The sequence below is a fragment of the Paractinoplanes durhamensis genome, from assembly GCF_016862175.1.
Classification (GTDB): Bacteria; Actinomycetota; Actinomycetes; order Mycobacteriales; family Micromonosporaceae; genus Actinoplanes; species Actinoplanes durhamensis.
Map to the genome: position 1 here is coordinate 112,547 of NZ_BOML01000050.1, position 57,671 is coordinate 170,217.

The 57,671-nt window shown below is 70.6% G+C and carries 47 protein-coding genes and 2 pseudogenes (1 of these 49 cut by a window edge); 21 read left to right on the plus strand and 28 right to left on the minus strand.

The features are described from left to right. On the plus strand, window positions 1-481 hold the 3' portion of the coding sequence (locus Adu01nite_RS30650; protein WP_203731897.1) for a GntR family transcriptional regulator. Its footprint begins 848 nt before the window's first position; 481 of the gene's 1,329 nt are visible here — the last part of the coding sequence; its start codon lies beyond the left edge, outside the window; its stop codon occupies window positions 479-481. Between the two features lie 8 nt (window positions 482-489). Here Adu01nite_RS30650 and fxsT read toward each other — a convergent pair whose 3' ends face one another. Next, entirely contained in the window at window positions 490-5,436 is a 4,947-nt protein-coding gene (gene fxsT, locus Adu01nite_RS30655) for an FxSxx-COOH system tetratricopeptide repeat protein (protein ID WP_239132810.1), read from the minus strand. Continuing rightward, the gene (locus Adu01nite_RS30660) at window positions 5,433-6,158 is read right to left on the minus strand and encodes a TIR-like protein FxsC (RefSeq protein WP_307836661.1); all 726 of its coding nucleotides are present in this window, start codon (window positions 6,156-6,158) and stop codon (window positions 5,433-5,435) included. The genes fxsT and Adu01nite_RS30660 overlap by 4 nt, the downstream gene beginning before the upstream one ends. A gap of 505 nt (window positions 6,159-6,663) precedes the next feature. Here Adu01nite_RS30660 and Adu01nite_RS30665 point away from each other — a divergent pair. Continuing rightward, complete coding sequence (locus Adu01nite_RS30665) at window positions 6,664-7,701, plus strand: LacI family DNA-binding transcriptional regulator (protein ID WP_203731900.1); 1,038 nt, start codon at window positions 6,664-6,666, stop codon at window positions 7,699-7,701. Here the strand turns inward: Adu01nite_RS30665 and Adu01nite_RS30670 are convergent. From Adu01nite_RS30670 to Adu01nite_RS30680, 3 genes are read right to left on the minus strand one after another with little or no spacing between them, the layout of a single operon-like run. Then, window positions 7,666-8,547 carry a carbohydrate ABC transporter permease gene (locus Adu01nite_RS30670; RefSeq protein ID WP_203731902.1) on the minus strand — a complete coding sequence of 294 codons (882 nt, stop codon included), beginning with the start codon at window positions 8,545-8,547 and terminating at the stop codon, window positions 7,666-7,668. The two genes, Adu01nite_RS30665 and Adu01nite_RS30670, sit on opposite strands and share 36 nt — an antisense overlap. Window position 8,548: 1 nt before the next feature. Next, entirely contained in the window at window positions 8,549-9,472 is a 924-nt protein-coding gene (locus Adu01nite_RS30675; protein WP_203731905.1) for a carbohydrate ABC transporter permease, read from the minus strand. Beyond that, window positions 9,469-10,803, minus strand: coding sequence for an extracellular solute-binding protein (locus Adu01nite_RS30680; RefSeq protein WP_203731907.1), 1,335 nt, complete (start codon window positions 10,801-10,803; stop codon window positions 9,469-9,471). The genes Adu01nite_RS30675 and Adu01nite_RS30680 overlap by 4 nt, the downstream gene beginning before the upstream one ends. Window positions 10,804-11,098: 295 nt before the next feature. Here Adu01nite_RS30680 and Adu01nite_RS30685 point away from each other — a divergent pair, with 295 nt between their 5' ends. Beyond that, window positions 11,099-13,456: a beta-glucosidase family protein gene (locus Adu01nite_RS30685; protein ID WP_239132811.1), complete on the plus strand. Its 2,358-nt coding sequence runs from the start codon at window positions 11,099-11,101 to the stop codon at window positions 13,454-13,456. Window positions 13,457-13,585: 129 nt separating this feature from the next. On the opposite strand, the gene Adu01nite_RS30690 is transcribed toward Adu01nite_RS30685, so the two are convergent. The 3 genes from Adu01nite_RS30690 to Adu01nite_RS30700 all read right to left on the minus strand — a co-directional run bounded on the left by Adu01nite_RS30690 (window position 13,586) and on the right by Adu01nite_RS30700 (window position 16,503). Further along, entirely contained in the window at window positions 13,586-14,224 is a 639-nt protein-coding gene (locus Adu01nite_RS30690; protein ID WP_203731909.1) for a biliverdin-producing heme oxygenase, read from the minus strand. A 16-nt stretch (window positions 14,225-14,240) separates the two neighbouring features. Then, entirely contained in the window at window positions 14,241-15,206 is a 966-nt protein-coding gene (locus Adu01nite_RS30695; protein ID WP_203731911.1) for a WxL protein peptidoglycan domain-containing protein, read from the minus strand. 151 nt (window positions 15,207-15,357) lie between these two features. Further along, window positions 15,358-16,503, minus strand: a complete 1,146-nt coding sequence (locus tag Adu01nite_RS30700) for an HtaA domain-containing protein (protein WP_203731913.1) — start codon at window positions 16,501-16,503, stop codon at window positions 15,358-15,360. Between the two features lie 126 nt (window positions 16,504-16,629). Here Adu01nite_RS30700 and Adu01nite_RS30705 point away from each other — a divergent pair, with 126 nt between their 5' ends. The 5 genes from Adu01nite_RS30705 (at window position 16,630) to Adu01nite_RS30725 (ending at window position 20,463) form a co-directional block, all read left to right on the plus strand. Then, window positions 16,630-17,406 carry a hypothetical protein gene (locus Adu01nite_RS30705; protein ID WP_239132812.1) on the plus strand — a complete coding sequence of 259 codons (777 nt, stop codon included), beginning with the start codon at window positions 16,630-16,632 and terminating at the stop codon, window positions 17,404-17,406. Continuing rightward, a complete protein-coding gene (locus Adu01nite_RS30710) occupies window positions 17,403-18,413 on the plus strand; it encodes a heme/hemin ABC transporter substrate-binding protein (protein ID WP_239132813.1) in 1,011 nt (336 codons plus the stop codon). The genes Adu01nite_RS30705 and Adu01nite_RS30710 overlap by 4 nt, the downstream gene beginning before the upstream one ends. A gap of 14 nt (window positions 18,414-18,427) precedes the next feature. Continuing rightward, complete coding sequence (locus Adu01nite_RS30715) at window positions 18,428-19,447, plus strand: FecCD family ABC transporter permease (protein WP_203732174.1); 1,020 nt, start codon at window positions 18,428-18,430, stop codon at window positions 19,445-19,447. Continuing rightward, complete coding sequence (locus Adu01nite_RS30720) at window positions 19,444-20,199, plus strand: heme ABC transporter ATP-binding protein (protein WP_203731915.1); 756 nt, start codon at window positions 19,444-19,446, stop codon at window positions 20,197-20,199. The genes Adu01nite_RS30715 and Adu01nite_RS30720 overlap by 4 nt, the downstream gene beginning before the upstream one ends. A gap of 90 nt (window positions 20,200-20,289) precedes the next feature. Continuing rightward, window positions 20,290-20,463: a hypothetical protein gene (locus tag Adu01nite_RS30725; protein ID WP_203731917.1), complete on the plus strand. Its 174-nt coding sequence runs from the start codon at window positions 20,290-20,292 to the stop codon at window positions 20,461-20,463. Here the strand turns inward: Adu01nite_RS30725 and Adu01nite_RS30730 are convergent. From Adu01nite_RS30730 to Adu01nite_RS30740, 3 genes are all read right to left on the minus strand, one after another. Then, the gene (locus Adu01nite_RS30730; protein ID WP_239132814.1) at window positions 20,433-21,422 is read right to left on the minus strand and encodes an asparaginase; all 990 of its coding nucleotides are present in this window, start codon (window positions 21,420-21,422) and stop codon (window positions 20,433-20,435) included. The two genes, Adu01nite_RS30725 and Adu01nite_RS30730, sit on opposite strands and share 31 nt — an antisense overlap. Then, window positions 21,419-22,045: a tetratricopeptide repeat protein gene (locus Adu01nite_RS30735; RefSeq protein WP_239132815.1), complete on the minus strand. Its 627-nt coding sequence runs from the start codon at window positions 22,043-22,045 to the stop codon at window positions 21,419-21,421. Before Adu01nite_RS30735 ends, Adu01nite_RS30730 begins: the two co-directional genes overlap by 4 nt. Window positions 22,046-22,280: 235 nt before the next feature. Beyond that, on the minus strand, window positions 22,281-24,974 hold the full coding sequence (locus Adu01nite_RS30740) for a helix-turn-helix transcriptional regulator (RefSeq protein ID WP_203731921.1): 2,694 nt from the start codon (window positions 24,972-24,974) through the stop codon (window positions 22,281-22,283). A 168-nt stretch (window positions 24,975-25,142) separates the two neighbouring features. Between Adu01nite_RS30740 and Adu01nite_RS30745 the strand changes: the two are divergent. Beyond that, window positions 25,143-25,256: pseudogene (locus Adu01nite_RS30745) on the plus strand (poly(ethylene terephthalate) hydrolase family protein); the annotation flags it as partial. Here the strand turns inward: Adu01nite_RS30745 and Adu01nite_RS30750 are convergent. Further along, the gene (locus Adu01nite_RS30750; RefSeq protein ID WP_203731923.1) at window positions 25,229-26,149 is read right to left on the minus strand and encodes a metallophosphoesterase; all 921 of its coding nucleotides are present in this window, start codon (window positions 26,147-26,149) and stop codon (window positions 25,229-25,231) included. The pseudogene Adu01nite_RS30745 and the gene Adu01nite_RS30750 overlap by 28 nt on opposite strands. A gap of 15 nt (window positions 26,150-26,164) precedes the next feature. On the opposite strand from Adu01nite_RS30750, the gene Adu01nite_RS30755 reads away from it, so the two are divergent. Continuing rightward, window positions 26,165-26,305 carry a hypothetical protein gene (locus tag Adu01nite_RS30755; protein ID WP_203731925.1) on the plus strand — a complete coding sequence of 47 codons (141 nt, stop codon included), beginning with the start codon at window positions 26,165-26,167 and terminating at the stop codon, window positions 26,303-26,305. Window positions 26,306-26,310: 5 nt separating this feature from the next. Here Adu01nite_RS30755 and Adu01nite_RS30760 read toward each other — a convergent pair whose 3' ends face one another. From Adu01nite_RS30760 to Adu01nite_RS30790, 7 genes are all read right to left on the minus strand, one after another. Next, window positions 26,311-27,675: a hypothetical protein gene (locus tag Adu01nite_RS30760; RefSeq protein WP_203731927.1), complete on the minus strand. Its 1,365-nt coding sequence runs from the start codon at window positions 27,673-27,675 to the stop codon at window positions 26,311-26,313. A 58-nt stretch (window positions 27,676-27,733) separates the two neighbouring features. Beyond that, window positions 27,734-28,894, minus strand: a complete 1,161-nt coding sequence (locus tag Adu01nite_RS30765; RefSeq protein WP_203731929.1) for a serine hydrolase domain-containing protein — start codon at window positions 28,892-28,894, stop codon at window positions 27,734-27,736. A gap of 274 nt (window positions 28,895-29,168) precedes the next feature. Next, window positions 29,169-30,194 (minus strand): isopenicillin N synthase family dioxygenase, encoded by a 1,026-nt coding sequence (locus tag Adu01nite_RS30770; protein WP_203731931.1) that lies wholly within the window; start codon window positions 30,192-30,194, stop codon window positions 29,169-29,171. Window positions 30,195-30,306: 112 nt separating this feature from the next. Then, the gene (gene yjfF / locus Adu01nite_RS30775) at window positions 30,307-31,329 is read right to left on the minus strand and encodes a galactofuranose ABC transporter, permease protein YjfF (protein ID WP_203731933.1); all 1,023 of its coding nucleotides are present in this window, start codon (window positions 31,327-31,329) and stop codon (window positions 30,307-30,309) included. Continuing rightward, on the minus strand, window positions 31,326-32,351 hold the full coding sequence (locus tag Adu01nite_RS30780; RefSeq protein WP_203731935.1) for an ABC transporter permease: 1,026 nt from the start codon (window positions 32,349-32,351) through the stop codon (window positions 31,326-31,328). Before Adu01nite_RS30780 ends, yjfF begins: the two co-directional genes overlap by 4 nt. After that, on the minus strand, window positions 32,348-33,874 hold the full coding sequence (locus Adu01nite_RS30785; RefSeq protein ID WP_203731937.1) for a sugar ABC transporter ATP-binding protein: 1,527 nt from the start codon (window positions 33,872-33,874) through the stop codon (window positions 32,348-32,350). Before Adu01nite_RS30785 ends, Adu01nite_RS30780 begins: the two co-directional genes overlap by 4 nt. A 65-nt stretch (window positions 33,875-33,939) precedes the next feature. Next, on the minus strand, window positions 33,940-34,899 hold the full coding sequence (locus tag Adu01nite_RS30790) for an ABC transporter substrate-binding protein (protein WP_239132826.1): 960 nt from the start codon (window positions 34,897-34,899) through the stop codon (window positions 33,940-33,942). A gap of 894 nt (window positions 34,900-35,793) precedes the next feature. Between Adu01nite_RS30790 and Adu01nite_RS30795 the strand changes: the two genes are divergently transcribed. From Adu01nite_RS30795 to Adu01nite_RS30820, 6 genes are all read left to right on the plus strand, one after another. Further along, the gene (locus Adu01nite_RS30795) at window positions 35,794-36,810 is read left to right on the plus strand and encodes a LacI family DNA-binding transcriptional regulator (RefSeq protein ID WP_203732179.1); all 1,017 of its coding nucleotides are present in this window, start codon (window positions 35,794-35,796) and stop codon (window positions 36,808-36,810) included. Next, window positions 36,807-38,420, plus strand: a complete 1,614-nt coding sequence (araB, locus tag Adu01nite_RS30800; protein WP_203731941.1) for a ribulokinase — start codon at window positions 36,807-36,809, stop codon at window positions 38,418-38,420. Before Adu01nite_RS30795 ends, araB begins: the two co-directional genes overlap by 4 nt. Next, a complete protein-coding gene (araD, locus tag Adu01nite_RS30805; RefSeq protein ID WP_203731943.1) occupies window positions 38,417-39,127 on the plus strand; it encodes an L-ribulose-5-phosphate 4-epimerase AraD in 711 nt (236 codons plus the stop codon). Before araB ends, araD begins: the two co-directional genes overlap by 4 nt. Before the next feature lie 2 nt (window positions 39,128-39,129). Further along, a complete protein-coding gene (gene araA / locus Adu01nite_RS30810; RefSeq protein WP_438871103.1) occupies window positions 39,130-40,632 on the plus strand; it encodes an L-arabinose isomerase in 1,503 nt (500 codons plus the stop codon). Between the two features lie 69 nt (window positions 40,633-40,701). Continuing rightward, window positions 40,702-41,688, plus strand: a complete 987-nt coding sequence (locus Adu01nite_RS30815) for a LacI family DNA-binding transcriptional regulator (RefSeq protein WP_203732181.1) — start codon at window positions 40,702-40,704, stop codon at window positions 41,686-41,688. Window positions 41,689-42,768: 1,080 nt separating this feature from the next. Continuing rightward, on the plus strand, window positions 42,769-43,779 hold the full coding sequence (locus Adu01nite_RS30820) for a 5'-3' exonuclease (protein ID WP_203732183.1): 1,011 nt from the start codon (window positions 42,769-42,771) through the stop codon (window positions 43,777-43,779). A gap of 906 nt (window positions 43,780-44,685) precedes the next feature. Here Adu01nite_RS30820 and Adu01nite_RS30825 read toward each other — a convergent pair. From Adu01nite_RS30825 to Adu01nite_RS30855, 7 genes are read right to left on the minus strand one after another with little or no spacing between them, the layout of a single operon-like run. Continuing rightward, window positions 44,686-45,426 (minus strand): VOC family protein, encoded by a 741-nt coding sequence (locus Adu01nite_RS30825; protein ID WP_203731948.1) that lies wholly within the window; start codon window positions 45,424-45,426, stop codon window positions 44,686-44,688. Window positions 45,427-45,453: 27 nt separating this feature from the next. Next, the gene (locus Adu01nite_RS30830) at window positions 45,454-46,455 is read right to left on the minus strand and encodes a hypothetical protein (RefSeq protein WP_203731950.1); all 1,002 of its coding nucleotides are present in this window, start codon (window positions 46,453-46,455) and stop codon (window positions 45,454-45,456) included. Between the two features lie 18 nt (window positions 46,456-46,473). Continuing rightward, window positions 46,474-46,626, minus strand: a complete 153-nt coding sequence (locus Adu01nite_RS30835; RefSeq protein ID WP_203731952.1) for a hypothetical protein — start codon at window positions 46,624-46,626, stop codon at window positions 46,474-46,476. 1 nt (window position 46,627) lies between these two features. After that, window positions 46,628-47,392, minus strand: coding sequence for a carbon-nitrogen hydrolase family protein (locus tag Adu01nite_RS30840; protein WP_203731954.1), 765 nt, complete (start codon window positions 47,390-47,392; stop codon window positions 46,628-46,630). Further along, the gene (locus tag Adu01nite_RS30845) at window positions 47,392-48,045 is read right to left on the minus strand and encodes an HAD family hydrolase (protein ID WP_203731956.1); all 654 of its coding nucleotides are present in this window, start codon (window positions 48,043-48,045) and stop codon (window positions 47,392-47,394) included. Before Adu01nite_RS30845 ends, Adu01nite_RS30840 begins: the two co-directional genes overlap by 1 nt. Then, window positions 48,042-48,776, minus strand: a complete 735-nt coding sequence (locus Adu01nite_RS30850; RefSeq protein WP_203731958.1) for an MBL fold metallo-hydrolase — start codon at window positions 48,774-48,776, stop codon at window positions 48,042-48,044. The genes Adu01nite_RS30845 and Adu01nite_RS30850 overlap by 4 nt, the downstream gene beginning before the upstream one ends. Before the next feature lie 50 nt (window positions 48,777-48,826). Then, a complete protein-coding gene (locus tag Adu01nite_RS30855) occupies window positions 48,827-50,428 on the minus strand; it encodes a GTPase domain-containing protein (RefSeq protein WP_203731960.1) in 1,602 nt (533 codons plus the stop codon). Window positions 50,429-50,683: 255 nt separating this feature from the next. On the opposite strand from Adu01nite_RS30855, the gene Adu01nite_RS30860 reads away from it, so the two are divergent. Next, the gene (locus Adu01nite_RS30860) at window positions 50,684-52,261 is read left to right on the plus strand and encodes a tetratricopeptide repeat-containing diguanylate cyclase (protein ID WP_203731963.1); all 1,578 of its coding nucleotides are present in this window, start codon (window positions 50,684-50,686) and stop codon (window positions 52,259-52,261) included. Here the strand turns inward: Adu01nite_RS30860 and Adu01nite_RS30865 are convergent. After that, window positions 52,237-52,905, minus strand: coding sequence for a response regulator transcription factor (locus Adu01nite_RS30865; protein ID WP_203731965.1), 669 nt, complete (start codon window positions 52,903-52,905; stop codon window positions 52,237-52,239). The two genes, Adu01nite_RS30860 and Adu01nite_RS30865, sit on opposite strands and share 25 nt — an antisense overlap. Beyond that, entirely contained in the window at window positions 52,902-53,957 is a 1,056-nt protein-coding gene (locus Adu01nite_RS30870; protein WP_203731967.1) for a sensor histidine kinase, read from the minus strand. Before Adu01nite_RS30870 ends, Adu01nite_RS30865 begins: the two co-directional genes overlap by 4 nt. 87 nt (window positions 53,958-54,044) lie before the next feature. Here Adu01nite_RS30870 and Adu01nite_RS30875 point away from each other — a divergent pair. The 4 genes and pseudogenes from Adu01nite_RS30875 to Adu01nite_RS30890 form a co-directional block, all read left to right on the plus strand. After that, window positions 54,045-54,704 (plus strand): annotated as a pseudogene (locus Adu01nite_RS30875) (ATP-binding cassette domain-containing protein); the annotation flags it as partial. A gap of 56 nt (window positions 54,705-54,760) precedes the next feature. After that, entirely contained in the window at window positions 54,761-56,242 is a 1,482-nt protein-coding gene (locus Adu01nite_RS30880; RefSeq protein WP_203731971.1) for a DUF1349 domain-containing protein, read from the plus strand. Further along, window positions 56,239-56,961 (plus strand): ABC transporter permease, encoded by a 723-nt coding sequence (locus Adu01nite_RS30885; protein WP_203731972.1) that lies wholly within the window; start codon window positions 56,239-56,241, stop codon window positions 56,959-56,961. The genes Adu01nite_RS30880 and Adu01nite_RS30885 overlap by 4 nt, the downstream gene beginning before the upstream one ends. A 12-nt stretch (window positions 56,962-56,973) precedes the next feature. Then, entirely contained in the window at window positions 56,974-57,567 is a 594-nt protein-coding gene (locus Adu01nite_RS30890; protein ID WP_203731974.1) for a TetR/AcrR family transcriptional regulator, read from the plus strand. Window positions 57,568-57,671 lie beyond the last annotated feature (104 nt).

The window sequence follows — 57,671 nt, forward strand, 5'->3', positions numbered from 1 at the left end:
CGTCCGCAGCTTCTCCAAGTCACACGGCCCCGACCTGCGCCTGGCCGCGGTGGGCGGCCCATCGGCGGTCCTGGACCCGATCCTGGAACGCCGCCTGCTGGGCCAGGGCTGGACCAGCCGCCTGCTGCAGCACCTGCTGCTGCGATTGCTGACCGACCCGGCATCGGTGGCCGCGGTGCAGCACGCCCGCGCCGAGTACGCCCGGCGCCGCGCCCTGGTGCTCGACGGCCTGCGCGAGGCCGGCATCAACCTGCCACCCGGCGACGGCCTGAACATCTGGCTCCCGGTAGCCGACGAGCAGTCCGCCCTGATCACTTTGGCCAGCGCCGGCATTGCGGCCGCAGCCGGCGCCGCTTTCACCCCATCCGGCGGCCCACCCCACCTGCGCCTGACGGTCGGCCTGATCACCACCGACCACGCCGCGGTGGCCGCCCGCCTGGCCACGGCCGCACGCTCCCCCGCCCTGTCGGTGCCGCGCTGAGCCGCACCTCAGTACGGATGGGGGTCCAGCATCCGGGCCAGGTACCGGCCTTCCCGCTGGGCGACAAGCTCCGGATGGTCCGCGCCGAGCACCGCAGTCAGCCGCTGCACCGCGTCACCGTCGTCAGCCAGGCTCTCGCGGCCGGCCGCCATGCGCATCAGCAAACGGTCGACCATGCAGCGCAACGTGTCCGGGTGATCCGGGCCGATGTTGTCGCGGTGCCCGGCTAGAGCGGACTCGATGAGTTCAAGCCCCTTCTCCGGGTCACCGTTGTCGGCGTGCACGATGGCCAGGTTCAGCTGGGCGGCGAGCGTATAGGGATGGTGCTTGCCGAGCACGTCGGTCATCGACGACAAGACCGCGCCGGCGCGCGGCACGGCGTCGCTCGGCTCGGCGGCGATCCGGCCCGCTACGACCAGGTTGTTCAGGCAGACCAGGGTGTGCGGATGGCGTGCGCCGAGGCTGCTCTCGTATGCCCGCCGCAACTCCTCCAGCTCGGACACGCTGCTGGTCACCTCCCCAACGGCCAGCAGAATCACCGCCCGGCTCAGCCGGCAGGCCAGCGTGTCCGGCCGAGCCGGACCCGCGATGTCGTTGAGCTGCTCGTACGTCTCTTCCAGAAGAACGGCTGCCCGGTTCACCTCACCGGCGCAGCCGACCGACACCGCTAGGCTGGCCCGCACGCTGAGCGTCCGGTAGGAGCGCGGACCGAAGACCTCCTCGTGCTGCCGGCTGATGACTTCCAGCAGGTCCACGCTCGCCCGGTACTGCCCGGCGTCGCGCAGGTCGCGGCCGAGGTTGCTGCCGGCGCTGAGCGTGGACGGATGGGTCTGCCCGAGCATGACCCGGCGCCGGTCGTACACGTCCTGGTCCCGCACCCGCGCGCTGCGGAAGTCGCCGGCCAGCCGGTACGTCGAGGACAGGTTGTTCAGCGCCGAGAGAGTGCGGTCGTAGTCCTCCCCGAAGTTCACCACCCACGTCTGGTAGGCCCGCTCGTCCCGGGCCAGGGCGTCCTCGTACCGGCCGAGCGCGCGAAAGTCGGCGCCGAGGCTGCCCGCGCTCATCAGCGTGTGCGGGTGGCTGGGTCCGAGCAACTCGCTTTGCTCGGCAAGATTCTGCTCGTCGAGGGCACGAGCGGACTCGATATCGCCCATCTGCCGGATGATGTTCGCGATGTTGAAGCGCAGGTACATGAGCTGCCGCCGCAGGCCGCGGTCCGGCCCGGCGGGCTCCTCGTCGCCGAGCATCCGGCTCCACCACTGCTCGATCCGGCGGCCGCGCGCGAGACCCTCGGCGAGGTCTCCGGTCACGAAGCTGTAGCGCACCCGGTCGATCAGGAGCTGACGGACCGATTCGTCGTCGCACTCGGCGGCGTCCGACACCTCGAGGTGTGGCCAGAGCATCTGGAAGCGCGGCCAGGAACGGGCGTCGTCGACCTCGTAGCGCGGCCGCGACGCCGCCAGCATCAGGTGCACCTGGTGGCGGGTGGTGGCCAGTTCCTCTTGGGTCATGCGCATCCGGACCACGTGCTGGATCAGCCGGTGCACCTGGATCCGGCCGTAGCTGACATCCATCTTGAGCAGGGCCAGCCGGTTGATGTGCTGCACGAGGACACCGCGGTAGGCGCGCTCGGTCACCGCCGGGTCGAGATCGCGGAGCAGGTCCGCCATCTCGTCGCCGCGGACCAGGTCGAGGGGGATGTCCGGGGCCATGCACGCGCACAGCTGGAGCAGGCGGTAGGCCGCCGGGGACCGCTCGCGCAGCAGCTCCAGGGAGTAGTCCCATACCTGCTCTGTCGAGAGGCTGGGACCCTGCTGCTCGACGCGGCTGACGTACTCGCCGACCGGTTCACCGGTCTCGGCGAGCCAAGCGCCGGCCGCGGCGATCGCGATCGGCAGGTCGCCGAGCAGGTCAGCGATGCGATCAGCCTCCTGCGGCCAGATCGCGGGCAGCCGCTGCCGGAGGTGCGTGATGCTCTCCTGCCGACTGAAGACATCGACCTGCAAGATCTGTGCCTGGTCACCCCAGGCCGGATTGCGGGAGGTGATCAGCACATGCCCCGGTCCGCGCGGGACGAACCGCAGGACTCCCTCGACATCCTCGGCGTTGTCCATGACGAGCAGCCAACGGCTGGTCGAGCCGCCGCGCTCGAGGGTGGCGACGACGGTGCGAGCCACCTCGGGAACATTGGACTCCGGCAGGACCAGGCCCAGCTTCTCGCCCAGGTCGGACAGCTGGGTGTCGAGGAACATCGGCTGGTCCGCAACCACCCACCAGATGACGTCGTAGGCGTTGCGGAACCGGTGGACGTACTCCAGTGCGATCTGCGTCTTGCCGATCCCACCCATGCCCTGCAGGGCGACCGGCTGACCGATGCGCAGCTGGGTGCGCAGTTCGAGCAGGTCCTCCTCACGGCCGGTGAACCGGGCATTGCGGGCCGGCGAGTTGACCACCGCCGGTTGCTCCCCCGGATAGCGCACACCGATCGCCGACAGGTCGACATCAGCGGTATCGGAAAGACCGACCAGGCGCAGGACCCCTTCGACCGCGCCCTCGAAGGGCCGCCCTGCGATGAACACCGACGAACCGCTCGGAAAAGAGGTGAGCGGCGCGACGTCGTCCACGTAGACCGCCAGCGGCGCCCTGGGATCGGACCGGTCCCGCCGGACAGAATCGCCCCCTGCGGCCGCACTGGCATGCGAGACCAAGGTCAGATGGCGGGCGGTAAGCGAGGGGTTGTGCTGATCGTTGACCCGCACACCGGCCGCGGTAAGAAGTCCGCCGACCCATTCGGCCCAGTGCTGGTCCTCCGGCAGGTAATGGAGGTTCACCTCGGGCGGGGTGTACATGATGCGCCGGACGAACCGTCTGACGGTCCGGACGCGCAGTTTCTCGTCCATCGCCGGAAATGCGGTGACTTCGCCGTCGGTGATGTAACCGGCGATCCGCTCGTAGGCAGCCAGCACCGAGGTCAGCTGTCCCGGCAGGTCGCCGAAGGTCGCGAGCGTCTCTTCGTACGCGTAGAACGGCCGGTACGGCACCTCGACGTCGTTCCAGTAGCCACGACGCTGACCTGGATCCATCCCGGTGGGCATGCCATCGAAGCGCTGAATCGCCACCGCCCGGCCCGCATCCACCTTCTCCTTCTCGGCTGGATCGACCCGCATCGCCACCGGCAGGACCCGGATGTCGCGGTGTTGCACGATCGCCTCGGCGACCCGGGCCGCCCCCTCGATGCCCTGGCCGCTGAAAGTGAAGCAGTCGACCACGACGTCCGGCAGATGGATCGTGCAGATGTCGGCCTCGTCGCTCAGGCCGGTCCGACTGTCGATCAGCGTGTAGTCGTAGTTGGCGCGCATGTCCTCGCGAAGCGCGTCGAAGAACGCTCCGCCGCCCAGTCGGCCGTAGAAGTCGTCCCAGTTCATTCCGGTCAGTTGGGCGGCATAGTCGCGGTTCTGCCGGCCGGCGGAAAGGAAGTCGAGCCGCCCGCCGTCCGGGAAGTGCTCCCAATTCAGCGTGAAGGCGTGCGGGCCGACCCGGGCGAAGTCCCTGTGCCAGCCCGGACTGCGGTCTTCGTCGCGCGTCGTCTGCCACTCGTAGGCTCTGATCATGTCGACGACGCCGCTGCTGGCCTCGATCGTGCCCGCGTCCATGAACGGCTCGTAGAAGCGGTGCAGCCCGGGCGACTCCAGGTCCCAGTCGGCAACGAGGACACGCTTGCCGTTGGCGGCGAGGATCCAGGCGACGTTGGCCAGGGCCATGGTGCGGCCCGTCCCACCCTTGTAGGAGTAGAACGTCACGATCTTGCCGTGCCGCGGATCCGCTGGCACGGACCGTCTCACCTGCTTGGGCGGCGCCGCCGGCGAGCCGCGGACTCCAGGGCCTTTCGGCGCGTAGACAGGAGCGTGCCGGAGAAACTGACGACGCGCTTCACTCACCACGGCCGGAACGAGGTGTGCGACCTGCCCGACGTCGTGTGCCTCGTGCACCCGCTCGACCCCGAGGGCCGTGAGCGCCTCGGCCACCCGCGCCAACAGTTCCCCGTCGGCCCCAGCGTGCCGATCGGTGACCAGGACGGGAATCACCCAGGGGTGCAGATGCCCGGTCAGGTGCGAAAGCGGGTCGTCGCCGTCGAGCGACCGCGGGTCGACGACGAGCACGGCCGGCGAGTTGTCGACCGCCGCCAGGTCGGTGGTCCCGATGATCCTGGTCGGCAGGCCGAGCCGCTCGGCGACGTTGGCCACGTAGTCGGCGATCGACGGACTCTGCGCCGACCCGAACGGACGCCAGCCGACGCCCGGATCGGGCTCCGCGACGCCGACCAGCCCAACGAGGAGCCGGGTCTCGGTGGCCGACGACTCCGGCGCCGGCATCTCGTCGATCGGCATGACCCGCCCCGGCGTCAGGTCGGACCGCCGGATGTTCTCCACGATCCGTTGCGCCAGCCGCCCGATGATCTCGCGGTACTCGTCCCGGAAACTGGTCAGCATGCACAGCGCGCGCAGCCCGTTCTGGGCATAGGCGGGCACGCCATCACCGAGCGAGAGCGCGGCCGCAAGCTCGGGACGGCGATCCCAGCCGGGTAGCGGAATCCACAGCACCGGCACGAGATGAGCACCGGCCTGCTCAGGCCGCCCGGGAAAGGCAGTTTCAAGCCGCCGCAGGAAAATGGCCCGCTCACGCATCGGCCACGGCTTGTTGAAGTAGCCGGGCGAGTAGAGCGGAACAAACACGTCAGCCAGGCCGAGGTTCTCGGCCAGCAGCGCCTTGCCGTCAGCCCCCGGCGCGGCCAGGTAGTCGGCAAAGCCCACGTCCTGCTCCGGTTCACCGAGCAGAACGGCAACCTCCCGGGACAGATCCTCAAAACACTGCCGGACCCAGCGGTCGGTGTCGGGCCGATCGCTGTCCGGCAGCGGCGCGGAGTGCGCATAACTGAGGAAGAAGGCCGGACTCATGGCACCGCCTCGTCAAAGCTGCTCCGCAGCTCAGCAACACCGGACGGAACCCCGGGCTCGGTCCAGTAAAGGCTGTGGATGCGCTGAATATGCAGCGCCAACTTCCAGACGACCGCCTGATAGACCTCGGTCTGCCCGGTGCGAAGCAGCCCGAAGAGCCCATCGGCGAGATACCGCTCGGCATAGGACTCATCCGGAAGCCCGACCGGCCGAAACACATTGACCTTGGCGATCCGGGGCGGAAGCGGCTCGTGGTAGGGCGTCCACAGCACCGGCACGATCGCCGTGTCGCCAGGCCGGGTCACCCCAGCGCGAGGCACGACCGTACGACGCTCAAAGGCATCCCATTCCCGGCTGCACCAGGAACTGAGAAAGAAGGGCCGCGAGAGCAGGCAGACAAGCACCTGAGAGGTACCGATCGCGCGCAGAACCCGATCTTCCCAGCGCTCACCACTACCTTGGCCAAAATCCAGATACCCAGGATCCTGCCCCAACGGAGACCCGATGAGCTCGTTGACACTCTCCGTGAGCTCATCGAAGAACCGCATGACATGCCGATTGGGCTCACGCGAATCCGCGACGGGCCGAGACCGCCCAGGCCGCGCATAACTAACAAAGAACACAGGCGCGCTCGGATCGTCAACGACCGAAGCGACCACCCGCGCTCCCCTCACAATCCACTGTGATCCAACGCAAGTTAACCACCACACCCAACCAACCACATCGACCAATCAGGTGCCCACAACAACAACCCACGACCCCAGGAGTAGAGCCGCACAGAATCGAGAACGGCCCAAGCTGAAAGCCCCGGCCCCCACCCCCACCTGTACCGAAGCCACCAACGGCCGCGGGCGGCGCGGAATGTTCGCATGACCCACCACGAAGGCCCGCCCGGGTGACCGAACCCCCTGGCCACACCACAGCGCGGCAGCCAGACCACCCGCCGTCAGGGGACCACCAGGCTTGATCGTGCACCCAGCAGCGGGCGACCAAAGTCCTGCCCGCAAGGTACGACCACGCAAGGTTGAGGGCCGGGGGTGACCACGCAGGGCATAGATGCTTTACCGCCCAGCGTGGTCACCCCCGGCCCTCAACCGTCCCACCGCAACCAAAACCAACAAAGACCAGGAATACATAAGTCCAGAAGAGTAAGAACGTGTGCAATACTTCCGACACCGCGGACGAAAGTTTCGAAGATGACCCACCGCGGCAGGTAGGGAGAGCAGGATGGCCGCGGCCGGACGACGGGTAACGATCGCGACCATCGCGGAAGCCGCCGGGGTCTCCGTTCCCACGGTCTCAAGAGTCCTGAACGGCCGCACCGACGTCTCCCCCGAGACAAGGGACCGCATCGAGCACCTCCTGAGGGAGCACGACTACCGCCCTCGTAACTCTCGCCAACCACTACGCGCCGGCTTGATCGACCTGGTCTTCCAGGATCTTGACAGCCCCTGGGCGGTGGAGCTGATCCGCGGCGTGGAGGAAGTGACGCATGCGGCGGGTGTCGGCACGGTCGTCTCGGCCGTGCACCGGCGGACCGCATCGACCCGCGCGTGGCTGCAGAACCTGCGGGCGCGGCAGTCCGACGGCGTGATCCTGGTGATCTCGGACGGTGCCGGCCCGATAAGCACCGAGCTGCACCGGTTGAACGTGCCGATGGTGATAATCGATCCGGCCGGCGGCGTGGCCGCGGACGTGCCGACGATCGGCGCGACGAACTGGTCCGGTGGGCGTAGCGCCACCGAGCACCTGATCTCCCTGGGCCACACCAAGATCGGCCTGGTCGAGGGTCCGAAAAACTTGCTGTGTTCACGTGCACGGCTGGACGGCTACCGTGCCGCTCTGGAGGAGGCCGGTCTGCGCCTCGACCGGCGGCTGATCGAGCCGGGCGACTTCCAGCACGAGTCGGGTTTCCAGGCCGGGCAGCGGCTGCTCGATCGGGACGACCCGCCGACCGCGATCTTCGCGTCCAGCGACCAGATGGCGCTGGGGCTCTACGAGGCGGCCCGGCTGCGCGGCATCCGAATCCCGGACGACCTGAGCGTGGTCGGTTTCGACGACCTGCCCGAGGCCCGCTGGTCGGCTCCCCCGCTGACCACGGTGCGCCAGCCGCTCGCCGACATGGGTGGGCTCGCCGCGCGGACCGTTTTGCGGTTGTCGCGGGGCGAGCCCATCGAGACTCCCCGGGTCGAGCTCGCTACCGAGCTGGTGATCCGGGAGAGCACTGCCCTATTTGCCGAAGCCGGCGGTAAGACCGCTCAGTAGCTGCCGGCGCCCGATCGCGTAGAGAATGATGATCGGGAGCGTGGTCAGCGTGATCGACGCGGCGATGGCCGGTGTGTTCACGCCGAACTGACCCTGGAAGTTGACCAGCGCCAAGGGGATGGTGCGCTGGTCGGCGCTCTGGGTCAGCACCAGTGGCAGCAGGAAGCCGTTCCAGATGCCCAGCGCGTTGTAGATGGTCACGGTGACCAGCGCGGGGCGGGTGAGCGGGAAGGCCAGCCGCCACAGGGTGCCCCACTCGGTGGCACCGTCCATCCGCATCGATTCGAACAGCTCCCGCGGCACGTCCCGGATGAAGTTGCTCAGCACCAGGACGGACAGCGGGATGGCGAACGCGATCGACGGCAGGACGATGGCGAGCAGGGTGTCGTACAGCTTGAGCCGGATGATGATCAGGTAGACCGGGATGATCACCGCTTGCAGCGGGATCGCCAGGCCCAGCAGGAACAGCGAGTTGGTCAAGCGCAGGAACCGGTTGCCGATGCCCCGGATGATCGCGTAGGCCGCCATGAAGGAGATCAGGACGGCGGGTACGACCGCACCGAGGGTGACCACGACGCTGTTCAGGAAATACCGGACGATCTCGTTGTCGAGGACCGTCTTGTAGTTGTCCATCGTCGGGTCGGACGGCGGGGCGAAGGTGTTGGTGATGAAGTAGTTCGCCTGGGTCTTGAAGCTCGTGATGACGATCCAGTAGATCGGGATCATCACGATGAACAGCCACAGCCAGCCGAAGACACCGCCGAAGATGTTCAGCTTGCTCAGTTTGTAGCCGGCGCCGCGGCGCCGCTGGGCGTTGCCGGAACCCGAAACAGTTACCGTCGCCATCTCAGACTCCTTCCATCTGGCTCTCGTCGCCGCGCCCGCCGAGGCGGCGCAGCAGCTGAGCCAGGAGCACACCGGCCAGCACCAGGATCACCGCGATGCACGAAGCGGGTCCCATCAGGTTGGCCATGAAGCCCTTCTGATACATCTGCAGCGCCAGCGCCCGTGTCGCGTTGCCCGGACCGCCGCCGGTGAGCACATAGATCAGATCGAAGAAGGTCAGCGAGCCCACGACCATCAGCGTCGACGACGTGATGATCGTGTACTTGATCTGCGGCAGCGTGATGGAGAAGAACTGCCGCAGCCGGCCGGCCCCGTCGATCATCGACGCCTCGTACATCGACGTCGGGATCTGCCGGACCGCACCTTGGTAGATCAGCGAGTGGAACGGGATGTACTGCCACGAGACCACGAAGATGAGCACCCCGACGGCGAGCTTGGAGTCGCCCAGCCAGTCCTGTTTGAGCCACTCGACCCCGAAGCCGGCGCCCAGCCCGAAGTTCGGGTCGAGCAGCGCCTTGTAGGTGATCGAGATGGCCGCCGAGGACAGCAGCAGCGGGATGAAATACAGCACCGCCAGGAACCCGCGGTACTTCTTGAACGCTGCCAGGAAAACACCGATCAAGATCGAGATCGGGGTTTGTACGAGCCATGACAGCGCCATGATCTCGAACGTCACCCAGATGGCATGCGGCAGCTCGGGATCCTTGAGCGTTGCCGTCCAGCTGTCGAGGCCGGACGGGTGGATGTCCCCGATGCCGTCCCAGGTGGTGAAGCTGAGCCCGAGCACACCGAGCAGCGGGATGACCCCGAACGCGATGAACATCAGGAGCGCCGGGATGGCCATCCACACGACGGAGCCGCTCCGCCCGCCTTTGGCGGTCGTTGGCTCCTGCACGCGTACGGCGGGCGGAGCGAGCGTCGTCATTTGCCGATTACCGCGTTCATGTTGTCGACCCACTGCTGGGGGGTGACCTGGAGCTGGAACAGCTTGGCGATGTTGTCCAGCAGCGTCTCCGCCGCCGTCGGGGACAGCGCCTGGTCCCAGGACTGCGCGAAGGTCTTGGCGCCGGACGCGATCGCGGCCATGTCCTTGAGGAACTGGGCGTCGTCACCGGTGTAGAGGCTGTCGGCGTCCTTGAGGACCGGCACGCCGCCGGACTTGACCCAGCCGGCCTTCTCGTCGTCGTCGACGAGCGTCGTGGAGAAGAACTTCTTGGCGATGTCCTGCTCCGCGGCGCTGGCCTTCGACGAGATCGAAAGGTACTGGCCCGGGTTGCCGACCGTGTTGGTCGGGTCGCCCTTGCCGCCGTCGATCGGCGGGAAGTTCATCCAGCCCAGGCCGCCGCTCTTGACGAAGTCGCCGCCGTTGGCCTTCTGGATGCCGAACGACCAGGAGCCGTGCACCATCATCGCGGCCTTGCCGGTGTAGAGCAGGGCCTGGTCGGCGTTCGAGTCGGCGGTGACCGACGAGAAGCCGTTGATGAACGCCTTGCCCTTCACCAGGTCCTGGACCTTGGTGAGCATCTCCAGCACCTGCGGGTCGGACCACGAGCCGGCCTTGCCGGAGAACACGTTGTCGAAGACCTCGGAGCCGGCCTGGCGGTCGAGCATGAACTCGAGCCACATCATGTTCGTCCACCGGGACTGACCGGCGAGCGAGAACGGCGCGATGCCCTTGGCGTTGAACTTCGGGATCAGGTCGAGAATGTCGCCGTACGACTGGGGCGGCTGCACGCCGACCTTCTCGAAGACCTTCTTGTTGTAGAAGAGCACGATCGGCTGGACGGTCTCGATCGGCAGGGCGTAGACCTTGCCGTTGACCGTGCCGGCGCCGAACGACGAGGTCAGGATCTTGTCCTTGACCGCGGCGTTCTGGCCGAGCCAGTCGGTCAGGTCGACCACCGCCGAGGCGTCGACGTACGACTTGAGGCCGCCACCGCCCCAGCCCCAGATCATCGTCGGGGCCTGGCCGGCACCGATCGCGGTCTTGATCTTCTGCTTGTAGGCATCGTTCTGGAAGAACTCCGGAGCGATCTTGGTGTCGGGGTTCGCCTTGTTGAACCGGTCGATCGCCGCCTGGCGGATCGGCTGGCCGGGCTCACCGCTCAGCGACCAGTAGGACGCGCTGCCGCTGCTGCTGCCGCTGCCGCCCTTGTCGCTCGGGCCTGAGCTGCCACATGCCGCCAGGGCCGCAGCACCGGCGGCCCCTGCGGTCAGACCAAGGAAGTTTCGACGGGAAAAGTTGCTATTGAACACGCTGATCTCCGTACTCGAGTGCCGCGCCCTGCCGCGGCGAGTGGATCGTCGTGGGGATGGGGTAGCCGCCGTCACAAAGCCTGCAACTTTCGAACGAGGGCCGCAAGTTAACGTGAGGTTTCGTTAACGTAGGGTTTCAGCTTGATCATGTCAAGGGTCTTGCTCTGGTCGCGCTCCCAGCGCGAGAGTGGACCGGAGCTTGCACCCCTTCGTCACGACATGACCGAGCGATAACGCATGCTGTGAAAGTACTGAAAGTTTCGGAACTTATGAGGAACACTTGAGGAGTGACACCGTGACCGAAGGACAGGCCCCCCAGCCATGGAAGGATCCGGCGGTACCGGTTCCGGAGCGGGTCGCACTCCTGCTCGCCGCGATGACCGTTGAGGAAAAGGTCGCACAACTCGGCAGCCGATGGGTCGGAAACGACATGCAGGAGTCCGGCGACGCCGCGCCCAGCACCGACCCGGAGGAGACGCTGAACGTCGCCCCGATGCAGGACGTCTTTGCCGCTTCCGGCACCGTACCGCTGTCGGAGGCCAGCCGGAACGGTCTAGGGCACTTGACGCGTGTCTATGGCAGCGTCCCGCTGACCGCGACCGAGGGTGCCGCCGAGGTCATCCGGCAGCAACGGATCGTGCTCGGCAACTCGCGGCTCGGCATCCCGGCCCTCGTCCACGAGGAGTGCCTCACCGGCTTCACGTCGTTCGGCGCCACCGTCTACCCGGCCGCGATCGCCTGGGGTGCCACCTTCGACCCGGAGCTGGTCGAGCGGATGGCCGCCTCGATCGGCCGGGACATGGCCGCCCTCGGCATCCACCAGGGCCTGTCCCCGGTGCTGGACGTGGTCCGTGACTACCGCTGGGGCCGGGTCGAGGAGACCATCGGCGAGGACCCGTACCTGGTGGCCCTGCTCGGCGCCGGCTACGTGCGCGGCCTGCAGAGCGCCGGGGTGATCGCCACCCTCAAGCACTTCGCGGGCTATTCGGCCTCGCGCGGCGCCCGCAACCACGGCCCGGTGTCGATGGGCCGGCGCGAACTGCTCGACGTCATCCTGCCGACGTTCGAGACCGCGGTCCGCGAGGCCGGCGTCGGGTCGGTGATGAACTCCTACTCCGACGTCGACGGCGTGCCGGCCGGCGCCGACCCGTGGCTGCTCACCGAGGTGCTGCGCGAGCAGTGGGGCTTCACCGGCACGGTGGTCAGCGACTACTGGGCGGTGCCGTTCCTGGCCAGCATGCACCGGGTCGCCGCCGACATGGACGACGCCGGCGTGCAGGCCCTGACGGCCGGCATCGACGTCGAGCTGCCCGACACGCTGGGCTTCGGGCCGGGCCTGATCGGCAGGGTGCCGGAGGAGCTGATCGACCGGGCCGCGGCCCGCCTGCTCACCCAGAAGGTCGAGCTCGGCCTGCTCGACCCGGGCTGGACGCCGGAGGGCTCGGTGGCCGACGCCGACCAGGTCGACCTCGACTCCCCCGCCAACCGGGCGCTCGCCCGGGAGATGGCCGAGAAGTCGATCATCCTGCTGGATGCCGGATCAACGCTGCCGCTCGATCCGGAGCTGCGGAAGGTCGCGGTGGTCGGCCCCTGCGCCGCCGATCCGCGTACGTTCATGGGTTGTTACGCCTTCCCCAACCACGTGCTGCCGCGCTACCCGGACGCCGGGCTCGGCATCGAGGTCCCGACCGCGGTCGACGCGCTCCGGAACGAGCTGGCCGCCGAGGTGACCTACGAGCGCGGCTGCGAGGTGAACAGCGACGACCGGTCCGGCTTCGCGGCCGCGGTCGCCGCCGCCCGCGACGCGGACGTCTGCATCGCCCTGGTCGGCGACCTGGCCGGGCTGTTCGGGCACGGCACGTCGGGCGAGGGCTGCGACGCCGACGAGCTGCGGCTGCCGGGCCTGCAGGGCGAGCTGCTGCAGGAGTTGCTGGCGACGGGTACGCCGGTGGTGGTGGTCGTGGTCTCCGGCCGGCCGTACGCGCTGGGTGACGTGGCCGGCTCGGCCGCGGCGCTGGTGCAGGCGTTCATGCCTGGTGAGGAAGGTGCGTCGGCCATCGCGGGGGTGCTCAGCGGGCGGGTCCAGCCGGGCGCGAAACTCCCGGTGCAGATCCCGAGGACCCCGGGCGGCCAGCCCGGCACCTATCTGCAGCCGGTCCTCGGCGCGGAGAACAGCGGGGTCAGCAACCTCGACCCGACGCCGCTGTTCCCGTTCGGGCACGGCCGCTCGTACACCACGTTCGAGGTCGACGACCTGCGGATCAGCGACGGCAGCGTGCCGACCGACGGCGAGTTCAGCGTGACCGTGCGGGTGCGCAACACCGGCGAGCGGGCCGGTGACGAGGTCGTGCAGCTCTACCTGCGCGACGTGATCGCGCAGGTCACCCGGCCGGTGAAGCAGCTGACCGGGTTCGCCCGGGTGCCGCTGGCGCCGGGTGAGGCCAAGGATGTCCGGTTCCGGGTGCACACCGACCGGACCGCCTTCACCGGTCGCGACCTGCGACGTATCGTCGAGCCCGGCGAGCTGGAGATCCTGGTCGGCTCGTCGGCCACGGACCTGCCCTGCCGCGGCTCGGTGACGCTGACCGGGGCGATCCGGGAGACCGGACGGGACCGGGTCCTGCTCACCCCGGTCGAGGTCGAGAAGGCCTGAGGGACCCGGGCTCCCTGGCACCGTCCGCCGGGGAGCCCGACCCGCCGGGGGCCCGACCCAAATCGTTACCCGAACAATGCCCGATCACCCGGCCGCGGATGCCCGATCTTGCCCGTTTCGGTGGAGAGATCAGGCCGCCGGGGAGATCGCCTCCGGGTAGGCGGCGCCGAGCTCGGTGAAGACCGCGCCGTTGAGGGCGAACGCGTGCTGGGCCTCGGCGACCAGGACCGACAACCGCTCCTCGTCGAGCGGGAGCGCGTCGAGACGCTCACGGTAGGCGATCTTGTAGGCCTTCGGGTCGGTGATGTGATCGAAGTCGTAGAACGAGACGCCGCCGTCGTGCAGGCCGTAGGTGGCCGCGACCTTCCGGCCGACCAGCAGGCCGCCGGACAGGTCGCCCAGGTAGCGCACGTAGTGGTGGGCGATGAAGTGCTCGGGTGACGTGTGGCAGAACGCGCGCAGGTGGTCGGCGTACCGCTGGGCGGCGGCCGTCGGCTCCGGCGGGCCGCCGAGGTAGGCCAGGTCGGCCTCGAGCGCCGGCACCCGGGACAGCGCCGGGTCGGCGAACGGCGCGGCGATCGCGTTGCCGCGCATCGTCTCGGCCGCCGCCTCCAGCTCGCGGTAGACGATCAGGTACTGGGCGGTCAGCGCGCCGAAACCCGCGCGCGGCACTGAACCGGCCATCAGCCGGGAGATGAACGACCTGGTCTCGGCCTCACGGTGTTCGACCATGGTGGCCTTGCGCAGGCGGGTGGCGAATCCCGACATGATGGGGGTCCTTCCTCTATGCGTGGGGTAACGACTTGGGCCGCCGGGCACGACGGACCAACCGGAAGATCAGGTAGAGGAGGGCGGCGCCGAGCGCGGCGACCAGGGCCCAGGGCCAGGCCCAGACGCCGGTGGCGCGGGAGACTGCGGGCAGCTTCCGGTCGAAACTCGCGGGCACGACGCTGACGTCGGCGCTGAGGCGGACAGTCGGCTGCACACCGACAATCTTCTCAGTCACCGTGATCGAGCCACCGGGTAGCAGCTCCGGGATCGCCATGGCGCCGGTGCGGGCCAGCTCCCAGCCGAACGGGCCGGTCACCCTGACCTGGCCGATGCCGCTCAGACGCAGGTTGCCGGTGTTGTGCACCAGGTAGGTGACGGTCATGTCACCGCCGTTCGCCGGGTTCGCGGACGGTGCGTACTCGAGGCGGACCCTGTCGATGCTCAGCGTCGGCGCGACCGAACCGGCCACCGTGACGTACACCCGGGCGGCGACCCGGCGGTCGACCAGGACCGTTCGCCCGGTGGCGTCGGTGGCCTCCTCGCTGATCGAGGCGATCACCCCGCCGGCGTGGTCGCCGGGGGTGGCGCCGGCCGGCACGGTGAGGGCGAACGGCACGTCGAGCCGGGTGTTGGCGGGCACGGTGTATTTCGCGGCGCCGAGCTTGATCCAGGAGCCCAGGTCGGTGGGCTGCTGCGCGGCCGCGAGCAGGCCGAACGAGCCGTCCTCGGTGTTGTAGGCGTCGGTGCCGTAGACGTTGAAGGTGAGCGGCCGCTGCGTCAGGTTGGTGATGCCGACGTAGTCGGTGATCCGCTCGCCGGCCGCGGCCTTGCGCATGATGTAGTCCCGGCCGTCCGGGCCCTTCGCGCTGGACGGCTGGACCGACCAGCGCACGCTCGAGTCGCTGGGGGCGGCCTGCGCGGGGGCAGGCGCCAAGGCGAGCGCGGTGAGAACCGCGGCCAGCGTTACTCGGCCGATCATGTTGCTCCTTACGATGGGCGAGCCGGCCGGGGATGAGGTTTATTCGCGACCTACCTTGAGCTCCGCGTGGCTGTAGGCGAGCCACGAGGTCTCCACCGTCGCGAATAAACCTCACGTTGCGTATTCCCCGGCCGGTCTCCTTCGCCTCCGATCAGGCGAGGGTCAAAGTGAGGACGGCGCTGTACTCACCGGCGGCGCTGGACTCGGGGACACCGAGATTCAGCGCCGCGCCGCACGTGGAGCTGCCGAGGCTGCTACCCGTTTCGGCACTGCACAGGGTCTTGCTGGCGCCCAGGCCGGTGCCCGGGGCGACCGTTCCGCCCGGCGTCACGGCGTTCTGCACGCCGTTCGCCGCCTTCAGTCCACTGGCCACGACCGACGCGGTCGGGGTCCAGCCGAGGTTCGCCGCGGGGATGGTGCCGGCCGCCGACGTGAAGTCGGTGACCTGACCCACCAGGTCCCACCCGGCGTTGGTGCCGCGCAGGTCGCTGACCGTCACGGGGTTGAGGCTGCCGGTCGCGGTCTGGCCCGGCGTGGCCGCCGACAGGTTCACGTCGGAACCGGCCGACGTGAGGGTGAGCGCGCCACCCGCCACCGCCGCCTTGATCGTCTGAGCCGCCGAGCCGTTTCCGGGCTCAGGGTCGGTCGGATCAGTCGGGTCGGTCGGATCGGTCGGGTCCGTCGAAGCCGAGGCGGACGCCGACGCCGTCACCGGGTCGAGGTCCGTGCCGGCCGCGTAGAAGCCCGCGAACGCGGCCGCGCCGGCACCGGACAGCTTGGCGGCGAGACCGGAGAAGGTCACGGCGCCGTCGGTGACGGCCGGAGCCTTGGTGGTCAGCGTGGCGAGCTCGGCACCGACCAGGTGCGCACCCGCCTGACCGGTGGCGACCAGGTCCACATCGGCCAGCAGCTGACCGACGCCGGATCCGTCCACGACGACCTTCGGGTTGGCGACGGTGATCGTGAAACCGTGCAGCGGGTAGGAGAACACGACGGTTCCCCGGTATTGCACGGCCGCGGTGCCGGCCGCCGCGTCGTAGGTGCCGCCGCTGGCCGGGAAGTCGAACGTCCCGTCCGCATTGGTGGTGGCGCCGTTGCTGGTGGCGATCGGCGGGGTGCCGTTACCACCGGACACGTAGCCGCGGAACGATGCCTTGAAACCCCAGTCGAGGCTTCCTCCCGCGACGTCGGTGGCGGCCGCCATGGCGGGCGCGGCCACGATCAGGGACGCCGCGGTGCTCAGGCCGATCAGGCCCGCGCGCAGGGCGGCCCGATTCAGGCCGAGGGTTGTGCCCATGCTCTGGATTTCCTTCCGGTGAGAGGGGCCCGCTCGTGCGGGTCCAGTTAGGGTAGCCTTACCTAACGCTCGGGACAATTCAAGATCCAGTTCCGCCCGGGCGGGGAATCCGGTGGAGGAAGACAGGTGCGCAACGGCTGGAGAGCTGCGGTAACAGCTCTCGCTCTGCTGACGATCGTGATGACCGGCACTCCCGCCCAGGCCGCCGGAAAGCTCTCGGTCTCGAAGACGAAAGGCCTGGCCCGGGCCGGGCAGACGGTTACCGTGACCGGCTCCGGCTACGACGTGACCAAGGGCATCTATGTCGCGTTCTGCCTGGACAACGGGGCCGGGGTGCTGCCCTCGCCGTGCGGTGGCGGCGCCGACATGACGGGCAGCTCCGGCGGCTCCGCGTGGATTTCGTCCCATCCGCCGTCATATGGCGAAGGACTTGCCACGCCGTACGGAAAAAATGGGTCGTTCCGAGTGTCCATTCACGTCAGTCAGATGATCGGGACGATCGATTGCGCGGTGCGCGGATGCGCGATCGTGACCCGTAACGATCACACCCGCAGCAATGATCGATCCCAGGACGTGCGTGTCCCGATCCGATTCGCTGCCGCCGCAACCGGCAGCGGATCGGGTGTGTCCGCCACCCCCGTGCCCGGGTCGACGGCGGCTGCGCCCGCCGTCAAGCAGAGCAAACCGATCGGGCCGCCGTCCGGGAAGCTGGCCACCGAGGCGCCGCCGGCCGCGGCCGTCACCGAGGTGGCCGAGCTGCAGGCGTTCGCACCCACGCTGACCAGGACGAGTACGGCTACGCCGCTCGGGCACTGGTGGGCGATCGGCGGCGCGTTCCTCACCGGCCTGCTGCTCGCCGTGGTGACCGGGCGGATCCGCCGCGCGCGCCGGGGGTCGATGTGATCCGCCGCCTGCTCCTGGTGTCGGCGCTGCTGCTCGCCGGCTGTACCTCGGTCAGCGACGTGGGGGTCGCCGACACTCCCGCCGCCGCCGGCGCGTGCGGTGTCACCACCGCCAAGCTGGACTCCGAGGACGTAACACCGCTCGACCCGCGGCCGGTCCCGGCGCTGCCGGTCACCGTCGACTCGGCCGACGGCCGTAGGGTCACCGTCACGAGCGCCGACCGGATCCTCGCCGTCAACCTCTACGGCTCGCTCGGCGAACTCGTCTTCAGCCTCGGCCTCGGCGACCGGTTGATCGGGCGGGACACGTCCACCACCTTCCCGTCGGTGGCCAAGCTTCCGCTGGTCACGCCGCAGGGGCACGACCTGTCGGCCGAGGCGGTCCTCAAACTCGATCCGACCGTGCTGCTCGCCGACGACAGCATCGGGCCGGCCACCGTGCTCGACCAGGTGCGCAAGGCCGGCATCCCGGTGGTCATCGTGGACGACACGCAGACCCTCGACTCGGTGCCGAAGCACATCCGCGCCGTCGCGGCCGCGCTCGGCGTGGCCGAGGCCGGCGAGCGCCTGGTCACCCGGGTGCAGACCGAGATCGACACGGCTCGCAAGGGCGCTCCGGCGGACGGGCGGAAGCTGCGGATCGCATTCCTCTACGTACGCGGCACCGCCGGGGTGTTCCTGATCGGCGGCAAGGGCGCCGGCTCGGACGCGATGATCGAGGCGATCGGCGCCACCGACGCCGGCAGTGCCGTCGGGCTCACGAAGTTCCGGCCGCTGACCAGCGAAGGGCTGATCAACGCGGCACCGGACGTCATCCTGGTGATGACCGAGGGCCTCAACTCGGTCGGCGGGGTCGACGGGCTGCTCGAACTGCCCGGCGTCGCGCAGACCCCGGCCGGGGCGAACCGGCGCGTGGTCGACATGGACGACGGCATCCTGCTCAACTTCGGCGGGCGCACCGGCGAGGCCGTAGCGGCGTTGTCCAAGGCGGTTTACGGGCCGTGCTGACCGCGTACAAAAGAATGGGTTTGATCGGCTTTCTGGTTGTTGCTCTGGTGGTTGTCTGTCTCGTCGCGGCCGGTAAGGGGCAGGTGCCGATCTCGCCGGCCGAGGTGGCCGGGTCGCTGCTGCACCGCCTCGGGCTGCATGTCGGGCCGCTGCCGTCGGCCGTGCAGGGCGAGAACGCGCTGTGGCTGGTGCGGTTCCCGCGCGTCGTGCTCGCCGTCGTGGTCGGTGCGTCGCTGGGCTGCGCGGGTGCGCTCATGCAGGGCGTTTTCGGCAACCCGCTCGCCGAGCCCGGCGTCGTCGGCGTCTCCTCCGGAGCCGCCGTCGGCGCGGCCGCCGCCATCGTCAGCGGCGTCACCTTCCTCGGGGCCTGGACCACCGCGGCCGCTGCCTTCGCCGGCGGCATCGTGACCACCTTTGTGGTGTACGCGATGTCGCGCGCCGCCGGGCGCACCGAGGTGGTCACGCTCGTCCTGACCGGCGTGGCCGTCAACGCCACCGCCGGTGCGCTGCTCGGGCTGCTGATGTTCCGGACCGACGACGACGGGGTACGGGCGATCGCGTTCTGGCAGTTGGGGAGCCTTGCCCAGGCGACCTGGGCGGCCGTCGCGGTGGCCGGGCCGTGCGCGATCGCGGGGCTGCTCGTCGCCGTCGCGCTCTCCCGCAAGCTGGATCTGCTCGCCCTCGGTGAGCGGCCCGCGCAGCACCTCGGCGTCGACACCGAGCGGCTGCGGATCACCGCGATCGTCGCGACCGCGCTGCTGACCGCGTCGGCGGTCGCCTTCACCGGGATCATCAGCTTCGTCGGGCTGATCGTGCCGCATCTGATCCGGATGGTGGCCGGGCCCGGGCATCGCGTGCTCGTGCCGGCCAGTGCGCTCGGCGGGGCCGTGGTCGTCGTCACCGGTGACCTGATCGCCCGGACCGCCATCGAATACCAGGAGTTGCCGCTCGGGGTGCTCACCGCGGTGGTCGGCGGGCCGGCGTTCTTCTGGCTGCTGCGGCGGACCCGGGCGCGGGCGGGAGGCTGGGGATGAAAGCCACCGGAGTGTCGGTGTCGCTCGGCGGCCGGACGGTCGTCTCCTCGGTGGACCTGCACGCCTCCCCGGGCGAGATCGTGGCGCTGGTCGGGCCGAACGGTGCCGGCAAGTCCACCCTGCTGGCCGCTCTCGCCGGGGATCTGCCGTTCGCCGGGGAGATCTCGCTTCGGGACAAGCCGCTGCGCTCCTACCGGCCGGTGGTGCTCGCCCGGCAGCGGGCCGTCCTTCCGCAGAAGGCGGCGCTGTCGTTCCCGTTCACCGTCGGGGAGGTCGTGCGGATGGGGCGGGCACCCTGGGCCGGGCAGCCTGAAGCGGCCGATGACGAGGACGCCGTGGTCGAGGCGATGCGGCTGACCGAGACGACCGGGTTCGCGGCCCGGCCCTTTCCCGCTCTCTCCGGTGGGGAGCAGGCGCGGGTGGCCCTGGCCCGGGTGCTCGCTCAGCGGACGCCTCTGCTGCTCCTTGACGAGCCCACCGCCGCGCTCGACCTGCGCCACCAGGAGTTGGTGCTGTCGGCGGCCCGGGACCGGGCCGCGGCCGGTGCTGCCGTGGTGGTCGTGCTGCACGATCTGGGACTGGCCGCGGCCTATGCCGATCGGGCCTATGTGCTGGCCGGCGGCGAGGTGCGCCGCGAAGGGCCGCCGGCGTCGATCTTCACCGCGGAACTGCTCTCCTCGGTCTACCAGCATGAGGTCGAGGTGCTCCCCCACCCGCGGACCGGGACGCCGTTGGTGGTGCCGCGCCGCTGACTCTCCGGGCTGACTCGGGGGTCCTCCCCGATGTGCGTCGGGCTTTCGGACGGAAAGCTCGGCGGCAATCGACGGGGAGGAATGTCCACGATGCGAATCCCCGTTCACCGACTACGCGATCCTCGGCGACCGGGCGCCCGCTGTGCGGAGATCACCCGGGCGTACGTGGCGGCCTTCCTCGACCGCACCCTGCGCCATCGGCCGGCCCCGCTGATGAACGGGCCGTCCGCCGCCTATCCGGACGTGGTCCGGCAGTCCCGCTGACCGGCCGCTCGGATCTCCTCGGCGATCCTGGTCCGATCGTCGGTCACGCCCAGCAGCAGTTGAAGCAGCAGGCGCGCCTTGTAGGGATCCAGGGCTCCGGACGGGACCAGGCCGCGGCTCAGCATGTCCCGTTCGGAGCCCGGGAAGGCGTAGGTGCGGAGGCCGACGTAACCGGCGCCGGTCCGTGACGCGAGGACGACCGGGATCCGGGTCGCGATCTCCGCCAGGGGGCGCACCCATGACTCCGGGACGTGCCCGACGCCGAAACCGGCGATGACCAGGCCGTCCACCGGATCGGCGACGGCGCGCAGCAGTGTGCCGTCGTCGCCGAGGGTGGCCGGGTAGAGGGCGACCCTGGCTTCCGTGGTGGGCCTGGCCGGGAGCGTGTATCTGGTTGGCGGGTGGTTGACGATGCGGGTCTCGCCTTCGACCACGTAGCCGAGCGGGCCGCCGTTCGCGGAGGCGAACGCGGCCACGTGCATCGAGTGGGTCTTGCGGACCCGGGCGGCCGCGTGGATCTCGTCGGCCAGCACGACCAGGCAGCCGAGGCCGCGGGCGGCCGGATCCAGGGCGACAGTGATAGCGGCGAGCAGATTCGCGGGGCCGTCGGCTCCGGCGAGGGTCGGGTTGCGCATGGCGCCGGTGACGACGATCGGGCGGTCGCCCTGGTGCAGCAGGTCGAGGACGTACGCGGTCTCCTCGATGGTGTCGGTTCCCTGGGTCACCACCACGCCGGCGATGCCCGCCTCGAACCGCTCCTGGATCAGGTCGGCCAGCTCGGTCAGGTCGTCCATGGTCAGCGACGCGCCGGGTTTGTTGCGGAAGCTGTGCGCTTCGACGTCCAGGCCCGCGGCCAACTCCTGCGCCGACAGGCTGGGCACCACGCCGTCGGCCGCGGTGCCGGTCATCGCGATCGTGCCGCCCAGCCCGATGACGAGCACCTGCGGGCGGGCGATCACTGCTGGGCTTCGATCGTGGACCGGGCCTCGGCCAGCTGCCGCACGATGACAGCGGCGCCCTCCGACTCGGCGATGCCGTGCGCCGAGCCGAGGATCGCGAGCGCGTCGGCGCGGCGGTCCTGGGCGGCGGCGATGTAGGCCAGGCCGACCATGTTGGCGGCCACCCCCGGCAGCTCGCCGTCCTCCCGGCGCAGCCGCGACGACTCCTCCAGGTGCTCGCGCGCCTCGTCCAGCCGGCCGGCCGTGTGGGCGGCGATCCCCAGGTGGCGCAGCGCGTGCGACCGGATCGACCGGTCGTCGGAACGGGCGGCCTGCGCCAGGAACGGCACCGCAGTCTTGTCATCGCGGCGGATGTACTGATGCAGGCAGCCGATCCAGAACAGCGCGTCGGCCTCGCCGCGTGTGTCGCCCAGCGCCCGGTACAGCTCCAGGGCCCGCTCGAACAGCGGCAGCTCGGCCGGGTCCTCGCCGCCGGCCCGATCGTTCTGGTAACGCACGTGCAGCAGGCGCCCACGGGCCAGCGCGGTATCGGCCTCCGCCACGTCCAACTCCCGCTCGACCTCGGCCAGCCCGCTGGTGTCTCCACTGAAGACGGCCCACTCGATTCGATCCTTGCTGCGCAACGCCGCCCCCGTTTCCTCGTCGAACCCGCAGCCTAGGGCGCATCTGACGGATCGCCCAAGTGCGAGGCGAGGTCCAGAGTGTGGCTGGCGTCGCCCGCGACGCGCCCTCATACCGGGGTTGTATGTGGGCGCGTCGCGGGCGCCGTCAGGCGCGCTCTGGGCCACGCCGCAGCCCTGGGTGATCCGTCAGATGCGCCCTAGGGTCCGTCCTGCCGGTCACGCCGCCCCGCCCGGGTCAGCCGGCCGCCAGCAGGCGGGCCAGTTCCGTCCGGGAGCGGACGCCCAGCCGGGCGAACACGTTGCGCAGGTGGTGGTCGACGGTGCGCGGGCTCAGGTGCAGCTGCTGGGCCACCTCCCGGTTGGTGGCGCCGTCGGCGACCAGGCCGGCGATGCGCTCCTGCTGGGCGGTCAGCGCCGGGCCGGCCGACGGCGTCACCGCGGTCGTCCTGTCCCCGGCGGCCCGCAGCTCCCGGGCCGCCTGCGATGCCCACGGCGCCGCGTCCAGGCGGTGGAACGTCTCGGCCGCCCGGCGCAGGTGGTCGCGGGCCTCCAGGTGGCGACGGCGGCGGCGCAGGTGACTGCCGTACAGCAGTTCGGTGTGCGCCCGCGGAAATCCCTGGTCGTGGCGGCGCAGCGCCTCGCGGAAGTGGTCGTCGGCGGCGTCGCCGTCGGTGGTCTGCAGGGCGCGGCAGCGGGCGCGCAGGGCCAGCCACGACGCCTCGCCGGTGCGGGCCGCCCAGCTGTCGAACGCGGGCAGCGGCGGCGACGCCGTGCCGGCCGCCTCGATCAGGTGCGGGATCACCGCCACCCGCAGGACCGCCGAGGCCCGGCCGGGCGGGGCGGCGACGATCGCGGCCAGCCGGGTGGCGGCGTCGGCCGGGCGACCTTCGACCAGGTCGAGCAGCGCGTACGCCCAGTCGGTCAGGTCGCGGGCGTCGTCGTGCCGGGCGGTGGCCTCGGCGGCGCGGCGTTCGGCGGCCGGGCGGTCGCCGACCAGGGCGGCCAGGACGGCGAGCAGGGCCACGTGGGTGTCGGCCAGGTCGAGGCGGGCGGCGCGGCGGGCCGCGGCGGCGCCGTCCAGGGCGGCGTCGGTGGCGGCGTCGTAGCGGCCGGCCGCCAGTTCGGCGTACGCGGCGGCCTCCAGCGCCGCCGGGACCAGGGCGTGCGCGCCGGCCGCGCGGGCCAGGGCGGCGGCCCGGGTGGCGATCTGCGCGCCGCGCCGGTCCTGTCCGATCAGGATGCCGGCCATCGCGGCCGGGATCAGCAGCTTCGGGTCGTCGACCCGGTCGGCCAGGTGCAGGACCGTCCGGAAATGGCCGAACGCTCGGTCGTCGGCGCCGGCCATCAGGTCGGCCAGGCCGGCGATCTGCTCCAGCGCCAGATCGAGTCCAGCTGCCAGGTGCACGGCTTCCACCTGCCGGGCCAGATCGGTTCCGGCTGCCCGGTGCGCGGCTTCGACCTGCCGGGCCAGGGCGGTGAAGCGGCCGGGATCGCCGGCCCGGCCGCAGGCCTCGCCGGCCAGCAGCAGGGCCTCGATCGCGCCCGGGAAGTCGGTGGGCAGCAGCTCGGCGGCCACGTCCAGGAGCGAGTCGCGGGCGGCGAGCGGGGTGCCACGCATGCTGACCTCGGCGGTCAGCGCCCGGGCCCGGGCGCGCACGGCGACGGTGGCGGGCGATCGGGCGATGCGCCGGAGCAGCGGGACGGCGTCCTGCGGCCGGCCCGCCGCCCAGGCCGACCGGGCCGCGCCGAGCAGGGCGGCGGCCGGGTCGGCGGTGAGCCCGGCCGCGTACCGCTGGGCGATCGCCGCCTCCGCGGGTGCGGCACCGGCCGACGCCGCGATCAGCTCGCGGGCGAGCGCGTCGTCCGGCGCGACCGCCGTCGCGGCCCGATGCAGCAGGGCCGGGAGGTGCCGGCCGCGGGCCTCCAGGACCCGGGCGAGCGCGAGGTGGGCGGCACGCCGCCGGCCGACAGGCGCGTCCTGATAGATGACCGTCCGCAGCACCGGCGGCCGAAACCGCACCTCCGCGCCGACCACCTCGACCACTCCGGCCCGTTCCGCCGGCCCGAGATCGCCCAGCTCGAGGTCGCCCAGCGCGGTGGTGAGTGCGGCCAGGTCGGACGCGCTGGCGTGTGGTGGCGCGGCGGCCAGCAGCAACAGGTCCCGGGTCGGCTCCGGGAGGCCCGCCACGACCTCCCGGAGCCGAGTCCCCAGGGCGCTCGACGGTGGCAGGTTCGCCGGTGGCGGTGCGAACCCCCGCCGCTGCTCCACCGTCAACGGCGAGCCGAGCTCGACCAGTGCGCCCGGATTGCCGGCGGCCAGCTCGACGAGCCCGTCGGCCACCTCGTCGGCGATGTCCGGCGTGAGGTGCCGGATCAGCGAGTGCGCGGCCGGTGAGTCGAGCGCCCCGACGTGCCGGACCGGCAGGCCGGACGCCACCTCCCGCCCGGCCGGCGTGTCCACCGTGGTGGCGAGCAGGGTGACCGGTGCGCCCGCGAGACGCCGCACGGCCAGCTTGAGCAGCTGCCACGACGGAAAGTCGAGCAGCTCGGCGTCGTCGACGAGACAGAGGATCGGCCCGCGCCGGGCCGCCGCCGCGCGAAGCAGCGCCACGACCGACAGCCCGATCTGAAGCCGGCAGTCCCCCGCGGGCCGCCCGCCGATCGCCCGGATAAATCCCTCATGTCGTCCCACCGGCAGGTCGTCGAGGACGGGGCCGAGCAGGCGCTGCAACCCCGAATACGACATTTCCGATTCGTCGGAGAAGCCGGGCGCGGACAGAACGGTCGCGGCCTGCCCCGCCACGGCCCGCAACACCGCGCTGCGGCCCGCCCCCGGCGAACCCAGAAACACCAGCCCACCACCACGGGACAGCACGGACAGCCCACTGCCCACGGCGTCCGACCGCCCGAAGAGGACAGGTTCTTGCACTACACGTGCATCAACCATGCCCCCGAGTCTCACCCCCGGCACACCCTACGAAAAGGCCCTTTTCGCCTGGCGAAGATTTCCCCCCGGTTACACCGAGATGGCGACAGCCGGTGATTTCGCCGATGCGCTCCCCCGCGACCCGACCGAACACTGACCGGCCGGATGCCGGTGGCCGGGCTGAAGCGCTTCGTGGACGACGACACCCGCTACGACCAGTTCATCTGCGCCGGCCCGACCGGTTCGAGCGTCTCCGACTACCGCAACACCTGCCCGCTGTCCTGACCGGCGATGATCGCGGTCATTTCCGTCGCATCGGCCTCGTACGCCGTCTCACCGGCGTACGGGTCGCGGGCATGCAGCGTGTGAAACAACGGCGAGTGCGGGCCGCCGAGATCGACCAAGGATGCGGATGCGCCCTTGACCGCCCGTTCGGTTCCCGGCGTGGCGGTCAGATCGATGCGAGTGACGACGCCCGGCGTGACCCAGACCGGCACCGAGGCCAGCATGCCGAACAGCTGCAGGTGGAAGTGGCCGCAGAGGATGAGCCGGACGTCGGTCGCGGCGATCGCGTCCGCCAGCTCCGATCCGTTCCGCAGCCCGAGAGCGGCCTGCACCGCCACACCGGGGACCGCGACCGGCGGATGATGAAAGGCCAGAATTGTCGCGTACGGCGCCGGTTGCGCCAGGACGCCCCGCAGCCAGGCCAGTTGCGCCTCACTGATCCGCCCGTAGCTCTTGCCCGGCACGAGCGAGTCGAGGGTGATGATCCGATATCCGGACACCATGGTCACCGCCGCCCGCTCGCCATCCGCACCGCCGAATTGCGCCACCGGCCGGTCACGGCCCGCGGCGTCGACATGCCCGCTGCCCAGCACCGCGGTGAACGCCGTCCGCTCATCGTGATTGCCGGTGCTGAAGAGCACCGGAACGCGACGCGCACGCGCAAAGGCAACCACAAGATCCCGAGTTTCGGTGTACGCCTCCGGCGAACCGTCGTCGGCGATATCGCCGGTAACCACGACCACGTCCAGGCCCGGAATCTCGCGGCAGTCGTCCAGGATCCGGCGCAGCGACGCGCGGGTGTCGACGCCGTCGCTGTCCAACCCGTGCGCCCGGGTCAGGTGGGTGTCCGACAGGTGCAGAATTCGCAGCTTGTTGGCGGCCTTCATGATCATCTAGCCTCACGGTTCATGAGCGAGGGCAACATCATCGGATGGGTAATGGTCTGGCTGCTGGGGTTGGCCGTGCTGTACCGGGTGATCCGGACGGCCGTTGCCCACGGCATCGCCGACGCCGACGAGAAGCGACGTAGGTCCGCCCGGCCGAACTGAACCGGTCATGGGTGCCAGCGGGCGCGCAGGACGCCGTCGGGGTCGGGCAGCACCGCCGTCATCAGCGGGTGGCGCTCGTCAGTCAAGATCGATATCGCTGTGGCGGCCCCGGCGTTCGCCAGACGCTCGGCCGGCGTGATGCGGTCGTCCTCGCCGGTCAGGTGGCTGCGGATCCGGCCGTTCCGGTCCTGCCAGACCAATTCCACCGAATCGTCCGCGCGCAGCGAGCGCAGCACCGCCGCGACGTCGGCGGTCAGGTCGGGCCAGACCAGCAGCCGCGCGCGGGGTGCCAGGCGGCCACGGACGGCGCGCACGGTTTCCGGCGCCAGCCGATGCCACCGCGAACGGTTGACGATGTACCCCTCCTCCAGCAGCACCCCGCCCCGCGCTTGCGTCAAACGCTGCAGTTCGGCCCAGAACATCTCGTCGGCGGGCCGGACGGGGGTGTCCTCGTCGTCCAGCTCGCCGAACGCGTACGGCGAGTCCGGGATCGGCTCGGCAAACAGACCATGGTCCTCGGCGAAGACGACCGACCGCGGGCAATCGATCCTGCTGCCGACATAGACGTACTGGTCCCAGCCGACATGGACGAAGAAGTCGTCGCCCGCCTCCAGCCGGCAGAACCCGCGCTCGCCGCGCAGCATCGACCGGACCAGCTCCAGCGCGCGGTCCACGCTCACCTCGACGCCGTCATGATGGATGTCGGCGTCCATGGGGGCCGACGGCTCCCGGATCGCCAGCGACTCCACCCCGGTCTCGGCGGCGAAGGCCGCGACCGACGCCAGATAGGCGGCCTCGACCGGGCCGCGATCGCTGTCGATGTCCGCGGTGCCGAGGTAACGGCCCTGTTCGTCGCGGTCGGCCGGATCGTATTTCGTCAGGCGCCACACGAAGCGCGACCCATCCACGAGCCGGCGCGCTTCGGCGAGGACCTCGGCGTCGATCTCCACCGGGGGCGGGCCGTCGTACTCCTCGGCGTCGTAGACGTCGTCCAGCACGACCAGGCGCGCACCCGGGCCCGACCAGTCGTGGCCGAGGACGCGGTGAGCCCACACGGTCAGGGCGGAGGGCTCCATCTCACCGGCCACCACCCGGGCGGCCAGCACCGTCAGGGCGGCTTGCACGCCCTCGGCGCTTCCAGGCTCGTAGTAGGGCAGGCCCACGTCGGCCAGGGCCGCCTCCAGCAGGTCGGGAACCTCCTGGTCGGCGTGGCGGGCGGAGACGCCGGCGAGCATGGCCAGGGCGGTCCCGTCGTGGTCGGTCACCAGCAGGTCGCAGGCCGCCGCCACCAGGTCGGCGGCGTCGACCTGTTCGACGCTCCAGAGGGCGGCCAGGTCACGGGCCCGGGCTCGGGCTTCGGCGGGTTCCACCCGGTAATGGTGGACCACCTCGGCGCCTGGATCACCCGCATTTCGGCCCGCGGGGGCGTCAGTCGTCGATGGCCTGGTAGATGGTGGTCCAGAGGTCGTTCCACAGCGGCAGGGTCTGATCGCCGGCGTGGGCCTTCTGCATCATGACGATCGCGGTCAGGTCCTCGGCGGGGTCGTTGTACCACGCGGTGCCGTAGAAGCCGGGCCATCCGTAGGTGCCGGCCGACGGCCCCAGGTGGGTGCGGCGGGTGCGGACCGACATGCCGAAACCCCAGCCCATCGCGTCAAAGTAGTCGGGCGTGAAGCCGGAGACCGCCTTCTGCGCCGCGGTCAGGTGATCGGTGGTCATCAGCGTCACCGACGGCCGGGACAGGATCCGCTCACCTCGGTGGATGCCGCCCGCGCTCAAGGCCGAGGCGAACGCCAGGACGTCGTCGGCGGTCGAGACCAGACCACCGCCGCCCGCCTCGAACACCGGTGGCCGGCTGAACCGGCCGTCGGGAGCGTCCTCGACGACCCCGTTCCGATCGTGGTGATAGGCGGTCGCGAACCGGTCAAGAGTGCGCACGCAGAAGGCGGTGTCCGTCATCCCCAGCGGGTCGAGGATCCGTTCGTGCAGCGCCTCGCCGAAGGACTTGCCGGTGGCGCGGGCGATCAGTACGCCGGTCACGTCGGCGGCGGTCTCATACATCCAGCGCTCGCCGGGCTGGTGGACCAGCGGGATGGCGCCGATCCGGGCCAGCCACTCGTCGGGCGGCGGTGCGCCGACCCCGTCCAGCGCTTCGGCGATCGGGCCCTCGAAGATCATGCCGGTACCGAGCGTGAAGGTCAGCAGGTCGCGCAGGGTGATCGGGCGCTTCGCCGGCACGGTGTCGGTCAGCGGGCCGGCCGGGTCGGCCAGCACCCGCATGCCGGCCAGCTCCGGCAGGAAGTCGTCGACCGGGTCGTCGAGGCGCAGCGTGCAGTCCTCGACCAGCGTCATCGCACACGCGGCGGCCAGCGGCTTGGTCATCGAGGCGATCCGGCAGATCGTGTCGGTAGCCATCGGGGTCGCCGAGCCGGCGCCCTCGAACGCAAGATGGCCGGTCGCCTCGACGTGAACTTCGCCGTGGCGCGCGAGGACCACCGTCATGCCCGGGACGAACCCGGAGTCGACGTGCCGTTCGAGCCGGTCGCGCAGCCGCACAAGTCGTTTCTCCGAGAAGCCGCCGACAGTCACCCCGACAACTTACCGATTGCCGGCGGCCGGCGACGGCCCGGAGTTGCCGAGAGCTCGGCGTGGGAGGCAGATGTCGCCGGCCGCCGACGGCCCGGTTTTGCGGAGAGCTTGGCGCGGCAGACAGAAGCCGGCGGCCGGCAACGGCCCGGCGCTACGGAAAGCTCGGCCCGGCAAGCAGATGCCGGCGGCCGGTGACGGCCCGGTGTTGCGGAGAGCTTGGCGTGGGAGGCGGGTGCCGGCCCTGGTGCGGTTGGGGTGGGGTGAGACCGCGTATCTATATTTGTGCGGCTCTGACCCGCGCTGCCTCCCGGACCGCGCTGGTGTTTTTCCGGCCGGCCCGGGAACCGCTCAGCTTGGCGATGATGTGGTCCTTGACCGTGATCGGGAAATAGAGAGGGTGCTCGCCGGGCGGCACGAACCGTGGCAGCGTCTCGATGAGTGCGTCGGCGTTGCCGTCGTGGAAGAAGGCGGCTGAGCGGCGGCGCCGGATCGTCCCGTCGATCACCGGGGGCTTCACCCGGTGCAGGGTGGACATCCAGACGTCGTTGGTCAGGCGGGCGGTGATGTCGCCCAGGTTGACCAGCAGCGCGCCGTCGGCGGGGCGCACGTCGTGCCAGGCCTGGTCGGTGCCGAGCACCTGCAGGCCGTCGACCTGGTCGGCCCAGAGGACGGTGACGATGCCGAAGTCGGTGTGCTCGCCCATGCCGGTCAGGTCGGCGCCGAGCTCGATGTCGCCGGGCGGGAGGGCGTAGTTGTTCATCCGCAGGACGTCGATCGAGTGGTCGGTGATCCGGTCGAAATAGCCGGGGTCGACGCCCAAGGCGGCGGCGAAGATGCTGGTCAGCGTGTGGGCGACGCGCCGCGCCTCGGCGAAGTGGGCCTCCACGCCGGGCTGGAAACTGTCGAGGCCGGCCGGCCAGGTGTTCGGGGTGTCGTCGTCCGCCGGGCCCACGTTGAAGGCTTCGAAGAAGTCGTTCATGCGGCTTACCGGGTCGACGCCGAGGCTGTAGCTGAGCGACTCGCTCTTGGGCGGGCTGTAGCCCCGATTTTCCGCGGGCGGGCGGACGTAGCTCTTCTTCTCGGCCAGGGGGCGGCCGAAGAAGTCGTCGATGGCGCCGGCCAGGCCGTCGGTGATCTCGGCGGGCACGCCGTGCCCGACGATCTGGATGAAGCCGACGGTGCGGCAGGCGTGATCGAGCTCGCGCACGGCCCGCGCCTTCTCCGCGGCGGGACCACCGGTCACCCAGGCGCTGATGTCGACGATCGGAACCTCGAACATGCCGTCAGTCTGCGCGGACATTGTTTCCACCTGGTCAGGACACGTAGCGCAGCCGGCCACCTCTCGATGGAAACGGCGTTTCCACCAGAGTACCGGGCCGGCCGGGCATTCAGGGGCCCGGCCGGCCCGGCGGTTATTTGGCTCTTCGGGTGACCACCCGCTGCAGCACGATGAAGCCGAACAGCAGCAGCCCGATGATGATGCGGGTCCAGGCGGCGTTCAGGTCGCCCTGGAACGTGATGATGGTCTGGATCAGGCCGTAGACCATCACGCCCAGCAGCGACCCGAAGACGTACCCGGATCCGCCGGTGAGCAGCACGCCGCCGATGACGCAGGCGGCGATCGCGTCCAGCTCCAGGCCCTGGCCCTGCAGCGCCCAGCCGGAGGTCGAGTTGATGCTGAACAGCACGCCGCCGAGCGCCGCGCAGAAACCGCTGAGCGTGTAGACGGCGATCTTGGTGCGGCCCACCGGCAGGCCCATCAGCAGCGCCGAGTCGGCGTTGCCGCCGACCGCGTAGACGTTGCGGCCGAAGCGGGTCCAGGCCAGTACGGCCGCCGCGATCAGGACGACCACCACCGCGGTGACCGAGGTGACCTTGGTGACGACGCCGTCGGCGAGCACGATGCGGTATTCGCTGAGGCTCTTCCAGAGCTTGTCCCGGATCGGGATCGAGTTCTGGTTGATGAACAGCGCTATGCCGCGGGCCAGGAACAGCCCGGCCAGGGTGGCGATGAAGGGTTCCACCTTGAAGAAGTGGATCACCGCGCCCATCCCGGCGCCGAGCAGCGCACCGAGCAGCAGCACCAGCGGCAGCACCACCAGGGGCGGCCAGCCGCCGGCCAGCAGGGTGGCGGTCAGCGTGGTGGTCATCGAGATGACCGCGCCGACCGACAGGTCGATGCCGCCGGTGATGATCACGAAGGTCATCCCGACCGCGACGACCAGCAGCACCGCGTTGTCGCGGAACAGGTTGACCACGACGCTGGGCTGGCCGAAGTTGCGGTAGTTGGCCACCCCGGTGAAATACATGATCAGCAGCAGGGTGAGGGTGGCCAGGATCGGGATGTACTTGGTGTTCGGCAGGTACACCCGGCGGCGCGGGTTGGTCGGCGAGTTGCTCTTGTTCGTCGCCGGGGTCATGTCGACGGTGGTCATGCGGGCACCTCGGCTCGAACGGCGGTCGCGGGACGCGGCTTGATGCGTCCGAATACCTTCTGCCGGAACGTCGCGGACTGCGAGAGGCACAGCGCCACGACGATGACGGCCTTGAACAGCAGGGTGGCCTTGCTCGGCACGCCGACGGCGACCACGGTGACGCCGAGCGTCTGGATCAGCAGGGCGCCGATGACCGTGCCGGCGATGGAGAACCGGCCACCGATCAGCGCGGTCCCGCCGATCACCACGGCCAGGATGGCGTCCAGCTCGATCAGGTTGCCGGCCGAGATGCTGTCCGCGCTCTTGATGTTGGCGCTGTAGATCAGGCCGGCCAGCCCGGCCAGGCCGCCGGAGACCACGTAGGTCATCACGGTGATCCGCCGGGACCGGATGCCGGCCAGCCGGCTCGCGGTCGGGCTGCCGCCGACCGACTCGAGCAGCAGGCCCAGCGCGGTCCGCCGGGTCAGCAGCACGGTCAGCACCACGGCGCCGACGGCGATCAGGAACGCGACCGGCATCGCCAGGAAGAAGCCGGTGGCGATGGTCGCGTACGGGCTGGACTGCACGTTGATGATCTGGCCGTCGGTGATCAGCTGGGCGACACCGCGGCCGGCCACCATCAGGATCAGCGTCGCGATGATGGGCTGGATGCCGACCGCCGCGACCAGCGCGCCGTTCCACAACCCCAGCACCAGCGACACGACGATCGCGACCCCGATGATCAGCAGGACCGAACCGACGCTGTTCTGATTGCCGAGGTCGCTGATCAGCAGGCAGGCCACCGCCCCGGAGATCGCCATCACCGAGCCGACCGACAGGTCGATGCCGCCGGTCGCGATGACCAGCGTCATGCCGAGCGCGACCAGCAGCAGCGGCGCGCTCCCCCGCAGGATGTCCGGCAGCGTGCCGAACAGGTGCCCGTCCCGGACGGTGATGAACTGGTTGGAGGTGAACATGTTGACGACCAGCAGGGCCACCAGGATGACGGCGGGCCAGAACAACCGGTTCTTGAGGATGGTCATGAGGTAGCTCCGCTGGCGATGGTCTGCATGATGCGGTCGGCGTCGACGCCTTCGGTGTTCTCCAGCTCCTCGACGAGCCGCCGGTCGCGCAGCACCTCGATCTTGTGGCTGAGCCGGAGGACCTCCTCGAGCTCGGCGCTGACGAACAGCACCGCCACCCCGCCGTCGGACAGCTCGGCGACCAGCTTCTGGATCTCGGCCTTGGCGCCGACGTCGATGCCCCGGGTGGGCTCGTCGATGATGAGCAGCCGCGGCTCGGTGATCAGCCAGCGGGCCAGCAGCACCTTCTGCTGGTTGCCGCCGGACAACATCCGCACCTCACGCTCCGGGTCGGCCGGCCGGATCTGCAGCGCCTTGATGTACTTGTCGACCAGCTCGTCCTGCTTGCGGCGCGGGATCGGCCGGGTCCAGCCGCGGGAGGCCTGCAGCGCGAGGATGATGTTCTCCCGCACGGTGAGCTCGCCGAGGATGCCCTCGGTGCGGCGGTTCTCCGAGGAGAACGCGATCCCGTGCTTCATCGCGGCCTGCGGGCTGCGCAGGGTCACGTCCTTGCCGTCGATCTGCAGGGTGCCGCTGTCGGCCCGGTCGGCACCGAAGAGAAGACGGGCCAATTCGGTACGCCCGGAGCCGAGCAACCCGGCCAGCCCGACGACCTCGCCGGCGTTGATGGTCAGGTCGAACGGCGCGATCGCACCGGTCCGGCCGAGGCCGGTCGCGGACAGGATCGGCGCCGCCTCGGCGGTCTTGGCCCGGGTGCGCTGCGCCTTGTTCTCCAGGTCGTCGAGGACGGCCAGTTCCTTGCCGATCATCTTCTCGACCAGCTGCACCTGCGGCAGCTCGGCGGTCTTGTACTCACCGATGAGCTTGCCGTTGCGCAGCACGGTCAGCCGGTCGGAGACCTCGTAGACCTGGTCGAGGAAGTGCGAGACGAACAGGATCGCCACGCCCTCCTCCTTGAGCCGGCGCATCACCTTGAACAGCTGCTCCACCTCGGAGGCGTCCAGGCTGGAGGTCGGCTCGTCGAGGATGAGGACCCGGGCGGAGACGTCCACCGCGCGGGCGATCGCCACCATCTGCTGGATGGCCAGGGAGTACGTGTCCAGCGACGCCGAGACGTCGAGGTTGAGGTCGAGCCGGGCGAGCAGCTCGGCGGCGCGCTTGCGCATCAGGCCCCACTGGATGCGGCCGAGACGCCGCGGTTCGCGGCCGATGAAGATGTTCTCCGCGACCGACAGGTTGGTGCAGAGGTTGACCTCTTGATAGACGGTGCTGACCCCGGCCTTCTGCGACTGGAGCGGGCCGGTGAACCGGACCGCCGCGCCGCCCAGGGTGATGTCGCCGCCGTCGATGTCGTAGACGCCGGTGAGCACCTTGATCAAGGTGGACTTCCCGGCACCGTTCTCCCCCATGAGGGCGTGGATCTCACCCGGGAACAGACGGAAGTCGACGCCGTCGAGGGCGACGACGCCGGGGAAGACTTTACGGATCCCGGTCATCTCGAGAACCGGGGAGGGCTCGCCCATTCGTACTCCGTTTCGTGCCCGCGGGCCGGCCCCGGGCGAACCCGGGACCGGCCTGCGATGAGCGATCAGTACTGACGGTTGGGGAGCTCGGTCTTGGCCTGCTCCTGGGTGAAGGTCGTCTCCTTGGTGAGGATCCGCTTCTCCGGGCTGCCGCCGGACTTGACCTGCTTGACCACGTCCATCAGCTGTGGGCCGAGGAGCGGGCTGCACTCCACGATGTAGTTGATCTTGCCCTCGGACAGGGCGGTCATGCCGTCCTTGACCGCGTCCACCGTGATGATCTTGATGTCGGTGCCGGGCTTCTTGCCGGCCGCCTCGATCGCCTCGATGGCACCGAGGCCCATGTCGTCGTTGTGCGCGTACAGCACGTCGATCTTCGGCGTCGACTGCAGGAAGGTCTCCATCACAGTCTTGCCCTGCGCCCGCGTGAAGTCACCGGTCTGGGACTTCACAATCTTCAGGTTCGGGTCCGCCGCGATGGTGTCCGCGAAGCCCTTCTGCCGGTCGATGGCCGGGGCCGCACCGGTCGTGCCCTGCAGCTCGACGATGCTGACCGGGCCGGTCTTGCCCTTGTACTGGTCGACCAGCCACTGGCCGGCCTTCTTGCCCTCCTCGATGAAGTCCGAGCCGAGGAAGGTCACGTACAGCGAGGTGTCCTGCGAGTCGACGGCGCGGTCGGTCAGGATCACCGGGATGCCGGCGTCCTTGGCCTCCTTGAGCACCGCGTCCCAGCCGGAGGTGACCACCGGCGAGAAGGCGATGACGTCGACCTTCTGCGTGATGAAGGACCGGATCGCGGTGATCTGGTTCTCCTGCTTGCCCTGGGCGTCGGCGAACTTCAGCTCGATGCCCGCCGCCTTGGCCGAGTCCTGGATGGACTTGGTGTTGGCGGTGCGCCATCCGCTTTCCGCACCGACCTGCGAGAAGCCGAGGACGATCTTGCCGTCGCCCGACCCCGAGCCGGTGGAGTCGTCCTTGCTGCCACAGCCGGCCAGGGCCGAACCGAGCAGCACGACTCCGACCATCGCCACAGACAGTCTCTTGAGCACTACTTCCTCCTTCAGGGGGCGAACCAGAGCCATCGCGCGGGGTTGTGAACGTTAACAGGGAGAGGTGCCCCGCGCACTCGTCAGCTTCAAATGGGGGAACTGCCGTGGTGAAGATCGGTCCTTCACCACCGGGACCTACCCGGGGCTTCGATGACGCCTCCGGTACTGCGTTTCCGGAGTGTTACCGTTCTCAACAGGCGAGTCAAGAGGTGATCGCTCTTTGTTACCGGAAGATTGCATCGATGGCTGCGAGCAGGCACTGTCCGATCCGTCCGCCTCTTCCATCGATGAACTGTTCGCGCTCACAGCCCGGACCAGCCAGTTCGCGAGCGCGGCCGGCCTGCGCAACACCCGACCACACCCCGGAAGCACCGACCAGAAGGCCGCCCGAACCGACGCGGTTCCGATACGGACGGGCAACGCCGGCTTCCCGGCCGATCGGCGCCGCAGCACTGGATACTCGATAGATCGACGTCAGTCAACCTCTTGAGATCGTTAACAGAGTTGACCGTGAATCCGCCGTCAAGATCATCAGCAGGAAACCCTGCGGAAATCCGCCCGACACCGGCGGCGAGCTTGACAAACGCGCTCAACCAGCGGTTTCCGCACCTCAGAACGCGACTCGGAAAATGTCACGAACAGATAACGGGGACGGAGCGAAGCCTTGACAGCACGCGGCGGAGACAGCCATGTTTGCGTTCACATTCTGGCCACCGGTCCAGACCTACGCGGTCATACCGCGGCCTCACCATTCCGAAAGGGACCGCCGATGAGCGCCCGTGCACGCCTCGCACGACGAGATGGGCCGGGGCGCACCGGCACGGCCGGGGCATGAGCACCGCCCTGCCGCCCCCGCACCGCGGGCCGGTGATGTCCGACGTCGCCGCGCGCGCCGGCGTCTCCCATCAGACCGTCTCCCGGGTTCTCAACGGCCACCCGCACGTCTCCGCGACCACCCGCACCCGGGTGCTGGCCGCCATCGCCGAGCTCGGCTACCGGCGCAACCTGTCGGCCCGGGTCCTCGCCACCGGCCGGTCCAACGTGATCGGCGTGGTCGCCCAGAACACCACGCTCTACGGACCGTCCAGCATGGTGCAGGCGATCGGCGAGGCCGCCCTCGGCGCCGACCTGTCGCTCACCGTCGGGCACGTGGCCGGGTACGACGCCACCGCCGCCTCCCGCCGCATCGTGGAGCGGCTGGTCCAGCAGGGCGCGGCCGGCCTGGTCTTCATAGCGCCGGTCGACGCGGCCGCCGAGGCGATGCGGCTGGTCCCGGACGGCGTGCCGATCGTGACCGTGGACGGCCTGCCCGAATGGCAGGTCGCGAACGTGTCGGTCGACCAGTACACCGGCGGCATGATGGCCACCCGCCACCTGCTCGCCGCCGGGCACCGCACGGTCTGGCACGTGGCCGGGCCCGAGCAGTGGCACGGCAGCCGCGCCCGCGAGGACGGCTGGCGGGCCGCCCTGGCCGAGGTGGGCGCGATGGCGCCGCCGATGGCCCGGGCCGGCTGGTCGGCGGCGTCCGGCTACCAGGTCGGGCGGATGCTGGCCCGGATCCCGGACTGCACCGCGATCTTCGCGGCCAACGACCACGTGGCGCTCGGCATCATGCGCGCGCTGGCCGAGCAGGGGCGGCGCATCCCGGACGACGTCAGCATCATCGGCTTCGACGACGTGCCCGAGGCCGGTTACTTCCACCCGGCGCTGACCACGATCCGCCAGGAGTTCGGCGACGTCGGCCGGCAGGCGCTGCGGCTGCTGCTCGACCAGCTCGCCACCGGCGTCAAGTCGGCCGAATCGGCCCTGGTCGAGCCGGTGCTGGTGCCCAGAGACACGGTCGGCACGCCGGTTCCGGTAGCAATTCTGGAAGGGAACAAGACATGAGTCTGGTCATCGGAGTCGACTTCGGGACGCTGTCCGGGCGGGCCGTCGTGGTCCGGGTCAGTGACGGCGCCGAACTCGGGTCGGCGGTCCACGCGTACGCCCATGGTGTTGTCGAGAAGCACCTGCCGGGCCAGGAGGACAAGCCGTTGCCGCCGGACTGGGCGTTGCAGGTGCCGCAGGACTACCTCGACGTGCTGCGCCACGCGGTGCCGGAGGCGCTGCGGGCGGCCGGCGCCGACCCGGCCGACGTGATCGGCCTCGCCACCGACTTCACCGCCTGCACCGTGCTACCGACCCTCGAGGACGGCACGCCGCTGAGCGAGCTCGACGCGTTCAAGGACCGGCCGCACGCCTACATCAAGCTCTGGAAGCACCACGCCGCGCAGCCGCAGGCCGACCGGATCACCGAGGTCGCCGCGAAGCGCGGCGAGGCGTGGCTGCGCCGCTACGGCGGTCTGATCAGCTCGGAGTGGGAGTTCGCCAAGGCTTTGCAGGTCCTCGAGGAGGATCCGGAGGTGTGGGCGGCCACCCGCTACTGGGTGGAGGCGGCCGACTGGATCGTCTGGCGGATGACCGGGGTCTACCTGCGCAACGCCTGCACGGCCGGGTACAAGGGACAGTTCGTGGACGGGCAGTACCCGTCCCCGGCGTACCTCGCGGAACTCAATCCTGATTTTTCGGATTTTCCGGAGACGCGGCTGGATGCGCCGATCGGGCAGCTCGGGCAGGCCGCCGGGACGCTGACCGAGGAAGCCGCCGCCTGGATGGGCCTGCACACCGGCGTGGTCGTGGCGGTGGGCAATGTGGACGCGCACGTCTCCGCCCCGGCCGCCCAGGCCGTCGAACCGGGCCAGCTCGTCGCGATCATGGGCACCTCGACCTGTCACGTGATGAGCGGCGACGTGCTGCGCGAGGTCCCGGGCATGTGCGGGGTGGTCGACGGCGGCATCGTCCCGGGGCTCTGGGGTTATGAGGCCGGCCAGTCCGGCGTAGGCGACATCTTCGGGTGGTTCGTCGAGAACTCCACGCTCGGGCACGAAGAACTCAGCGAGCTGGCGGCGCGGCAGCCGGTCGGGGCGCACGGGCTGATCGCGCTCGACTGGCACTCCGGCAACCGCTCCCCCTTGGTGGACCACGAGCTCTCCGGCGTGATCATCGGGCAGACCCTGGCAACCCGTCCGGAAGACCAGTACCGGGCGCTGATCGAGGCGACCGCCTACGGAACCCGGCTGATCATCGAGACGTTCCGGAACTCCGGCGTCGAGGTCAACGAGCTGATCGTGACCGGCGGGCTGCAGAAGAACGCGCTGCTCATGCAGATCTACGCGGACGTCACCCGGATGCCGATCAGCCTGCTCGACTCCGACCAGGGGCCGGCCCTCGGCTCGGCGCTGCACGCCGCGGTCGCGGCCGGCGCCTACCCGGACATCCGGGCGGCCGCCGCGGCGATGGGCCGCCGGGTCCAGGGCGCCTGGACCCCTGATGAGGCCAATGCCGACCGTTACGACGCGCTGTATGCCGAATATCAGACGCTGGTCGACTATTTCGGGCGGCACGGCAACGACGTGATGCGGCGCCTGCGCAAGATCCGCCGGGAGGCCCTCCGATGAGAGATCTCCTGCGGGAAGTGCTCGAAGCGAACCTCCGCATCGCCAAGGAGGGGCTCGCCACCCTGACCTGGGGCAACGTCAGCGGCGTCGATCGCGGCGCCGGCGTCTACGTGATCAAGCCGTCCGGCGTTCCGTACGACCGGCTGACCGAGGACGACCTGGTCACGGTCGAGATCGAATCCGGTCTCACCATAGGGGGCAGGCTCAAGCCCTCGGTGGACAGCGAGACCCACCGGCTGCTCTACCAGGCGTTCCCGAGCATCGGCGGGATCACCCACACGCACTCCACGCACGCCGTCGCGTTCGCCCAGGCCCGCCGGGACATCCCGGTCCTCGGCACCACCCATGCCGACAACTTCAACGGCCCGATCGCCGTCACCCGCGATCTGACCGCCGAGGAGTGCGAGCACGACTACGAGCGCAACACCGGCCTGGCCATGCTCGACACCCTCGACGGCGACCCGGACTCGGTGCCCGCGGTGCTCGCCGCCAGCCACGGCCCGTTCACCTGGGGACCGACGGCGATGAAGTCGCTCGAAACGGCGATCGTGTGCGAGGAGGTGGCCCGGATGGCGATCCACACCCTCGCGCTCAACCCGGCCGCCGAGCCGCCCGAGCACCTGATCCGCCGGCACTACAGCCGCAAGCACGGACCCGGCGCCTACTACGGCAACGTCCCCGACCCGCGTACACCGGAAGCAGGATGAGCATGAACCCATTCGACGGCCGCGAGATCTGGTTCCTCACCGGAAGCCAGGGCCTGTACGGCGAGGACACCCTCGCCCAGGTGGCCGCCCAGTCGCAGCAGGTGGTCGCGCAGCTCGACGGCTCATCGGACATCCCGGTGCCGATCGCGTGGCGGCCGGTGCTGACCGACGCGGCCGGCATCCGCGCCGTGATGATCGCCGCCAACGCCGACGACCGCTGCATCGGGGTGATCGCGTGGATGCACACGTTCTCCCCCGCCAAGATGTGGATCAGCGGTCTGGAGCAGTTGCGCAAGCCGCTGCTGCACCTGCACACGCAGGCGCACCGGGAGCTGCCGTGGGCGACCATCGACATGGACTTCATGAACCTCAACCAGGCCGCGCACGGCGACCGGGAGTTCGGCTACGTGCAGACCCGGCTCGGGGTGGCCCGCACGACGGTGGCCGGGCACGCCTCCGAGCCGCGCACGGCCGCCCGGGTCGGCAGCTGGGCGCGGGCGGCGATCGCCATCGCGACCATGCGGAACCTGCGGCTGGCCCGCTTCGGCGACAACATGCGGGACGTGGCGGTCACCGAGGGCGACAAGGTCGAGGCCGAGCGGCACTTCGGGGTTTCGGTCAACACGTACGGCGTGAATGATCTTGTCAAAGTCGTGGACGAGGTCTCCGACAAGGCGATCGACGACCTGGTCGAAGAATATTTCGACACATATGATGTTATGCCGGTTTTGGAAACCGAGCGGCGCGAAAGCCTCCGCTACGGCGCGCGCATCGAAGTCGGACTGCGGACCTTCCTCACCGACGGCGGATTCGGCGCCTTCACCACCAACTTCGAGGACCTCGGCGGCCTCCGGCAGCTGCCCGGCCTGGCGGTCCAGCGCCTGATGGCCGACGGCTACGGCTTCGGCGGCGAGGGCGACTGGAAGACCTCGATGCTGCTCGCCACGCTGAAGGCGGCCGGCCACGGCCTGCCCGGCGGCACCAGCTTCATGGAGGACTACACCTACCACCTCGGCCCCGGCCCGCAGCGCATCCTCGGCGCCCACATGCTCGAGGTCTGCCCGTCGATCGCCGCGCAGAAGCCGACCCTGGAGATCCACCCGCTGGGCATCGGCGGCCGCGAGGACCCCGTACGGCTGAAGTTCTCGGCCGCGCCGGGCCCGGGCGTTGTCGTCGGAATTTGTGACATGGGCGACCGTTTCCGATTGGTCGGCAACATCATCGAGGTGGTCCCGCCGGACGCCGAGTTGACCGCCCTGCCGGTTGCCTGCGCGGTCTGGGAACCCCAGCCCGATCTGCCCACTTCCGCCGAATGCTGGCTGATGGCAGGCGGTCCGCACCACACCGTGCTGAGCACCGCCCTGGATGCCGCCACCGTCGACCAGTTCGCCGAGCTGACCCGCACCGAATTGGTGCTCATCGATGAAGACAGCACCCCGAGATCAATCCGCCAAGAGCTGAAGTGGAACGCCGCGTATCAGCTGCTGGCGGGCGGACTGCGGTGAGGGGATATTCTGCCCGCAAAAGGCGGATGCGGGGTGTCGGTGAGTGTGAAGCGCGGACGGCCGCCGGGCATGATGGACGTCGCCCGGCTGGCGGGGGTGTCGCATCAGACCGTTTCGCGGGTGCTCAACGAGCACAAGAACGTGAGCGAGCAGACCCGGCTGAAGGTGCGGGCGGCGATAGCCGAGCTGGGCTACCGGCCCGACCGGGCGGCAAGAGCCCTGGTCACCGGCACATCCCAGGTCATCGGGGTGGTCGCCCAGAACTCGTCGCTGTACGGTCCCGCGTCGATGCTGACGGCCTTCGAGGAGGCCGCCCAGGCAACCGGCTTCGCGGTGAACGTGGGCAGCGTGCGCAGCCTGGACGAACGCTCGATCACCGAGGCGGTGGAACGCCACCTCGATCAGCGGGTGGCGGGCCTGGTGGTGATCGCGCCGGTGGCGTCGGCCGGCCCGGCGCTGGCCCACCTGCCGGCGGACGTCCCGCTCGTCACGATCGACGGCGACCCCGAACGCTCCAGCACCCTGGTCACGGTCGACCAGGTCGCCGGGGCCAAGGCCGCGACGAAATACCTGCTCGACGCCGGCCACCAGGCGGTCTGGCACATCTCCGGCCCGAGCGACTGGTTCGACGCGGCCGGCCGGATCCGCGGCTGGGAGGCGGCGTTGAAGGAGGCCGGGGTGGAGATCCCGCCGCTGCTCACCGGCGACTGGAGCGCGGGCTCGGGCTACCGCAACGGCCAGCTGCTGGCCCGCCTGCCCGATGTGACCGCGGTCTTCACGGCCAACGACCACATCGCGCTGGGCCTGCTGCGGGCCTTGAACGAGCACGGCCGCAAGGTCCCCGGCGACGTCAGCATCATCGGCTTCGACGACGTGCCGGAGGCGGCCTACTTCACCCCGCCGCTGACCACGGTGCGCCCGGATTTCGCGGCGGTGGCGGCCGCCACCCTGGAGCTGCTGATCACCCAGATCGAGTCGGGCACATCGGAGATCGGCACTCGCCGCACGATCGCCCCCACCCTGATCGAGCGAGACAGCGTGGCAAGGCCGGCCTGACGGGCGACACCCCCCGAGGGTCAAGCAGAGCGATTTCCTTCCGCATTTTTAGAGGTACGCGGTGGGACCTAACGTCCCGGCAGCGGCCGTTCCCGCTTCTTGGACACCACCTGGCCGCGCTATTACGAGCCAGAATCAGCACACCGCCCAGAGCAGCCGGCTCCGCCCAACGCCCGCCCGAAACGTCCCACCGCGTACCCCCAAAAGAGCGAAACCCAAGCCAAGCGAGACCGCCCCACCAAAGCCGATGCCGCACCCCGGGCGCGGCGCCCTGGCTCGCCGCTGCGTGCCCCCCACCGCGCACCCGCTGTTCGCTGCCGCCCTCCGCGCCACCCGCCGCCCTCTTACGGTCGCCACCTCCACGCCACGCACCGCCCGTTTCCGCTCTCCGCTCCCCGGGCCGCTCGCGGCCGCCGTCTGCTCCCCGGACCACCCACCGCTCGTTGCCGTCCTCCGCTCGGCGCTCGGCACCGCCCTCCGCGCGCGGGCAATCTCCGCTCGGCGCTCGGCACCGCCCTCCGCGCGCGGGCGATCTCCGCTCGGCACCGCCCTCCGCGCGCGGACGATCTCCGCTCGGCGCTCGGCACCGCCCTCCGCGCGCGGGCGATCTCCGCTTGCCGCCGGCCTCTCGTGGCAGCTGTTCGCCGCCTCGGCGGACGGCTGGGCGGACGGCTGGGCAAGCGGCCCGGCCAGGGGGTATTTTTCATTGACCATGATCAATGCGTTCGGTCGGAATCGTCGAATGGGAAAGTTGGCGCCGTCTCCGTCTTGACAGCGCCGTTGTGATCGTTAACATTCACGGAAACAACGTCGTAACCGCCGGGCAACCTCGCTGTTTGTGAACGTGAACATCCTTCCCCCCTGGGATTTTCGCGCGCGCTGGGCTCGGCGGAGGCGGCGTCGTTCGGCCGCCGGTCCGGTCGCCGGCGCACCCGACGCCACGCCCGGCGGGAACAGCCGCCGCGGCATGCCGGCGGCCGGCGCCGGGCCGTGCGAGTCCGGCACCACGCAGACCCCCGCCGGGGCCATCAGGGGAGTGATGGTCCCGGCGGGTTTGCGCGTACCCTCGTTCGCGTGCCGATGCTTCTGGTCCTCGACGGGAACAGCCTGTTGCATCGCGCCTACCACGCCGGTGCCTTCGAGGGCATGACCGCGCCCGACGGCTCACCGATCTGGGCCCTGCGCGGCCTGATCGGTTACCTGGCCCGAGCCGCCGCCCACGTGCAGCCCGACGCGGTGATGGTCGGCTTCGACTGCCCGGTGTCGTCGGCAAGACGAACGCAGTTCCCCGGCTACAAGGCCCACCGCCCCGACAAGCCGGACGACCTGACCGCTCAGCTGGCCGCCGCCCCCGCTCTGCTCACCGAGGCAGGGGTGTGCACAGTGGTGCCCCCGGCCTACGAGGCCGACGACGTCCTGGCCAGCGGCGCCGCCCTGGCCCGCGCGGCGGGCTGGGAGTCGGTCCTGATGACCAGCGACCGGGACGCGTTCGCCCTGATCGACGAGACCACGTCGGTGCTGCGGGTCCGCAACGGCGGCTTCGACGAGGCAGTCCTGATCGACGCAGCGGCCCTGCCGGCGCTGTATGGCGTGCTGCCGTCGCAGTACCAGGATTTCGCCGCCCTGCGCGGCGATCCTTCGGACAACCTCCCCGGCGTACGCCGCTTCGGCGCAACGACCGCCAAGAAGCTGCTGACCGCCTTCGGCACGGTGGAGGCGGCCTGGGAGTCTTCCCCGGAGGACCTGCGAGCCGCCGTGGGCGACCAGGCGACCACCAACTTCACCGCCCCCGCCGCCCGCGAGATCATCAACCGCAACCGCAGCCTGATGGCCATGCGCCACGACCTGACCTTGCCCGCCTTGACCGGCGCACGGCTGCCACTCGACTACCTGACCATGCGCCAGGCACTGCGAGCCCGAGGCATCAACCTGGGCCCGTCATTGTGGGCGCTGGTGGGCAGCGCTCCCCCACCCCCGGCCGCAGCCGGCGAGCCACCCCCGGACGAGATGCCCGAGCTGCGCCCATGGGTGTTCCGCAGCGGCATGACGGCCCGCCGCGACCCCACCCCGGGCCAGCTGGCGCTGTTCTAGCTCTAGCCGCAGCCCAGCGCACCCGGCCGGCATCAGCGGCCGCCCTTCCGCAGCGCGCGGGTCAGAACCTCGATCTCCTCGATATCAGTGCCTCGTGCGTGCGACGCGACCCCGATTTCCTGGATCCCGGCCTATGCAAGCGAGGGCAAGACCCCAACTTCCGCGAAGTCGGTAGCCCCGACCCCAGCCCTCGCCCCGACCCTGCCCTCGCCCCACCCATCCCTAAGTAACCGTCTGACCTGCGCGACGTTCGGCCGGAACCATGTGACCAGTTACGGATGCCAGTGCCGGCCTGCCGTCCCACATCACGAGCGCCACGGACTCTGCTTCCACGCGGCGAGCCGGTTCCGCAACCCACCGGCCTGACATGCCGGATATATCCGCCGGAGTTAGCCAGCCGCGTCTCGATCTAGTCGAATTGCTGCGCCGAACTCGCAGCAGATCTACAAGATCTGCGAGGAGATCGGCGGACGCGGCAGGGGTCGAAGCCCACAAAACGCCCTCCTGCCGCAACGAGCCGCCGCGCGTGTAGGTGAGCAGAGCAGCGCGTATATGTGCGCAAAGCAGAGTGGTTCGTCGACCCCTTCGGGGTTGCCGTGGGTTTCTGACTCGATGACGGGATCGGCCGGTGTTCGGGCACGGATCGGGGTGGATGTGCGGCTGCGCCGGCCCCTCACCGGGGACTGTCGGCCGGTTGGCCGGCTCGTCGCAGGCCGGCGACTGCTGCTCGTTCCGGAGCAGGCAACGCCGGCCGGCGACTGCTCGTCGTTGCGACGCAAGCGGGCGCCGGCCTGCGGCTTCTACTCGTTCCAAACGCTCGCCGGCGTCCGCTGCTCGCCCCGGGGCAGACAAACGCCGGCCTGCGGATGCTCTTCGTTGCGGAGCAACGGCATCGGCCTGCGGCTTCTATTCGTTCCAGAGCAGGCAGAAAGGCTTGTCGGCCGGGTCGGCGTAGACGCGCCACGTTGGGCCCTCGCCGGCCAGGCGGGTGGCGCCTATCGCCAGCGCGGCTCGCTCGGCCTCCTCGATGTCGGTGACCTTGACGTCGAAGTGGAACTGCTGAGGGTAGGCCGGGTCCGGCCAGCGTGGAGCCGTGTAGTCCGCTACCTGCTGGAACAACACCGGCTGGGCGCCGTCCTCGCCGAGCATGGCCATGCCCTCGGCCTCGTAGGTCACCGGCTTGCCCAGCAGCTCCGCGTAGAAGTGGCTCAAGGTCTTGGCGTCGGGGCAATCCAGCATGACGCCCATCAAGGTGGTGCGTGGGTCGTCCGCGTTCAGGCACAGGTCGAACGGGTGGCCGGCCGGGTCGGCCAGGGTGTGCCAGCGTTCGTTGCGGCGCAGCAGGGTGGCGCCCAGCTGCTGAGCCCGGTCGGCGGCCGCGTCGATGTCGGGGACCCGCAGGTCCAGGTGGGCCTGCTGGGGAAATGCCTGGTCCGGCCAGCGTGGTGCGATGTAGTCGGTGGCCAGCTGCAGGCCGATCCGCCAGCCGTCGGGCGTTTGCAGGGTTATCCAGTCGTCGTCGGACCCGTCCGGTGGGCGATGCCAGCCCGCGAGCCGTTCGTAGAACGTGGCGAGACGGTCGAGGTCGGGCGCGTCCAGCACGACGGTCTTCAGCGACCCGATCGGCCGGTCCGTTTCGGTGGTCATGGTGTCCGATCCTGCCACCGGCGAGTCCTACGTGCCGAGCAGCCGCAGGGGTGCGAACAACAGGACCGCGAAAGCCGCCGCCGCCAGCACGATCCGGTATCGGCGCAGACCCCGCCACCAGGGCAGCGCCCACAGCCCCAGCCACAGGGCCAGGAAGACGACGGTGTGCTCGCCCGCCATCCGCAGCACCGCTTCCTCGCACCCGTTCTCGGCCTCGACGCCGAGGCAGATCCGCGGGTAGCCGGCGGACAGCGCGCTGACGAAGAACGTGAGCACCCCGGCCAGCATCGGCGCGAGGACCAGCGTGAAGATCGGCGTCCCCAGCCACCAGCCGAAGTCCGGCCGCCGATCGAACCCGACGATGACCGGCTCGGTCTCGAAATCGTCCTCGTCGAGGTCGTCGACCCCGGCCTCCGGCACATCCGGGTAGGCACCGGCATAGGGATAGTCCGCATCGACCGGAAAATCGGCGAGCCCGTCCGCACGGCCGGTGGTCGGTGCGTGCGCGAAGACCGCCCCGCTCAGCACCAGAGCCCGCCGTTCCTCCTCGACAAGAACCGCCACCGGCTCCGCTCCCGCAGAGCCGAGACCATCCTCGTCATCCGCGGCTGCTTCGGCGCCGGCGGCCGCGGCTGCGGGATGCACCGCTGCGGCCTCCGCGTCCTCGCCGGCATCCGCTTCGGCGTCATCACCTGCGGGTGCGGCGTCCGCCGCTGCGGCCGCGGCGGGATCGGCGGCGGCCTCCGCGGAGGCGTCATCCGCAACGTCCGTTTCCGTGCGCTCCTCTTCGGGCTTCGCGATTGCCCTTTCGGCCTCGGCGGCCGGCGGTTCGGGATCGCTGCCCGTCGCGGGGTCGACCGGCGGGGTCGCGGTCTCAGCGGAGTCGGCCGCCGCGGCCGACTCGGGTTCCGCCGTCGGCGATGCGGGCGCAGGCTCGGAAATCGGGGCTGGGGACGGGATCGCCGAAAGGGCGGAATCCGGGTCGTTCGTGGATTCCGCGCCGTTGTCTGTGATCTTGTCCGCGGTCATGAGCGAGCACCCTAGTCGTCACACAACCGTGTCCGCAGCCCTCCATCGGTAGCGGGACAGGGCGGCCGGCGACGGCGCGTCCACGATGCCGCCCGCGCCGATCATCGCGCTGATCTCGGCGTCGGTGAAGGCGCGCCGGCCATGTCCCGTTCGTTCTCCGGAGATCGTCACATCAGCGCGCGACCAGGGCGATCACGTCCTGGCGGCGCTGGTCGAGGTACCAGGTGCCGGTGGTCGACAGGTCGATGGTGTGGCGCAGCAGGCCGGGGCGGCCGGGTGGCAGTTCGGCCAGCACCTCGCCGCGCGGCGAGACGAGCATCGTCGGGCAGTGCTGGCCGGGGTGGGCGATGTTGGCGGCGGCCAGGAAGCGCTGGTTCTCGGCGGCCCGGCTGATCAGGTGGCTGCGCCACACCCCGGCCGGTTCGCGGGTGTTGGCCGCGTTGGTCAGGTAGGCGAAGAGCTGCGCGCCGTTCGCGGCCAGGTGCTGCCATTGCTCCGGGAAGCGGATCTCCCGGCACAGCTGGACCCCGACGGTGGCGCCGCCGGCCCGGAACACCGGCAGTTCGTCGCCGGCGACCAGCACACCGCGCTCGTTCATCGCGAGGTTGATCTTCCGGTAGACCTGCCGCTCGCCGGACGGGGTCAGGTGGATCGCGGCGTTGGCCCAGCCGTCACCGACCGGCAGCAGCGATCCGCAGAAGACGTCCACCCGGTGCCGGACGGCCAGGTCCGCCACCTGCTCGACGGCCGCGTGGATCCCGGCGGCGTCGAGCGTGGCCAGCGGGGTCAGGTCCTCGCCGTAGCCGGAGAGCATGCCCTCGGGCAGCACCACCACGTCGTCCGGGCGAGCCGAACCGAGCACCGACCGGACGGTGGCGAGGTTGGCGTCGATGTCCCAGACGACCGGGACCTGGGCTATCACTACCGAGGTATTCATCAAGATCGGATGGTATCCAGCCAGACCGACAGCGGCGGCAGCACGGCCCGCAGGTCGGTGGCGTCGACCGTCGTATGAGCGGCGGCGCGGGCGGCCGGAGTGGCGTTGAGCGCGATGGCATAGCCGACCGCGCCGAACAGCGGCACGTCCGAGCGTCCGTCGCCGACCGCCGCGCAGTGGGCCGGGTCGAGGCCGAGCTCGGCGGCGGCCGCCAGCGCGAAGTCACGTTTGGACAGCTCGTCGAAGTGTTCGGCGACCGCGCCGGTATAGCGGCCGTCGATCACCTCCAGGCGCGGGCCGGACGCCCGGTCGAAGGCGAACCGGCGGCACAGTTCGGTGCCGACGACGTCCCAGGCCAGGGTGGCCAGCACCGGCACCAGGTCGCGCGACCGGCACCACCGGACCGTCTCGGCAATGCCGTCCAGCAGGGGCAGCGACTCCAGGAAGCCGTACGCCTCGGCCGGGGTCCGGCGCGCCCAGCCGCGGGCGTCCATCGTGGCGGCGTCGTTGCCGCTGAGGGTGCCGGCGCCGTAGGCGTCCTCGATCTCCCGGTTGAGATCCCCGTGCCCGAGGAGGGCGGCCAGATGGGCGCTGCTGCTGGTGCGCGGCACGAGGGTGCCGTCGACGTCGAAGAAGACCGCGCCGCGGATCATGGCATCGTGGCGGCCAGGTCCTTCAGGGCCTTGGCCGCGCCGGCGGTCAGCGGTTCGCCGTGGCCGGGAAGGATCGCCTTGATGTCGAGGCCGGCCAGCTTGCGGACCGAGGCGGCCGCCTTGCTCTCGTCGGTCGTGTACTGCGGGTCGGAGCCCTGCAGGCCGCCGGTCGTGCGCAGCGCGTCGCCGGCCACCAGGATGCCGGTCGTCGGCTCGAAGACCGAGATGTGGCCGAGGGTGTGCCCGGGGGTCTCGACGATCCGCAGGCCGAAGACCTCGTCCCCCTCGACCAGCGGTTTCAGCGGCTTCTCCGAGATGATCGACGACAGGTCGCCGCTGCCGGCGTAGATCGCGGCGTTCACCTTCGGCGCGACGTCGGTCAGGCCGCCGATGTGGTCGTCGTGCAGGTGGGTGAGGATCACGTGCTTGACCGCGGACCAGCCCGCCCCGGCCGCTTTCAGGCCGGCCTCGATGGCGTTGCCGGAGCCGGGCGTGCCCAGGTCCACGATGGCCACCTCGCCGCCGCGCACGAGCAGGTAGGCCGACACGTACGACATGTTGACCCGTCGCCAGTCACCGGCCACCGCACCACTGGCGGCGGGAACAGGTGTCTCCTCCGCGGAAGAGGCCGGCGGAGACGAGGAAGGCGAGGAGGAGCAACCGGTCAGGACCGTGATGCCGAGGACGCCGGCACCGCCGGTGAACAGGAGTCGCCGCGAAATCCGTCGCATGCCCGCCGATTATCGTCGCCCGGCCCGGCCGACGCTGCCCGCGACGGCAATCAGGCGGTACTGCGGTGATACCGGGACAGGTCGCCGAGGATCTGATTCAGGGTGTCGCGGGACGCGAGGGCATCCGGCGGCGAGACCGACTCGGCGTGCAGCCGGGTGAGGCGGTCGCGGCGGGCCTCGAGGAGGAACGGCACGTGGTCGGCCACGTACTGCCGGACCGCGCCGACCCGGCGGCGCAGTTCGCCGTCGAAGCTCGCGGTCGCCTGGGCCAGCGCCGCTTCGAGCCAGGTGGCGAACCTGCTCCGGTCGTCGCCGATCAGCCACCAGCCGGCGCAGGCGGTCGCCGCGATGCCGGCCGACACCGCGCCCGCGCCGGTCAGCACCGACACGACCAGCGCCGATCCGGTGATCAGCCCGGTGACGGCGGGCAGCAGGTCGAGGGCGCGCGGGCGGGACGCGTCGGCGGCGCTCAGCCGCAGCTCGGTCTCGGCCCCCGGCGGCAGCAGGACGTCGTCGCGCAGCCCGTCGCGCAGCGTGTCGAGGATGCGGTCCTGGGCGTGGTCGAGCGCGTCCACCCCGGCCGCGGTCAGCGCGGCGATCACCTGCGGCGGCGTGAGGTCGGCGGCGAGGAGCGCGTCGGCCGAGGCGGTGTAGCGCAGCGCGGCGGCGCGCCGGGCCTCCTCGAAGCGGGCGCCGAGCAGGCCGCCGGCGTCGAGCAGGGTGGTGAGGGTGGCGATCTCGGCGTCGATCCGGGCCGGCGGGCCGGTCACCTGGTCGACGTGCAGGAGCAGCTCACGGGCCACGGCCGAGGTGATCCGGGCCTGGTTGGCGGTGCGCCGCCGGGCGGCGCCGGCACCCGCGTCGTAGAGCAGGCGGTCGGTGAGCGGGCGCAGGCCGGCCGACTCGGTGAGCCGGATCGCGGCCGTGTGCGGGGTGCCGGGCCGGCCGGCGCGTTCGGCCAGGTGGGCCGAGACGGCGTGGACGGCGATCCGGGCCAGCTCGGGCCGGTCACCGATCCGGCGGCGGGTCTCGGCGGCGGCGGGACCGTGCGCCGGGGTCTCGCACTTGTTCATCGCGATCGCCACGGTGTGCACCCGGTGCGCGGCCTCGACCAGGAAGTCCACCTCGGCGAACGGGATCGGCTCGGTGACGTCGCAGACGAACAGCAGCGCGTCGGCCTGGCGCAGCGCGGCGAGGGTGGTCCGGGTGGGTGCGCCGGGCGTGTCGACCACCACCATCTCGCGCAGGACCGGCACGTCCAGCCGCACCTCGGCGCCGACGATCGGGGCGGTGATCGCGCCGAGCGGCACATAGGCCGGTAGCTCCCGCAGGTCGGCGGCCAGCCGGTGCGGGGTGCCGGGATCGCCGGGGTCGGCCAGCAGGACGGTGGCCGAGTCGGCCGCGCCGTAGCGGAACTCGATCCAGCAGCCGGTCGACGCCGGGCTGATCCCGGGCCGGCCGAGCAGGCTGTTGATCAGGCTGGACTTCCCGGCCCCGGGCTTGCCGGCGACCACGATCCTGGTCCGCCGCATGGTGTCCCGGGCACCGATCGGGCCGGGCAGCTGCCCGGCGAGATCATCGCGGCCGAGCGCGATAGCCTCTGCGCGCACGACGGCGATCAGCTCGGCGAGGCCGGCGCCGGGATCGGACACGTGGTCACCTCCACCCTCCGCCGTACCGACACCCGACCACGTACCCGCTGGCCAAAATCGACAAGCTGAAACGAGCTTTTCCAACGTGGAGCGGACACACATCCGCCGGACGGACAGTTCAGTGGTTGCCAAACGGCAAGAAGCGACGCATTGCCACCGGCCGGGTGTGAGCGCCACCATTACCCACGGGTAGGGAGAAGGGGAGAACGGTGACGGAAACTCTCCGGTGGCGCCGCGGCATGCCGATGGTCAGGCGTGTCTCCCCCCGATGATGCGGCCGGCTCCGCGGAGCTGGACCGCCTCGAGGACTGGACCGGCCTCGACCCGCGTGGCCGGGCCGCCCGGGCGGCCGAGGTCGAGCTGGCCGCGGCCCGCGCCGGGGACACGGCGACCGAGATGCGGGCCCGGCTGATCCAGGCCGACGTGGCCGAGCGGGGCGGCGACCTCAAGCAGGCCGTGGCGATCATGTGGCAGGTCAACGAGTGGGCCCACCAGTACGGGCACCGCTATCTGATCGCCCGCAGCCATCTGCTGCTCGGGCGTACCTACCGCAACATGGGTGACGTGGCCGCGCTGCTCGAGCACGTGGTCACCGCCGTCGAGCACCTGGACGCCTCGGTGCCGCCGCGCCGCCGCCTGCCCTACATCGTGAAGTACGCGGACGCGCTCACCGAGACCGGCTCGATCGAGGCTGCCCGGGAACGCTACCGGCAGGCCGTCGAGCTGGCCCGGTACAGCACCGACGTCCGCGACGAGATCCTGGTCCTCAACAACCACGCGTACGCCGAATATCTCTCCGATGAACCGGAGCGCGCCTGGGCGCTGATCGAGCGGATGCGCGCGGCCGCCGCCGCCCGTGACCACCGGCTCGACCCGAACGACCTGGACACCGTGGCGAGCGTGCAGATCGCGCTCGGCCGGTACGCCGAGGCGGAACAGACGATTCTCGAGGCGATCACCGCGTACCCGGAAGGTCACCAGGAGGCGGACGCCCTGCCGGAGTTCCTCCTCACCCTCGCGGTGACGCGGCGCCTGCAGGGCGCCGCGGAGGCCGCGCGCGACACCCTGGCCGAGTGTCGTTCGCTGTGCGCGGCGCACGGGCACGGCGAGATCCTGGTGCGGGTGCTGCAGGAGCAGGCCGAGTGGTATGCGCAGGCCGGTGACTACCAGCGGGCGTACGAGGAGTACAAGCGCTTCCATGCGGCCGAGAAGCGGGTGCTCGACGAGCAGCGGGAGGCGCAGGCGCGTACCCGTCAAGCTCTGTTCGAAGTCAATGAGGCGCGGGAGGAGGCGGAGCGGTTCCGGGAGCAGGCCCGCCGTGATCCGCTGACCGGGCTGCGCAACCGCCGCTACGTCGACGAGCTGCTGCCCGCGCTGATCGGCCGGGCCCAGGCCAACGGCACCCCGATGTGGGCGGCGGTGCTCGACCTCGACCACTTCAAGCAGGTCAACGACCTCTGCTCGCACGAGATCGGCGACCAGGTCCTGGTGATGGTGGCGGCGTTGCTGGCCGACACGGCGGCCGGGCTCGGCGAGGAGTCGGCGATGGCGGCCCGTCTCGGCGGCGAGGAGTTCCTGCTGGTCTTCGGCGGGTACGGGCACGCCGAGGCGCTGGCCGTGCTGGAGCGGCTGCGCCGCCGGGTCGCCGCTCATCCGTGGCGGCAGGCGACCGGCGACGTACCGGTGACGATCAGCATCGGCGCGGCCTCGGTGCTGGCGGACAGCACCCATCCGACGCTGCTGGCCCGGGCCGACGCCCAGCTGTACGAGGCGAAGCGGGCCGGCCGCAACCGGGTGCGGACCGCCGGTCAGCCGGCCGGCGCGATCCGGTAGCCGACGCCCGGCGTGGTGGTGATGACCGGCGGGTCGCCGAGCTTGCGGCGCAGCCGGCCGACGGTGACGGTGACCGTGTTGGTGAACGGGTCGGCGTTCTCGTCCCAGACCTGTTCGAGCAGGTCCTCGCTGCTCAGGAACGCCGGCGCGGCCCGCATCAGGGCCTCCAGGACGGCGAACTCCTTGACCGACAGGTGCAGCGCCACCCCGGCGCGGGTGGCGGTGCGGGTGACCGGGTCGAGTTCGAGGCCGGCGGCGCGCAGGGTGCGGCCGCGGGCGGCCGGGCGGCGCCGGGCCAGCGCCCGGATCCGCAGCACCAGCTCCGGGAAGTGGAACGGCTTGGCCAGGTAGTCGTCGGCGCCCAGGGTCAGGCCGCGGACCCGGTCGTCGGCCGAGCCGGCCGCGGTCAGCATCAGGACCATGGATCGGTCACCGTCCCGATCGGTGATCATCTGGCAGATGGTGTCGCCGTGCAGGCCGGGCAGGTCACGGTCGAGGACCACCACGTCGTACGCGTTGACGTCGATCTTCGCCGCGGCGGTGAGGCCGTCGTGGGCCAGGTCGACCGCCATGCCCTGGTCGCGCAGGCCCTCGGCGACCACCTCGGCGAGGGCGCGGGCGTCCTCCACCACCAGGACCCTCATGCCGGCAGCTCCACATCGACGCGCAGGCCGCCGCCGTCGCGGGCGGTCAACGCCAAGGAGCCGCCGTGCGCAGTGGCGACCGCGGCGACGATGGACAGGCCGAGCCCGATGCCGGGGCCGGTGCGGTCGGCGCCGAGCCGTTGGAAAGGCCGCCCCAGCCGCGCGACCTGGTCGGGGTCGAGGACCGGGCCACTCGATTCGACGGTGAGCCGGGCATGGTCACCGGCCGCCGCGACGGTGACCCGCACCCAGCCGCCCGGCACGTTGTGCTGGACCGCATTGGAGATTACGTTGCCGACCAGGCGGGCGAGAAGGACCTCGTTGCCCCTGACCACCACATTGTCCGATAGGTCGGCATATACGATGAGAGTGTTTGGCAGTGCCTCGGACGCCAGCGCGGTCAGTGACACTGCTGAGCGATCATCGACCGCACCATGCTGCGCCCGGGCCAGCACCAGAAGCCCTTCCAGGAGGGTGTCGGCCGAGTCGAGCGACGACCGCACCCGATCCGCCAGCTGCACAGTCGACTCCGGCACCGGCCCCGGCTTGGCCACTGCCACATCGACCGCAGCCCGAATAGTGGCGAGCGGCGTACGCAGCTCGTGCGACGCATCGGCAACGAACCGCCGCTGCGCCGCGAACGACTCCTCCAACCGCCCGAGCAACTCGTCGATGGTGTCGGCGAGCGCCTTGACCTCGTCGGCCGGCCCGGCAACGGCCAGGCGTTCATGCAGGTTGTCGGCCGAGATCCGCCGGGTAGCCGAGGTCAGCCCGCGCAACGGCCGCAGCACCCGCCCGGCCGCGGCCCGCCCCAGCACCGCCGAGAACACCAGCATGACGACGAGCGCGACGACCACCCCGGTGAACAGCTGCCGGGTGTGCGCGGAGTCGGCGTCGGCCAGCTGCCGCTGGAGATCGGCGACCTGCTGACCGGTCGGCACGGCCTGGGTCGTCCGGCTGGTCCCGAACGCCGCCACGATGGCGAGCAGCCCGAGCCCGGACACCAGGAACATCGCCCCGTACAGGATCGTGAAGCGCAACCGGACACCCATCCGCCCAGCATGCCCGGCCGCGCCTAACAGCGGAATGACGGCCGTCGTAGCGCCCGGGTTAGGCCCGAGTCCGTAGAACTTGCCGGCATGACAGCAAGCATCGAAGTCAGCGGATTGCACAAGAGGTACGGGTCGTCGGTGGCCCTCGACGGCATGACGTTCACCGCCGCCCCCGGCGTGGTCACCGGTTTCGTCGGCCCGAACGGCGCCGGCAAGTCCACCACCATGCGGGTCCTCCTCGGCCTCGACGCGGCCGACCGGGGCACCGCGACGGTCGGCGGCCGCCGCTACCGGGACCTGCCGAACCCGCTCACCCATCTGGGCGCGCTCATCGACGCCAACGCCCTGCACCCGGCCCGCTCCGGCCGCAACCACCTGCTGTGGCTGGCCCATTCGCAGGGCATCGACGCGAAACGAGTCGACGAGGTCCTCGACATGACCGGCCTGCGGACGGTCGCCCGGCGCCGCGCGGGCGGCTACTCGCTCGGCATGCGGCAACGCCTCGGCATCTCCGCGGCCCTGCTCGGCGACCCGCCCGCGCTGATGCTCGACGAGCCGTTCAACGGCCTCGACCCCGAAGGCATCGTCTGGATGCGCGACCTGCTGCGCACCCTGGCCGCCGAGGGCCGGGCGGTGCTGGTCTCCAGCCACCTGATGAGCGAGTTGCAGGACATCGCCGGGCATGTCGTCTTCGTCGGCCGCGGCCGGGCGATCAAGGAGGCGGCCAAGGACGAGCTGACCATCCGCTACGGCTCCCTGGAAGCCGCCTACCTCGAACTCACCCGCGGCGAAGGAGCCCTGAAATGATCCGCGCCGAATGGCACAAGCTGCGCACCGTCCGAGGCTGGCTCGGCGGCCTGATCGCGGCCTTCGCGGTGATCATCGGCCTCGGCGTCCTCGCCGCCTTCGGCGTACACACCTCCTGCGGCCAGCAGGAGGGCGAGGCCTGCCCGGCACCGCCGATCGGCCCCGGCGGCCAGGCGGTCCAGGACCGGTTCGCGTTCGTCCACCAGAAACTGGACGGCGACGGCACCCTCACCGCGCACATCGCCGACTTCACCGGCATCATCACCTACCCACCACCGAACCACGACGAGCTCGTCCCCGGCCTGGTCCCGTGGGCCAAGGCCGGCCTGATCATCAAGGACGGCACGAAACCCGGCTCGGCCTACGCCTCGGTCATGCTCACCGGCAGCCACGGCGTCCGCATGCAACACAACTACACCGAGGACAAGGCCGGCCCGACGGACGCACGCTGGCTGCGCATCACCCGCTCCGGAAACACCATCAAGGGGTACGCTTCCTCGGACGCGACCCGATGGGCCGAAATCCGCTCGGTCGACCTCCCCGGGCTGCCAAGAACCGTCCAGATCGGTTTCCTCGTCGCCTCGCCGGCCAACGTCACCGCCAAGCCCGGCCCCCATGGCGGCAGCATCGTCCAGGCCCGCTTCACCCAGGCCACGGCCGTCTTCGACCACGTCGACCGCACCGGCACGTGGACGTACGAGAAGCTCGGCGACGACGGCGGGATGACCGACTGGGAGAAGTTCCACCACAACGCCGGCCTCGACCAACATGGCGGCACCCTGACGATCAGCGGCAGCGGCGACGTCGCCCCGGCCGGCAACGAAGCGGGCGCGACCATCGCGCACACGCTGACCGGCATGATCGTCGCCCTGATCGCGGTCTTCGTGGTCGCGGTCCTGTTCATCACCGCCGAGTACCGGCGCGACCTGATCCGTACCACCTTCACCGCCATGCCCCACCGAGGCCGCGTGCTGGCCGCGAAGGCCGCGGTGATCGGCGCCGTGGTCTTCACCGGCGGCCTGATCGCGGCTGCGATCACCGTCCCCCTCGCGGTCCACCTGATGCGCAGCGGCGGCAACTTCGTGATCCCCAGCTCGACGGCCACCGGGGTGCGGGTCGTGGTGGGCAGCGCCGCCCTGCTGGCCCTGGCCGCCGTCCTCGCCTATGCGGTCGGTGCCCTCCTGCGGCGGGGAGTGGCCGCCGTGGCGGTAGCCGTCCTGCTGGTGGTGCTCCCGTACATCCTGGCCACCACGTCGATCCTGCCGTCGGCCGCGGCCGGCTGGCTGTTGCGGCTGACTCCCGCCGCAGCGTTCGCCGTCCAGCAGGCCCTGCCCAGCTATCCGCAGGTCAACATGCCCTACGCACCGAGCGACGGCTACTACCCGCTGCCCGCGTGGGCGGGCCTGCTGGTGCTGGCCGGCTGGGCGTCCGCGGCGCTGGCCCTGGCCGTGGCCCGCACCCGGCGGGCCGACGCATGAGGGCCGCCCTGCACGCCGAGTGGACCAAGCTGCGCACGATCCCGGAGGCGGCGGTGTTCCTGCTGCTCACCGTCGTGCTGACGGTGGCGTTGTCGGTGACCGCGGCCGCTCTCGGCGCCGTCGACCGGGTGGAGGCGAGCCTGCTCGGCGTGCGGCTGGGCCAGGCGGTGGTGGCCGCATGGGCGATCCAGCTGCTGGCCGGCGAGTTCGGCACGGGCCTGGCCAGCACCACGTTCATCGCACTCCCCCGCCGCCTGACCGTCCTGACCGCCAAGGCCGTGCTGCTGCTGACCGGCGTCCTGGCCGCCGCGGTCGTGTCGGTGACCGCATCGGTGCTGGCCGGCCGGATCTTGATCGACGACTACCCGCCGCTCACCGACGGCCCGCTGCGCGCCGCCGCCGGTTCGGTCGGCTACCTGCTGCTGATCGCCCTGCTCGGCCTGGGCGCCGGAGCCGCCCTGCGCAGCGCGGTCGGCGCCACCAGCATCGTGCTCGGCCTGCTCTACCTGACCCCGGTGATCATCGGGATGTTCTCCGACCTGGAAACCCAGCACCACATCTTCCGGGCGATGCCCGGCACGGCCGGTTTGACGGTCCTGTCCACGGTGGACATGGGAACGCTCCCGATCCAGCCGCTACCGGGCCTGGTAGTGGCCGCCACCTGGGCTTTTGTCACCCTGGGGGTTGGTGCTGCCGTTTTCTGTGCACGGGATGTGTAACCTTTCAGGCCCATGGCAGCCACGTCCTCCTACCGCGAGTCCAATCGCGCCCGCCTCCGGTCGGCGCTGATCAGGGCCGCACGCGACCTGACCGTCCAGCACGGCTGGGAAAGCGTGCGGATGGTGGACGTGGCAAAGGCGGTAGGGGTGAGCCGCCAGACCGTCTACAACGAGTTCGACGGCCGGGCCGGCCTCGCCGAGGCCCTCGCGGCCAGCGAGGTGCAGCAGTTCGCCCAGCGTGTGCGCACCGAGTTGTTCGCCCACAAGGCCGACATCCGGGCCGCCGCCTACGCGGCAACGCTGATGACCCTCGACGAGGCCGGCCGGAACCCCTTGGTCCGCGCCATCCTGACGAGCACCCGGGGTGGCGCCGACGAGCTGCTGCCCTACTTGACGACCCGCTCGGAGATCGTGCTGACCGAGGCCGGCGGCGCCCTGCGCGAATGGGCGGCGGCGTTCCTGCCGGACCGCCCGCCCGACACCCTGGCCCTGGCGATCGACGCGGTGATCCGCCTGACCGTGAGCCACATCATGCTCCCCCGCGACACCCCGGCCGGCACGGCAACCGCCCTGGCCGAGGTCTTCGTCCGCCTCCTGGCCGACTGAGCACCCGACCGGCAGGCAGTGGCCTTCGTCATGAGCAGCCGCCGGCCGGGGGCGTCGACGAAATCCGCCACGGTGCTGGTTGTGGGCTTTTCGGTCGGGAGTCG

Coding starts and splice junctions, on each gene's coding strand:
- Adu01nite_RS30675 (WP_203731905.1), bottom strand. CDS start 9,472: ATGACGACGCTCGCTCCGCCCGCCGTACGCGTGCAGGAGCCAACGACC.
- Adu01nite_RS30785 (WP_203731937.1), bottom strand. CDS start 33,874: ATGGGCGAGCCCTCCCCGGTTCTCGAGATGACCGGGATCCGTAAAGTC.
- araB (WP_203731941.1), top strand. CDS start 36,807: ATGAGTCTGGTCATCGGAGTCGACTTCGGGACGCTGTCCGGGCGGGCC.
- Adu01nite_RS30755 (WP_203731925.1), top strand. CDS start 26,165: ATGAGCGAGGGCAACATCATCGGATGGGTAATGGTCTGGCTGCTGGGG.
- Adu01nite_RS30725 (WP_203731917.1), top strand. CDS start 20,290: ATGCGAATCCCCGTTCACCGACTACGCGATCCTCGGCGACCGGGCGCC.
- Adu01nite_RS30865 (WP_203731965.1), bottom strand. CDS start 52,905: ATGAGGGTCCTGGTGGTGGAGGACGCCCGCGCCCTCGCCGAGGTGGTC.
- Adu01nite_RS30715 (WP_203732174.1), top strand. CDS start 18,428: ATGGGTTTGATCGGCTTTCTGGTTGTTGCTCTGGTGGTTGTCTGTCTC.
- Adu01nite_RS30890 (WP_203731974.1), top strand. CDS start 56,974: ATGGCAGCCACGTCCTCCTACCGCGAGTCCAATCGCGCCCGCCTCCGG.
- Adu01nite_RS30850 (WP_203731958.1), bottom strand. CDS start 48,776: ATGCGACGGATTTCGCGGCGACTCCTGTTCACCGGCGGTGCCGGCGTC.
- Adu01nite_RS30820 (WP_203732183.1), top strand. CDS start 42,769: ATGCTTCTGGTCCTCGACGGGAACAGCCTGTTGCATCGCGCCTACCAC.
- Adu01nite_RS30825 (WP_203731948.1), bottom strand. CDS start 45,426: ATGACCACCGAAACGGACCGGCCGATCGGGTCGCTGAAGACCGTCGTG.
- Adu01nite_RS30795 (WP_203732179.1), top strand. CDS start 35,794: ATGTCCGACGTCGCCGCGCGCGCCGGCGTCTCCCATCAGACCGTCTCC.
- Adu01nite_RS30815 (WP_203732181.1), top strand. CDS start 40,702: ATGATGGACGTCGCCCGGCTGGCGGGGGTGTCGCATCAGACCGTTTCG.
- Adu01nite_RS30720 (WP_203731915.1), top strand. CDS start 19,444: ATGAAAGCCACCGGAGTGTCGGTGTCGCTCGGCGGCCGGACGGTCGTC.
- Adu01nite_RS30870 (WP_203731967.1), bottom strand. CDS start 53,957: ATGGGTGTCCGGTTGCGCTTCACGATCCTGTACGGGGCGATGTTCCTG.
- Adu01nite_RS30670 (WP_203731902.1), bottom strand. CDS start 8,547: ATGGCGACGGTAACTGTTTCGGGTTCCGGCAACGCCCAGCGGCGCCGC.
- araD (WP_203731943.1), top strand. CDS start 38,417: ATGAGAGATCTCCTGCGGGAAGTGCTCGAAGCGAACCTCCGCATCGCC.
- Adu01nite_RS30690 (WP_203731909.1), bottom strand. CDS start 14,224: ATGTCGGGATTCGCCACCCGCCTGCGCAAGGCCACCATGGTCGAACAC.
- Adu01nite_RS30790 (WP_239132826.1), bottom strand. CDS start 34,899: ATGGTCGGAGTCGTGCTGCTCGGTTCGGCCCTGGCCGGCTGTGGCAGC.
- fxsT (WP_239132810.1), bottom strand. CDS start 5,436: ATGAGTCCGGCCTTCTTCCTCAGTTATGCGCACTCCGCGCCGCTGCCG.
- yjfF (WP_203731933.1), bottom strand. CDS start 31,329: ATGACCACCGTCGACATGACCCCGGCGACGAACAAGAGCAACTCGCCG.
- Adu01nite_RS30845 (WP_203731956.1), bottom strand. CDS start 48,045: ATGATCCGCGGCGCGGTCTTCTTCGACGTCGACGGCACCCTCGTGCCG.
- Adu01nite_RS30770 (WP_203731931.1), bottom strand. CDS start 30,194: ATGTCCGCGCAGACTGACGGCATGTTCGAGGTTCCGATCGTCGACATC.
- Adu01nite_RS30840 (WP_203731954.1), bottom strand. CDS start 47,392: ATGAATACCTCGGTAGTGATAGCCCAGGTCCCGGTCGTCTGGGACATC.
- Adu01nite_RS30665 (WP_203731900.1), top strand. CDS start 6,664: ATGGCCGCGGCCGGACGACGGGTAACGATCGCGACCATCGCGGAAGCC.
- Adu01nite_RS30880 (WP_203731971.1), top strand. CDS start 54,761: ATGATCCGCGCCGAATGGCACAAGCTGCGCACCGTCCGAGGCTGGCTC.
- Adu01nite_RS30695 (WP_203731911.1), bottom strand. CDS start 15,206: ATGATCGGCCGAGTAACGCTGGCCGCGGTTCTCACCGCGCTCGCCTTG.
- Adu01nite_RS30700 (WP_203731913.1), bottom strand. CDS start 16,503: ATGGGCACAACCCTCGGCCTGAATCGGGCCGCCCTGCGCGCGGGCCTG.
- Adu01nite_RS30750 (WP_203731923.1), bottom strand. CDS start 26,149: ATGATCATGAAGGCCGCCAACAAGCTGCGAATTCTGCACCTGTCGGAC.
- araA (WP_438871103.1), top strand. CDS start 39,130: ATGAACCCATTCGACGGCCGCGAGATCTGGTTCCTCACCGGAAGCCAG.
- Adu01nite_RS30780 (WP_203731935.1), bottom strand. CDS start 32,351: ATGACCATCCTCAAGAACCGGTTGTTCTGGCCCGCCGTCATCCTGGTG.
- Adu01nite_RS30830 (WP_203731950.1), bottom strand. CDS start 46,455: ATGACCGCGGACAAGATCACAGACAACGGCGCGGAATCCACGAACGAC.
- Adu01nite_RS30885 (WP_203731972.1), top strand. CDS start 56,239: ATGAGGGCCGCCCTGCACGCCGAGTGGACCAAGCTGCGCACGATCCCG.